Annotated in this window: 58 protein-coding genes and 1 tRNA gene (1 of these 59 only partly in view); 30 read left to right on the plus strand and 29 right to left on the minus strand. The window is 54.8% G+C overall.

Translation table 11 applies throughout. The annotated features are described in order from the left end of the window. Positions 1-244: the final stretch of a carbohydrate ABC transporter permease gene (locus QMZ65_RS21735; RefSeq protein WP_034826777.1), read on the plus strand. It extends 572 nt beyond the left edge of the window; 244 of the gene's 816 nt are visible here — the last part of the coding sequence; the start codon falls outside the window, past its left edge; its stop codon occupies positions 242-244. A gap of 104 nt (positions 245-348) precedes the next feature. Here QMZ65_RS21735 and QMZ65_RS21740 read toward each other — a convergent pair whose 3' ends face one another. Further along, the gene (locus tag QMZ65_RS21740; protein ID WP_097118991.1) at positions 349-1,419 is read right to left on the minus strand and encodes a tartrate dehydrogenase; all 1,071 of its coding nucleotides are present in this window, start codon (positions 1,417-1,419) and stop codon (positions 349-351) included. Positions 1,420-1,503: 84 nt separating this feature from the next. Here QMZ65_RS21740 and QMZ65_RS21745 point away from each other — a divergent pair, with 84 nt between their 5' ends. The 4 genes from QMZ65_RS21745 (at position 1,504) to QMZ65_RS21760 (ending at position 5,954) form a co-directional block, all read left to right on the plus strand. Further along, positions 1,504-2,409 (plus strand): LysR family transcriptional regulator, encoded by a 906-nt coding sequence (locus QMZ65_RS21745; RefSeq protein ID WP_283216671.1) that lies wholly within the window; start codon positions 1,504-1,506, stop codon positions 2,407-2,409. A 254-nt stretch (positions 2,410-2,663) separates the two neighbouring features. Continuing rightward, positions 2,664-4,085: a sodium:solute symporter family protein gene (locus tag QMZ65_RS21750; RefSeq protein WP_097118993.1), complete on the plus strand. Its 1,422-nt coding sequence runs from the start codon at positions 2,664-2,666 to the stop codon at positions 4,083-4,085. 1 nt (position 4,086) lies between these two features. Beyond that, complete coding sequence (locus QMZ65_RS21755) at positions 4,087-5,280, plus strand: sialidase family protein (RefSeq protein WP_283216672.1); 1,194 nt, start codon at positions 4,087-4,089, stop codon at positions 5,278-5,280. Further along, positions 5,277-5,954 carry an SDR family NAD(P)-dependent oxidoreductase gene (locus tag QMZ65_RS21760; protein WP_283216673.1) on the plus strand — a complete coding sequence of 226 codons (678 nt, stop codon included), beginning with the start codon at positions 5,277-5,279 and terminating at the stop codon, positions 5,952-5,954. Before QMZ65_RS21755 ends, QMZ65_RS21760 begins: the two co-directional genes overlap by 4 nt. Before the next feature lie 191 nt (positions 5,955-6,145). Here the strand turns inward: QMZ65_RS21760 and QMZ65_RS21765 are convergent, their stop codons facing one another. After that, a complete protein-coding gene (locus QMZ65_RS21765) occupies positions 6,146-8,104 on the minus strand; it encodes a sigma-54-dependent Fis family transcriptional regulator (protein ID WP_176505789.1) in 1,959 nt (652 codons plus the stop codon). A gap of 197 nt (positions 8,105-8,301) precedes the next feature. Here QMZ65_RS21765 and QMZ65_RS21770 point away from each other — a divergent pair, with 197 nt between their 5' ends. The 4 genes from QMZ65_RS21770 to QMZ65_RS21785 all read left to right on the plus strand — a co-directional run bounded on the left by QMZ65_RS21770 (position 8,302) and on the right by QMZ65_RS21785 (position 12,747). Then, positions 8,302-9,321 carry a Gfo/Idh/MocA family oxidoreductase gene (locus QMZ65_RS21770; RefSeq protein WP_283216674.1) on the plus strand — a complete coding sequence of 340 codons (1,020 nt, stop codon included), beginning with the start codon at positions 8,302-8,304 and terminating at the stop codon, positions 9,319-9,321. Further along, positions 9,321-10,100: a TIM barrel protein gene (locus QMZ65_RS21775; protein WP_283216675.1), complete on the plus strand. Its 780-nt coding sequence runs from the start codon at positions 9,321-9,323 to the stop codon at positions 10,098-10,100. Before QMZ65_RS21770 ends, QMZ65_RS21775 begins: the two co-directional genes overlap by 1 nt. Positions 10,101-10,173: 73 nt before the next feature. Beyond that, positions 10,174-11,088: a substrate-binding domain-containing protein gene (locus QMZ65_RS21780; RefSeq protein ID WP_034826747.1), complete on the plus strand. Its 915-nt coding sequence runs from the start codon at positions 10,174-10,176 to the stop codon at positions 11,086-11,088. Between the two features lie 207 nt (positions 11,089-11,295). Continuing rightward, complete coding sequence (locus QMZ65_RS21785) at positions 11,296-12,747, plus strand: methyl-accepting chemotaxis protein (RefSeq protein WP_160834337.1); 1,452 nt, start codon at positions 11,296-11,298, stop codon at positions 12,745-12,747. Positions 12,748-12,820: 73 nt separating this feature from the next. Here QMZ65_RS21785 and QMZ65_RS21790 read toward each other — a convergent pair whose 3' ends face one another. The 3 genes from QMZ65_RS21790 to QMZ65_RS21800 form a co-directional block, all read right to left on the minus strand. Beyond that, positions 12,821-13,111, minus strand: coding sequence for a DUF1330 domain-containing protein (locus QMZ65_RS21790; RefSeq protein WP_034826742.1), 291 nt, complete (start codon positions 13,109-13,111; stop codon positions 12,821-12,823). Next, positions 13,111-13,992, minus strand: coding sequence for a glutathione-dependent disulfide-bond oxidoreductase (gene yghU / locus QMZ65_RS21795; RefSeq protein WP_038643540.1), 882 nt, complete (start codon positions 13,990-13,992; stop codon positions 13,111-13,113). The genes QMZ65_RS21790 and yghU overlap by 1 nt, the downstream gene beginning before the upstream one ends. 102 nt (positions 13,993-14,094) lie before the next feature. Further along, a complete protein-coding gene (locus tag QMZ65_RS21800; RefSeq protein ID WP_283216676.1) occupies positions 14,095-15,114 on the minus strand; it encodes a LacI family DNA-binding transcriptional regulator in 1,020 nt (339 codons plus the stop codon). 100 nt (positions 15,115-15,214) lie between these two features. On the opposite strand from QMZ65_RS21800, the gene QMZ65_RS21805 reads away from it, so the two are divergent. Continuing rightward, positions 15,215-16,225 (plus strand): Gfo/Idh/MocA family oxidoreductase, encoded by a 1,011-nt coding sequence (locus tag QMZ65_RS21805; protein ID WP_283216677.1) that lies wholly within the window; start codon positions 15,215-15,217, stop codon positions 16,223-16,225. Between the two features lie 35 nt (positions 16,226-16,260). Here QMZ65_RS21805 and QMZ65_RS21810 read toward each other — a convergent pair whose 3' ends face one another. Next, positions 16,261-17,142: a sugar phosphate isomerase/epimerase family protein gene (locus tag QMZ65_RS21810; RefSeq protein ID WP_034827178.1), complete on the minus strand. Its 882-nt coding sequence runs from the start codon at positions 17,140-17,142 to the stop codon at positions 16,261-16,263. Between the two features lie 16 nt (positions 17,143-17,158). Further along, positions 17,159-18,196, minus strand: coding sequence for a Gfo/Idh/MocA family protein (locus QMZ65_RS21815; RefSeq protein ID WP_283216678.1), 1,038 nt, complete (start codon positions 18,194-18,196; stop codon positions 17,159-17,161). 332 nt (positions 18,197-18,528) lie between these two features. On the opposite strand from QMZ65_RS21815, the gene QMZ65_RS21820 reads away from it, so the two are divergent. The 3 genes from QMZ65_RS21820 (at position 18,529) to QMZ65_RS21830 (ending at position 21,912) form a co-directional block, all read left to right on the plus strand. After that, complete coding sequence (locus tag QMZ65_RS21820; RefSeq protein ID WP_097119002.1) at positions 18,529-19,554, plus strand: LacI family DNA-binding transcriptional regulator; 1,026 nt, start codon at positions 18,529-18,531, stop codon at positions 19,552-19,554. A gap of 254 nt (positions 19,555-19,808) precedes the next feature. Next, positions 19,809-20,732: a TIM barrel protein gene (locus QMZ65_RS21825; RefSeq protein WP_283216679.1), complete on the plus strand. Its 924-nt coding sequence runs from the start codon at positions 19,809-19,811 to the stop codon at positions 20,730-20,732. A gap of 10 nt (positions 20,733-20,742) precedes the next feature. After that, entirely contained in the window at positions 20,743-21,912 is a 1,170-nt protein-coding gene (locus tag QMZ65_RS21830) for a Gfo/Idh/MocA family protein (RefSeq protein WP_283216680.1), read from the plus strand. Positions 21,913-21,961: 49 nt separating this feature from the next. On the opposite strand, the gene QMZ65_RS21835 is transcribed toward QMZ65_RS21830, so the two are convergent. The 6 genes from QMZ65_RS21835 to nac all read right to left on the minus strand — a co-directional run bounded on the left by QMZ65_RS21835 (position 21,962) and on the right by nac (position 26,526). After that, complete coding sequence (locus QMZ65_RS21835; protein WP_045816006.1) at positions 21,962-22,699, minus strand: amino acid ABC transporter ATP-binding protein; 738 nt, start codon at positions 22,697-22,699, stop codon at positions 21,962-21,964. A 9-nt stretch (positions 22,700-22,708) separates the two neighbouring features. Continuing rightward, positions 22,709-23,464 (minus strand): amino acid ABC transporter permease, encoded by a 756-nt coding sequence (locus QMZ65_RS21840; RefSeq protein ID WP_034826721.1) that lies wholly within the window; start codon positions 23,462-23,464, stop codon positions 22,709-22,711. A 5-nt stretch (positions 23,465-23,469) separates the two neighbouring features. Further along, positions 23,470-24,165 carry an amino acid ABC transporter permease gene (locus tag QMZ65_RS21845; protein ID WP_058961854.1) on the minus strand — a complete coding sequence of 232 codons (696 nt, stop codon included), beginning with the start codon at positions 24,163-24,165 and terminating at the stop codon, positions 23,470-23,472. 22 nt (positions 24,166-24,187) lie between these two features. After that, entirely contained in the window at positions 24,188-24,940 is a 753-nt protein-coding gene (locus QMZ65_RS21850; protein ID WP_160868463.1) for an SDR family oxidoreductase, read from the minus strand. A gap of 131 nt (positions 24,941-25,071) precedes the next feature. Continuing rightward, positions 25,072-25,488, minus strand: coding sequence for an acetyl-CoA carboxylase biotin carboxyl carrier protein (locus QMZ65_RS21855; protein ID WP_283216681.1), 417 nt, complete (start codon positions 25,486-25,488; stop codon positions 25,072-25,074). Between the two features lie 114 nt (positions 25,489-25,602). Further along, on the minus strand, positions 25,603-26,526 hold the full coding sequence (nac, locus tag QMZ65_RS21860) for a nitrogen assimilation transcriptional regulator NAC (protein WP_034826712.1): 924 nt from the start codon (positions 26,524-26,526) through the stop codon (positions 25,603-25,605). A 456-nt stretch (positions 26,527-26,982) separates the two neighbouring features. Between nac and QMZ65_RS21865 the strand changes: the two genes are divergently transcribed. Further along, positions 26,983-28,185, plus strand: coding sequence for a pyridoxal phosphate-dependent aminotransferase (locus tag QMZ65_RS21865; RefSeq protein WP_034826708.1), 1,203 nt, complete (start codon positions 26,983-26,985; stop codon positions 28,183-28,185). A gap of 63 nt (positions 28,186-28,248) precedes the next feature. Here the strand turns inward: QMZ65_RS21865 and QMZ65_RS21870 are convergent, their stop codons facing one another. The 4 genes from QMZ65_RS21870 to QMZ65_RS21885 are packed head-to-tail and all read right to left on the minus strand — an operon-like array spanning position 28,249 to position 31,576. Further along, a complete protein-coding gene (locus QMZ65_RS21870; protein WP_211729105.1) occupies positions 28,249-29,019 on the minus strand; it encodes a 5-oxoprolinase subunit PxpA in 771 nt (256 codons plus the stop codon). 21 nt (positions 29,020-29,040) lie between these two features. Further along, positions 29,041-30,027 (minus strand): 5-oxoprolinase subunit C family protein, encoded by a 987-nt coding sequence (locus QMZ65_RS21875; protein WP_160834330.1) that lies wholly within the window; start codon positions 30,025-30,027, stop codon positions 29,041-29,043. Next, on the minus strand, positions 30,024-30,725 hold the full coding sequence (pxpB, locus tag QMZ65_RS21880) for a 5-oxoprolinase subunit PxpB (protein ID WP_502921541.1): 702 nt from the start codon (positions 30,723-30,725) through the stop codon (positions 30,024-30,026). Before pxpB ends, QMZ65_RS21875 begins: the two co-directional genes overlap by 4 nt. A gap of 11 nt (positions 30,726-30,736) precedes the next feature. Next, entirely contained in the window at positions 30,737-31,576 is an 840-nt protein-coding gene (locus QMZ65_RS21885) for a transporter substrate-binding domain-containing protein (protein WP_283216683.1), read from the minus strand. 259 nt (positions 31,577-31,835) lie between these two features. Here QMZ65_RS21885 and QMZ65_RS21890 point away from each other — a divergent pair, with 259 nt between their 5' ends. Continuing rightward, complete coding sequence (locus tag QMZ65_RS21890; RefSeq protein ID WP_097119011.1) at positions 31,836-32,756, plus strand: DMT family transporter; 921 nt, start codon at positions 31,836-31,838, stop codon at positions 32,754-32,756. 79 nt (positions 32,757-32,835) lie between these two features. Here QMZ65_RS21890 and QMZ65_RS21895 read toward each other — a convergent pair whose 3' ends face one another. Continuing rightward, entirely contained in the window at positions 32,836-33,531 is a 696-nt protein-coding gene (locus tag QMZ65_RS21895) for an RraA family protein (RefSeq protein ID WP_097119012.1), read from the minus strand. Between the two features lie 329 nt (positions 33,532-33,860). Beyond that, positions 33,861-34,685 (minus strand): SDR family oxidoreductase, encoded by an 825-nt coding sequence (locus QMZ65_RS21900; RefSeq protein WP_283216684.1) that lies wholly within the window; start codon positions 34,683-34,685, stop codon positions 33,861-33,863. A 296-nt stretch (positions 34,686-34,981) separates the two neighbouring features. Here QMZ65_RS21900 and QMZ65_RS21905 point away from each other — a divergent pair, with 296 nt between their 5' ends. Beyond that, complete coding sequence (locus QMZ65_RS21905; protein WP_034826694.1) at positions 34,982-35,341, plus strand: type II toxin-antitoxin system RelE/ParE family toxin; 360 nt, start codon at positions 34,982-34,984, stop codon at positions 35,339-35,341. After that, on the plus strand, positions 35,334-35,633 hold the full coding sequence (locus QMZ65_RS21910) for a helix-turn-helix domain-containing protein (protein WP_034826692.1): 300 nt from the start codon (positions 35,334-35,336) through the stop codon (positions 35,631-35,633). Before QMZ65_RS21905 ends, QMZ65_RS21910 begins: the two co-directional genes overlap by 8 nt. 195 nt (positions 35,634-35,828) lie before the next feature. Here QMZ65_RS21910 and QMZ65_RS21915 read toward each other — a convergent pair whose 3' ends face one another. The 6 genes from QMZ65_RS21915 to aspA form a co-directional block, all read right to left on the minus strand. After that, on the minus strand, positions 35,829-36,158 hold the full coding sequence (locus QMZ65_RS21915) for a helix-turn-helix domain-containing protein (protein WP_045831892.1): 330 nt from the start codon (positions 36,156-36,158) through the stop codon (positions 35,829-35,831). A 255-nt stretch (positions 36,159-36,413) separates the two neighbouring features. Beyond that, a tRNA-Phe gene (locus tag QMZ65_RS21920) sits at positions 36,414-36,489 on the minus strand. A gap of 190 nt (positions 36,490-36,679) precedes the next feature. After that, positions 36,680-37,258 (minus strand): division control transcriptional repressor DicD, encoded by a 579-nt coding sequence (gene dicD / locus QMZ65_RS21925; protein ID WP_097119015.1) that lies wholly within the window; start codon positions 37,256-37,258, stop codon positions 36,680-36,682. 66 nt (positions 37,259-37,324) lie between these two features. Continuing rightward, complete coding sequence (locus QMZ65_RS21930) at positions 37,325-39,025, minus strand: protein-disulfide reductase DsbD (RefSeq protein ID WP_283216685.1); 1,701 nt, start codon at positions 39,023-39,025, stop codon at positions 37,325-37,327. Positions 39,026-39,108: 83 nt separating this feature from the next. Next, complete coding sequence (locus QMZ65_RS21935) at positions 39,109-40,410, minus strand: anaerobic C4-dicarboxylate transporter (RefSeq protein WP_211729107.1); 1,302 nt, start codon at positions 40,408-40,410, stop codon at positions 39,109-39,111. A gap of 117 nt (positions 40,411-40,527) precedes the next feature. Beyond that, positions 40,528-41,964 (minus strand): aspartate ammonia-lyase, encoded by a 1,437-nt coding sequence (gene aspA, locus QMZ65_RS21940; protein WP_007886584.1) that lies wholly within the window; start codon positions 41,962-41,964, stop codon positions 40,528-40,530. 375 nt (positions 41,965-42,339) lie between these two features. Between aspA and QMZ65_RS21945 the strand changes: the two genes are divergently transcribed. The 4 genes from QMZ65_RS21945 to QMZ65_RS21960 all read left to right on the plus strand — a co-directional run bounded on the left by QMZ65_RS21945 (position 42,340) and on the right by QMZ65_RS21960 (position 45,525). After that, the gene (locus QMZ65_RS21945) at positions 42,340-42,792 is read left to right on the plus strand and encodes an FxsA family protein (RefSeq protein ID WP_097119018.1); all 453 of its coding nucleotides are present in this window, start codon (positions 42,340-42,342) and stop codon (positions 42,790-42,792) included. Between the two features lie 195 nt (positions 42,793-42,987). Continuing rightward, on the plus strand, positions 42,988-43,281 hold the full coding sequence (locus QMZ65_RS21950; protein WP_021507766.1) for a co-chaperone GroES: 294 nt from the start codon (positions 42,988-42,990) through the stop codon (positions 43,279-43,281). 45 nt (positions 43,282-43,326) lie between these two features. Next, on the plus strand, positions 43,327-44,979 hold the full coding sequence (gene groL / locus QMZ65_RS21955; RefSeq protein WP_034826677.1) for a chaperonin GroEL: 1,653 nt from the start codon (positions 43,327-43,329) through the stop codon (positions 44,977-44,979). Positions 44,980-45,177: 198 nt separating this feature from the next. After that, entirely contained in the window at positions 45,178-45,525 is a 348-nt protein-coding gene (locus QMZ65_RS21960) for a DUF4156 domain-containing protein (protein WP_034826674.1), read from the plus strand. Positions 45,526-45,568: 43 nt separating this feature from the next. Here QMZ65_RS21960 and epmB read toward each other — a convergent pair whose 3' ends face one another. Beyond that, complete coding sequence (epmB, locus tag QMZ65_RS21965) at positions 45,569-46,597, minus strand: EF-P beta-lysylation protein EpmB (protein WP_283216686.1); 1,029 nt, start codon at positions 46,595-46,597, stop codon at positions 45,569-45,571. Between the two features lie 41 nt (positions 46,598-46,638). Here epmB and efp point away from each other — a divergent pair, with 41 nt between their 5' ends. The 4 genes from efp (at position 46,639) to epmA (ending at position 48,771) form a co-directional block, all read left to right on the plus strand. After that, complete coding sequence (gene efp / locus QMZ65_RS21970) at positions 46,639-47,205, plus strand: elongation factor P (protein WP_034826669.1); 567 nt, start codon at positions 46,639-46,641, stop codon at positions 47,203-47,205. 55 nt (positions 47,206-47,260) lie between these two features. After that, positions 47,261-47,395 (plus strand): entericidin A/B family lipoprotein, encoded by a 135-nt coding sequence (locus QMZ65_RS21975; RefSeq protein ID WP_034826667.1) that lies wholly within the window; start codon positions 47,261-47,263, stop codon positions 47,393-47,395. Positions 47,396-47,499: 104 nt separating this feature from the next. Beyond that, positions 47,500-47,634, plus strand: a complete 135-nt coding sequence (locus QMZ65_RS21980; RefSeq protein ID WP_038649531.1) for an entericidin A/B family lipoprotein — start codon at positions 47,500-47,502, stop codon at positions 47,632-47,634. Positions 47,635-47,793: 159 nt separating this feature from the next. Further along, on the plus strand, positions 47,794-48,771 hold the full coding sequence (gene epmA, locus QMZ65_RS21985) for an elongation factor P--(R)-beta-lysine ligase (RefSeq protein WP_283216687.1): 978 nt from the start codon (positions 47,794-47,796) through the stop codon (positions 48,769-48,771). Between the two features lie 69 nt (positions 48,772-48,840). On the opposite strand, the gene degS is transcribed toward epmA, so the two are convergent. From degS to zapG, 3 genes are all read right to left on the minus strand, one after another. Continuing rightward, entirely contained in the window at positions 48,841-49,920 is a 1,080-nt protein-coding gene (gene degS / locus QMZ65_RS21990) for an outer membrane-stress sensor serine endopeptidase DegS (RefSeq protein ID WP_034826661.1), read from the minus strand. Between the two features lie 86 nt (positions 49,921-50,006). After that, on the minus strand, positions 50,007-51,377 hold the full coding sequence (gene degQ, locus QMZ65_RS21995) for a serine endoprotease DegQ (RefSeq protein ID WP_160834325.1): 1,371 nt from the start codon (positions 51,375-51,377) through the stop codon (positions 50,007-50,009). A 111-nt stretch (positions 51,378-51,488) separates the two neighbouring features. Beyond that, positions 51,489-51,893, minus strand: a complete 405-nt coding sequence (gene zapG / locus QMZ65_RS22000) for a Z-ring associated protein ZapG (RefSeq protein WP_034826655.1) — start codon at positions 51,891-51,893, stop codon at positions 51,489-51,491. 184 nt (positions 51,894-52,077) lie between these two features. Between zapG and zapE the strand changes: the two genes are divergently transcribed. The 5 genes from zapE to sspB all read left to right on the plus strand — a co-directional run bounded on the left by zapE (position 52,078) and on the right by sspB (position 55,736). After that, positions 52,078-53,205: a cell division protein ZapE gene (gene zapE, locus QMZ65_RS22005; protein ID WP_160834324.1), complete on the plus strand. Its 1,128-nt coding sequence runs from the start codon at positions 52,078-52,080 to the stop codon at positions 53,203-53,205. A gap of 239 nt (positions 53,206-53,444) precedes the next feature. Further along, complete coding sequence (gene rplM / locus QMZ65_RS22010) at positions 53,445-53,873, plus strand: 50S ribosomal protein L13 (protein WP_034826650.1); 429 nt, start codon at positions 53,445-53,447, stop codon at positions 53,871-53,873. Positions 53,874-53,888: 15 nt separating this feature from the next. Further along, positions 53,889-54,281, plus strand: a complete 393-nt coding sequence (gene rpsI / locus QMZ65_RS22015; RefSeq protein WP_034826648.1) for a 30S ribosomal protein S9 — start codon at positions 53,889-53,891, stop codon at positions 54,279-54,281. 327 nt (positions 54,282-54,608) lie between these two features. Further along, on the plus strand, positions 54,609-55,250 hold the full coding sequence (gene sspA, locus QMZ65_RS22020; RefSeq protein ID WP_034826645.1) for a stringent starvation protein SspA: 642 nt from the start codon (positions 54,609-54,611) through the stop codon (positions 55,248-55,250). A gap of 3 nt (positions 55,251-55,253) precedes the next feature. Next, the gene (sspB, locus tag QMZ65_RS22025; protein WP_034826642.1) at positions 55,254-55,736 is read left to right on the plus strand and encodes a ClpXP protease specificity-enhancing factor; all 483 of its coding nucleotides are present in this window, start codon (positions 55,254-55,256) and stop codon (positions 55,734-55,736) included. Positions 55,737-55,853: the final 117 nt, after the last annotated feature.

Below are 55,853 nucleotides of genomic sequence, written 5' to 3' on the forward strand. Positions count from 1 at the left end.
CTCAACGCTGGCGCTGCTGCTGTTTATCTGGACGTGGAATGAGTTCCTGATTCCGCTGATTCTGGTCAACAAGGATGAACTGCGCACTTTGCCAATCGGCATGATGTTTTTCCAGAACAAAAACACCATTGATATTCCAGTGCTAATGGCGGGCGCGATGATTGTGATCATGCCGCTGGTGGCGGTGTTTCTGGTGTTCCAGCGCAAGTTTATCAGCGGAGTGACGGAAGGGGCGGTGAAGTAGGGGTGCGCCAGAGCACGACTCTGTGAGCACCTGCAACTGCGAACATTACAGGCCGTGGCCATTGGGGCGCCCGAGTTGATAGCGGGCGCATCCGTTAAGCCTATTTACAGCGCTGCTGCGATCGCCGCACCCAACTCTTCCGTTGAGGCGCTGCCGCCGAGGTCGCGCGTCAGGTTAGAACCGGCGGCCAGGGTGCGCTCAATGGCATCCAGCACGGCGGCACCCGCTTCGGCGTAACCGAGGTGCTCCAGCATCATCGCACCACACCAGATCTGTCCAATCGGGTTTGCCACGCCTTTGCCCGCGATATCCGGCGCTGAGCCATGCACCGGCTCAAACAGGCTCGGGAATTTCCCTTCCGGGTTGATGTTCGCGGAGGGCGCAATACCGATGGTGCCGGTACAGGCCGGGCCGAGATCCGACAGAATGTCGCCAAACAGGTTGCTGGCCACCACCACATCAAACCAGTCCGGATGCAGCACGAAGTTCGCGGTCAGAATATCGATATGATACTTATCGACTTTCACTTCCGGATAGCTCTGTGCCATGGCTTCAACGCGGCTGTCCCAATACGGCATGGTGATAGCAATGCCATTGGATTTGGTGGCAGAGGTCAGGTGCTTTTTCGGACGCTTCTGCGCTAACTCGTAGGCAAACTTCAGGATGCGATCGACGCCGACGCGCGTCATCACCGTCTCCTGAATCACCACTTCGCGGTCGGTGCCAGGGAACATGGTGCCGCCGACGGACGAGTACTCGCCCTCGGTATTTTCACGCACCACGTAGAAATCGATATCGCCGGGCTGACGATTGGCCAGCGGCGCTTTGACGCCCGGCATCAGGCGAACCGGACGCAGGTTGACGTATTGATCAAATTCGCGGCGGAACTGCAGCAGAGATCCCCACAGCGACACGTGATCCGGTACCACATCCGGCCAGCCCACCGCGCCAAAATAGATGGCATCAAACTGGCTGAGGGTGGCGAACCAGTCATCCGGCAACATCTTGCCGTGCTCTTGCCAGTATTCAGCGCTGGCGAAGTCAAACCATTGCCACTCCAGAGAAATATCGAATTTCTTTGCCGCTGCATCCATTACACGGATGCCTTCTGGCATCACTTCTTTGCCAATGCCATCGCCAGGGATGACGGCGATTTTGTAGGTTTTGCCGCTCATAGGGTTCTCACAGGTTGCTGTTGATGTTCTGAACGCAGTATAACCATGCATCACCGGGAAATAATTAGCCTGAGCGGCAAGCCAATGTTGAATAAAAGTAGAGAATCGCGCACTTCGACTGATGATCTGGCCTTCTTTGTGCGCGTCGCCGCGCTGGAGAGTTTAACCGCTGCGGCGCGTGAGCTGGGGTTGTCGCTGCCCGCCGTCAGCAAACGTCTCAGCCACCTTGAACAGCGTCTGGGGGTGCAACTGCTTAAACGCACCACGCGGCGGCTGGAGCTCACCGCTGAAGGAAAACGCTATCTGGAAGGGGCTCGCCCTTTGCTCGATCAACTGGCGGAGCTGGAGGAGTCGGTCAGCAGCCAGGCGGCGGTGCTGCGTGGCAGCCTGAACATCAACGCCTCGTTTGGATTTGGACGCCGCCATGTTGCCCCTTGCGTGTCGCGCTTTGCGGCGCTGCATCCTGAAGTCTCGTTATCACTACAGCTCAGCAGCCAGCCACTGAATTTCATCGATTCACACATCGACATTGATATCCGCATAGGCGAACCGCCCGATGCGCGACTCATCGCGCGCAAGTTACGCACCAATCCACGCGTGCTATGCTGCGCCCCGATTTATGCGCAACGTCACGGCCTGCCTGACAGTATTGTGGCGCTGGCGCAGCACAACTGTATTTTGCTACGCCAGTACGAAAGCGATTTCGCATTGTGGCGATTGAGTGATGGCCAGCAGCAGGTGACGCAAAAAGTGCAGGGCAGCCTGATCACCAACGATGGTGAAGTGGCGATGCAGTTAGCGATGGATGGGCACGGCATTTTGTTGCGATCCTGGTGGGATGCCCAGCACATGATTGAGCGTGGCGATCTGCTGCATATACTGCCAGCGTGGAGCAGCGTGGACGGGGATATTTTTGCGGTGTGGCGGCCGCAGCGTCAGTTACCTGCCCGCATTAGCGCCTTTGTGGATTTTTTGCAATCCGACTTGTAACTATTAAGTTATTTTTGATTATTTATAATCATCATTGACTGTTTGTGAGCATGATCAAACAAATCATTGGCTGATTAGCCTATAAATTGCCCTGCTTATGCGTGAATTCATTCTCATGTGAGTGAAATAAATCAATGAGCATAAACAGGGTTGCCTTTGTGCTTAGACACTAAAATAACAAAACAGGCAACCTCATTAACGGCAAGCGTGAAGCCCAGCGCAGGCCACGACCCTACGTTATCAATGAGGCTAAAATGAAACAGTTTTCTGCAGAAGGGATGATGATTATTGTCGGGATCGTCATCGCGTATATTCTGTTTACCACCTGGCTGACCTGGCGCCTGCGCAGTAAAAACAGCGGCGACTTTATGGCGGGATCCAACGTGATGCCGGCTTTTGTTGTGGGTGTGATGTTAATGTCTGAGTACATTGGCGCAAAATCGACCATTGGTACCGCCCAGGCGGCGTTTGAAGGTGGGTTTGCCGCATCCTGGTCGGTGATTGGTGCCGCGATTGGCTTCCCGCTGTTTGGATTCCTGCTGGTTAAGCGTATTTATAACACCGGAAAAATCACCATTTCGGGTGCGATTGCTGAACGTTACGGCAACTCAACCAAGAACATCATTTCCCTCATCATGATCTATGCGCTGCTGCTGGTGAACGTGGGGAACTATGTGAGCGGCGCAGCGGCGATCTCGACCGTGTTGAACCTCGATCTCACCACGGCGGCCGTTATCACCGCAATCGTCAGTACCTTCTACTTTATGTTCGGTGGCATGAAGGGCATTGCCTGGGTCACGCTGCTGCACAGCGGACTGAAATATATCGGTATCCTGATCATTCTCGGCGTCGCACTGCATATGACCGGCGGCGTTAGCCCGATGATCAAAGAGATGCCGCATTTCTACTGGACGTGGGACGGTAATATCGGGGCCAGCACCATATTTGCCTGGATGATTGGCACCATCGGTTCGATTTTCTGCACCCAGTTTGTCATTCAGGCCATTGCTTCCACCAAAAGTGCCGCATCCGCTAAGCGTGCAACCTGGGTTGCCTTCTTCTTTTGCATGCCGATTGCGATTGCCATTGCGTTGATTGGCGTGGCGGCGAAGTACCTGCATCCGGATATCAAAAGCCTGTATGCACTGCCGGTGTTTCTGCAGGATATGAGCCCATGGCTGGCGGGGATTGTGACCACCTCGCTGGTGGCCTCCATCTTCGTCAGTGTCAGTACTGTGGCGCTGGCGATTGCCTCGCTGGTGGTTAAAGATTTCTATGTGCCGTATCGCAACCCGACGCCAGAGCGTGAATTCCGCATGACGCGCTGGTTGTCGCTGCTGATTGGTTTCCTGCCGTTAATTCTGGTGCTGTTCGTCCCCGAGGTGCTGAAGCTCTCCTTCTTCACCCGCGCGATTCGTCTGTCGATCTCGGTGGTGGCGATTATTGCCTTCTACCTGCCGTTCTATAAAAGTACCCGAGGGGCGAATGCCGGTCTGATTGGGGCTTGCGTGGTCACCACCGTCTGGTATCTGCTCGGCGATCCGTTCGGCATCAACAATATGTACGTGGCGTTGATTACGCCTGCAGTGATCATGGTGATTGATCGCCTGATCCCTTCGGTACAAACGCACGACAAAAAAGCACCAAAATCTTCAATGCAAAACAGTGGAGCCTGAAATGACCGATTCAACGATTACCGTCGAACGTAACGGTAACCTTCATCCGCACGCGCAGGATGCGCAGCAGCTCACGGCGATGCTGCCTTCGGTCTGTCCGCAGAATCATGCCGCTAATCTGCTGCCGCTGCCCAACGGTGATCTGCTGTGTGTCTGGTTTGGTGGTACGCAGGAAGGGATTGCCGATATCTCCGTGTGGTGCTCGCGCCTGGAACAAGGCGGCAGCCAGTGGAGTGAGGCGCAGAAACTTTCTGATGATTCGACGCGCTCTGAGCAGAACCCGGTGCTGTTCCTCGATCCTGACCAGATATTGTGGCTGTTATGGACAGCGCAGAAGTCCGGTAATCAGGACACGGCGATTGTGCGCTATCGCCAGTCACGTGATTTTGGCCGCAGCTGGAGCGCCATCGACACGCTGCTCGATCAACCCGGCACCTTTATTCGCCAGCCGATTACGGTGTTACCGAATGGCAACTGGCTGTTGCCGGTGTTCTATTGCCGCACTCAGCCGGGCGTAAAATGGGTCGGTAATGATGACATTAGCGCGGTAAAAATCTCCAGCGATAAAGGCAAAAGCTGGCGCGATGTGGCGGTGCCGGATAGCCTCGGCTGCGTGCACATGAACATTACTTTATTGCAGGATGGCAGTTTACTGGCGCTGTATCGCAGTCGTTGGGCAGACTTTATCTACCAAAGTCGTTCTGTAGACGGTGGTGAAAGCTGGAGTGCGCCGGCGGCGACGGAACTGCCGAACAACAACTCCTCAATTCAGGTGACCACGCTGAACAACGGCCATCTGGCGCTGGTGTTCAACGCCATGAGTGCCAAAGATGCCAGCGAGCGTCGCCTGTCGCTGTATGACGAAATCGAAGATGAGGATGAGGATGACGATGTGGCGGTGGCCGCTGAACCGGTGGTGCATAGCGGACGTACCGCGTTCTGGGGCGCACCGCGTGCACCGATGACGCTGGCCATCTCCCCGGATGGCGGCCAAAGCTGGCCGTGGCAGCGTCATCTCGATGAAGGCGACGGCTACTGCATGACCAACAATTCGCAGCAGAAGCTCAACCGCGAGTTCTCCTATCCCAGCATCAAGCAAAGTGAGGACGGCGCACTGCATATCGCCTACACCTATTTCCGTCAGGCGATTAAGTACGTCCGCGTTAACGAAGCGTGGGTGAGGGGCGAAAAATGAGTCGACACGCGCTGGTCACGGGTGTCAGTTCAGGTATTGGCGCGGCGATTGCCGATTATCTGCTGGCGCAGGGCTGGCAGGTGACGGGGTTCAGTCGCACACTGGTCAAGAAAGATCATCCGGGCTTTACCTCGGTGAGCGTAGATCTGTTCGATGCCAGTTTGCTGAAGCAGGCGCTGGCCGCTTTGCCAAAGGTGGATGCGCTGGTGCATGCCGCAGGCATGATGGCGGCAGCGCCGCTCGGCGATCTCGATGAGGAGCAGAGCGCGCGCCTGTGGTATCTGCATGTGCAGGTGGCGCAGATCATGGCGAACGCGTTGCAGCCGCAGATGACGCAGGGCGATCGTATTTTGCTGATCGGCAGTCGCACCTCACGCGGCGCCGCTCATCGCAGCCAGTATGTCAGCACCAAAGCGGCAATGGTTGGGATGGCGCGCAGTTGGGCGGCTGAATTAGCGCCGCAGGGGATCACCGTGAATGTGATCGCGCCCGGTGCCACTGAAACGCCCATGTTGCTGCAACCTGGCCGTGCCAGTTCACCACCCAAGCTGCCGCCCATTGGGCGCTACATCAAGCCGGAGGAAGTGGCGGCGCTGGCGGGTTTTGTGCTGTCCCCCGCTGCTGATGCAATAACCGGGCAGGAATTGGTTATCTGCGGTGGAGCGTCGTTGTAGATAGCGATTCGTGTTGTTATCCGCAGCTGATGCAATCACCGGGCAAGAGTGAATGATTTACGGTAGAGCGTCATTGTAGATGGCGGTCAATATACTCCCCCTCATCCGTCTTCCCTGAATCCCGTCCGGGATTCAGGGAGTGTTGGTACGAGAGCGGGTGGGCTAAAGGAAGCACATGAGCCCTTTTTAACCTATCTCCCTCGCAATGCCGTGACATCCACCTGCCAGACATTCAGTTTGTTATACAGCGCGGTACGTGAAATCCCCAGTTGCTGTGCTGACTGGCGCAGGTTGCCTTTCTGCTCACTCACCACCTGCAATACATGCTGACGCTCATTTTCCTGCAATGATGTTAAAACGCTGGATTGTGGCGGCGAGACGCGCTGCGTCATCTCTTCCGGCAAATCCGGCTTGCCAATCTCCAGCCCTTCACACAAATTCACCATGCGTTCGACCAGGTTCTCCAGTTCACGCACGTTGCCCGGCCAGTGCCACGTCTGCAAGCAGTGCATGGCTTCAGACGACACCTGCGGCGCGATACGTTTCAAGCGGGTACAGAGCGCCTGAATAAACGTATTCACCAGACCTGGAATATCTTCCTGACGTTCTCGCAACGGTGGAATGGCTAATGAAATCACGTTAAGACGGTAATACAGGTCGCGGCGAAAGGCGCCTTTTTCCACCGCATCCAGCAGATTACAGTGGGTGGCGGCAATGATGCGCACATTGACCTTAAGCGGATGCGCGGCGCCAATACGCACCACTTCACTCTCTTGTAATACGCGGAGCAGGCTGGTTTGCGCCTCCAGCGGCATTTCGCCAATTTCATCCAGAAACAGCGTGCCGCCATCCGCCAGCTCGAATTTTCCCGCGGAGCCGCCGCGCCGGGAACCGGTGAATGCGCCATCGACATAACCAAACAGTTCGCTCTGCACCAGGTCACGCGGCAGGGCGCCGCAGTTGAGGGCGATAAAGGGTTCCTGATGTCGTGGGCTGGCGTTATGGATCGCCTGCGCGAACAACTCCTTGCCGGTGCCGCTTTCACCGCTTAACAGCACGGTGCTATCTGTGCGGCTGCTGGCGCGTGCCTTCTGAATGGCTTGCTGCACGCGCGGAGCGTGGCCGCGGATCATCTCAAAGGTATAACTGGCGCTGACGCCCATTACCTGCCGCGTAATCGCCCGGATGCGCTGGTTCTCGCGCAGAGACAGCACACGTCCACCATCGGGTGCCGGCATCAATGAAATCAGACAGGAGAGGGGCTGCACGCCGTCCGGGATAAACTGCAACTCACGGTCATTACAGAATGGCATGGTCAGCAGCGATCCTCCCTGGGGTTGCAGTAACACATCAATCGGCCCGGCTTGAGGATCGAGACCACTAAAGATCTGCCGCGCATAGCGGTTTAACGTTTTGATCCGTCCGTGGCGATCGCAGACGATCACGCCCTCATTCAGGGTTTCCAGGATCGACTGTTGTTCTGCCAGCAAACTGCGCAACATTAATTGTTGTCCCACCGCTTCTGCAGCGGCCTGTACCGTGCCGAGCGTGTGGGCATTGAAATTATCCGGCGTGGCAGTGAGCGTGAGCACGCCGAGCAGTTGGCCGCTGGCATCTCGAATCGGCGCGGCTGCGCACTGGTAGTGGCGCTTACGCAGATCGATCTTCCAGTTTTCACCGCTTAACACATACACCAGCCGTTGCTCAATCAGGCAACGTGCCGTGCAGTTGGTGCCGAGCACCTCTTCGCTCAGGATGCTACCAATCGGCGTCAAATCAGCGCCGCAAAAATGCAGCGTGACACCTTGCGCGTCGGTGAGGTTGATATGGCCATCCGGGTTATAGGCCAGCAGGTTTTCCATTACGTTACGCGCCACCGCAATCAGCTCGGCATTGTGCGCCAGGATGGCCTTCAGCTCATCCGCAGGAGGCGAAGTGTAGATGAAGGTGTGTGGATCGATGGCGCGCTGCTGCGATCGCTGCCATGACTGCAAAATACTGCGCCGCATCCAGCCCGGTTGTTCCCCCCGGACAAAGCTGTGCCAGCCCTGCCAGAGCAAGGTATCCCATTCGCCCGCTTCAGCCCCTTCCGGCAGGCTGAAAATCGGGTCGCTTTCATCTTTAAACGGCAAACGTTCGCTGGCGCGCATCAGAGGCTCCTGGTCAATCTGGAATGTCCATTTTATTGACATGTGAAGTTGACATGTAAAGTTTATGACCAATTCAAAGCGCAACGCTGTGTGGTTCCTCACATAAATTGCCCCTTTTTAGTTGGCATCTGGATTGCAATGAAATGCCTATCTCACCTGTCCCGAACGGACATATCCAAAACAGTAAGGAATGATTTATGACATTTCATCTTCAACCGGTACGTGTTGGTCTGATTGGCGCAGGGCGAATGGGCAGCTTCCACGCCGAGAATCTGGCATATCGCGTCCCCGGCGCCACGCTGGCAGCCGTCGCCGATCCGCAGCCCGGTGCAGCGGAAAAGCTCGCCAGCAAGCTGGGTGTCGCGAAAGCCTATAGCGATTTGCATGCGCTGCTACTCGATCCTGAAATTGATGCGATTGCCATTGCGGCGCCCGCTCGCACCCATGCCGAGTGGGTGATTGCCGCTGCGAATGCCGGTAAGCACGTATTTTGTGAGAAGCCAATGGCGGTCACACTGGAGGAAGCTGACCGCGCGATTGCCGCCGCCAAAAGCGCAGGCGTAGTGTTGCAGGTGGGCTTTAATCGCCGTTTCGATACGGGTTTTGCGGCGGCGATTGCGGCAGTGAAGGCAGGCGAGAACGGTATTACGCAATTGAGCCGTTCTGTAACGCGCGATCCGGCGCTGCACGATCCGTCGCGCATCCCGCAGTGGACCATTTATCTCGAAACGCTGATCCACGATTTTGACACCCTGCTGAATTTCAACCACGGGGCGAAGCCGGTGGAAGTGTATGCCATCGCCGATGCGCTGGTGCGGCCGGACTTCAAAGATAAAGGCTTACTGGATACTTCGGTGGTGACCATTCGCTTTGATAACGGAGCGATTGCCATCGCAGAGGCCAACTTCCAGGCGGTGTACGGCTACGACGTGCGCGGCGAAGTGTTTGGCAGTAAGGGGATGTTGCAGGCGGGCCATATCACCTCTTCTAACTGTGTGCGCTACAGCGCCAGCGGCATCAGCATGGAGACCTCGCGCATGGATTCGGATCTGCTGCGCGATGCCTATGTGGCGGAGATGATCGAATTTGCCCGCTGTATCCGCACCGGCGAAACACCGCGTGCCACCGGCGAAGACGCGCGCAATGCGCTGGAGATTGCGCTGGCCTGTATTGAATCGGTCACCCACAACCTGCCTGTCAAAGTAGGAGCGCGCTAATGGCTGCTTATCAACTCTCGGTTTGTGCCGAAATGGTGTTCCTCGATCTGCCATTTGTTGAGCGTGTGAAACGCATTCACGCGCTGGGGTTTGGCGTTGAAATCTGGGGATGGGCCAATAAAGACATTGATGCGTTGGTGGCGACCGGTGCGCGATTCACCTCCATGACCGGTTATCTCACTGGCAATCTCACCGATGATGACGAGATCCAGCAGCTCTTACAGAGTGCCGAAGCCTCGCTGGCGGTGGCTGAGCGGCTTAACTGCCCAGGGCTAAATCTGCACGGCACCGGGCTGGATGACAAAGGCTTGCCGGTCAAACCCGTGGAAGTGGTAACCGGTGCGATGTGGCTGAAAGCGGTCGATACCTTGCGCAAAGTGGCGCAACTGGGCGAACACGCCGGGCGCGTGTTCACCCTGGAAAACCTCAACCTGCCGGTCGATCATCCCGGCACCCCGTTCGCGCTGGCCGCCGATACCCTGGCGCTGGTGGAAGCGGTCAACAGCCCGGCGCTAAAGATGAATCTCGACCTTTACCATGCGCAGATTGGCGAAGGCAATTTGATTGAGCTGATCCGCCGTAGTGGTTCCGCCATTGGCGAAGTTCAGGTGGCGGATGTACCGTGTCGCCAGCAGCCGGGCACCGGCGAGATCAACTATCGCGCTATCGCGCGTGCACTGCAGGAAGTGGGTTACAGCGGTACGGTGGCGATGGAGGGCTGGGCCAGCGGTGACAGCACCGCCGCGCTAGAGCAGTTCCGCGATCACTTCACGATTTAAGCGTTTTACCGCCGGGTATTTGCCTGTTGCCCGGCGTCATAACAATAAAACCTCAACCTACAGGAATCACCTCATGAACATCCGAAACATCGTGCTTTGTCTGTGCTCGCTGCTGCTGAGTTTGAGCGTCAGTGCGAAAACCTTCACCGTCGGCGTTGCGCTGGCCAACTTCGACCTTAACTTTGTCTCGATTCTGCGTACGCAGATGCAGGCAGAGCTAAAAGCCAATCAGCTCAACGGCCAGTTCGTGGATGCCAAAGGAGATGTGGCACTGCAAGTACAGCAGGTTGATGATTTTATTAACCAGGGCGTGGACGCCATCATCCTTAATCCCGTCGATACGCAGGGCGTGTTGCCGATGATCACCGCCGCGAAAAACGCCAATATCCCGCTGATTTTCGTCAATCGTAAGCCAGAAGTGAAACTGCCGGGCGACATGGCTTATGTGGGTTCTGACTCTGCATTGGGCGGGGAAATGCAGATGGAAGCGTTAGCGAAGAAGATGAATTACAAAGGCAATGTGGCGATTCTGATGGGCGCACTGTCCAATGAAGAGGCGCGCGAGCGCACCCGTGCGGTCGAAGCGGTGATCGCCAAATATAAAGACATGAAAGTGATTGAGAAGCAGACCGCCAAGTGGCAGCGCAATGAAGCCGTGGATGTGGTATCGAGTTGGTTGCTGAACCAGCGTCCGATCGATGCGATTGCCGCTAACAATGATGAAATGGCGATTGGTGCCATCATGGCGCTCAGTCAGGCGAAAAATGAAAAAATTCTGGTCGCGGGAATCGATGGCACGCCTGATGGACAGCAGTTTGTGAAGAACGGCAAGATGACACTGACCATTTTCCAGGACGCTAAAGGTCAGGCAACCGGTGCAGTACAGGTGACGAAGGCACTGCTGGATAAACAGAAAGTGCAGGAGTACAACTGGGTGCCGTATCAGACCATCACTCCGGAAAACTACGCGCAGTTTGCTGCAAAGTAAGTTGAGCGTCATGGCACAGGCGCACGACGTTGCGCCTGTGCTGCCCGGGAAATCATCGCATTCAAGTGAACCTGCTCACATCCTTCTCTTTCAATTATTCACGGTCCTAAACTTTCCCATTAACGCGCCGATAATTTCACCACTCAGTCTGAGCACTTTGCCCTGACGTTTGGGCATCTTAATCAACCTCTGGTGTGGAAAATTGCCATGATCGCAACGCCCTTGTCAGGCCCGGATGCCGCGCCGGTGGAGATGGTTTCGCTGCGACGTATTGCACAGCGCGCAGATAGCCTTGCGGTGATCCTCAACTGGGGATTGTGGCCGATTGCACTCGGCGTTGGGTGGATGAATGACAGTTTAACCGTAGCGCTGATTGCTGGCCTTGCGTTGGCACTGCTGTCGACCTTCTTTGGCACCGTCCTGCGCGGCACGCTGACTTCAAGGTTGGTGCTCTCAGCCCTGTTGATCGGCTGGGCAGGTTTACTGATTCAACTCGGCGGTGGTGAAACCGAATATCACTTCTCAGTATTTGTGTTGATGTCGGTGCTGCTGGCGTGGCGCGACATCCGTCCACTGATCATGGGCGCGGCGGCAGCGGCCACGCATCACATTCTGTTTAATTATCTGCAGGAAAACGATCTTTTCGGCGTGGTGGTGTTCCATCATCCGGGCTGGGACATGGTGGTGTTTCATGCCCTGTTTGTGGTGGCGCAGACCGCCATCTTGCTGGTGATTGCGCGTCAGATGGCCGCCGATGCACGTTCCGCGAGTGAAGTCGCGGAGCTAGCCTCACGGATCAATCAGCAGGCCGGGTATCTGACGCTGAATGCGGATAGCCAGCAGAGTGAAAGCCCGTTCGCCCGCACCTTCAGTACCACGTTGGGCACCATGCATGGCACGCTTCATCAGGTGAGTCTCGGCGTGAGCGCCTTGTTGACGGAGTCTGAAAGTATATTGCAACGCAACGCTGAACTGTCGACCCGCACCGATGAACAGGCGCAGGCACTGGAAGTCGCGGCCAGTGCGATGACGGAAATCAGCATTGCTGCCAGCTTAACGCGTGACAAAGCACAGAGTGCAAGCGAACTCGCGCGGGATGCACGTGCGGTGGCCACGCACGGAGAGGAAAATATACAGTCGGCGATGAGCTCAATGGCGAAAATCAGCGAAGAGTCACAGCGGGTGAAAGTGATTTTAGCATTGATCGACGGCATCGCTTTCCAGACCAATATTCTTTCTCTGAATGCTTCAGTAGAAGCGGCGCGCGCCGGCAGTCAGGGGCGTGGTTTTGCCGTGGTGGCAAGCGAAGTGCGCAATCTGGCGATGCGCAGCGAGAATGCTGCGCGCGAAATTCGCCAACTGATGGATGCCAGCAGCCTGAGCACCGAACATGGCACCGTGCAGATTGAACATGCTGCACAGACCATGCGTGATATTCACAGCAGCATCAGCGGATTGTCACAGCTGGTCACCGAGTTGTCTGAGATGAGTGAACAGCAGAATTTGAGCATCGAGCAGATTCAGCAGAGCATCAACAGCATCGATCACAGCGTGCATCACAACGTTCAGCACGTGGCGGAAACCTTGCAAGTGGCGCATCAGCAGCAACAGCAGGCGAATCGGTTGCAGCAGGCGATTGCGCTATTCAGACTGGATTGATCGGCGAGACGAGCAAATCTCGACCTCTCTGGCTGGCAGGGCGCACCGATTGAAGTGCGCCCCTGTTGGCAGATTAAGCCACACCCTTGACCAGTAACACGCGATAGTTCGCGCCTTTGACCCGATGGGCTTTCGCTTCCTGATACGCCGGGCTGTGGTACCAGGCTTTTGCTGCATCAATATCCGCAAATTCCAGCACCACTACGCCTTCCGCCTCACGGCCTTCCAGCACTTCAAGATCGCCATAAAATGCCAGCGGCGTGATCTGATGATCGCCGCGTGCCTCACCGGCTTTCTGCGCGTAGGTCGCCAGCTCATCTTTATCCAGCGTTTCGTCTTTAATCATCACCACATAAGCGGCCATTACTGCTCTCCTCGCGCCTGACGTTTGTCTTCGGTGTTGGTATCGAAATCAGAGGCATCGTGGCGTTCCAGCAGTTGATCCTGTGGTTCGGCACCAAATGCCTTATTCACTTTGCGACCCCGAATCACCGCTGGACGCTCAGCGATCTCTTTAGCCCAGCGCACCACGTTTTTGTACGACTGCACATCAAGGAACTCGCCGCCGCCATAGATGTTGTTCAGCACCAGGTTGCCGTACCACGGCCAGGTGGCGATATCGGCGATGGTGTATTCCTCACCGGCGAGGAAACGGTTATTGGCGAGCTGACGATCCAGCACATCCAGCTGACGCTTGGCTTCCAGCGTGAAGCGGTTGACGGCGTACTCGATTTTTTCTGGTGCGTAGAAATAGAAGTGACCATAGCCGCCGCCAAGGTAAGGCGCAGAGCCCTGCAGCCAGAACAACCAGTTCAGGGTTTCGGTGCGGCCTGCAATATCCGCCGGGATGAAGTGACCAAATTTCTCGGCCAGATACAGCAGAATGTTGCCTGATTCGAACACGCGCAGCGGTGGCGTGACTGAGTGGTCACTCAGTGCCGGAATTTTGGAGTTCGGGTTCACGTCAACGAAACCGCTGGAGAACTGATCGCCATCACCGATGCGAATCAGCCAGGCATCGTATTCGGCTTCTTTTGCCCCGACGGCCAGCAACTCTTCCAGCAGGATGGTGACCTTCTGGCCGTTTGGCGTCCCCAGTGAATAGAGTTGCAGCGGATGTTTGCCCACCGGCAGGGTCTTCTCATGCGTCGGCCCGGCGAACGGACGGTTGGTTTTTGCGCCGTTACCTTTGGCTTCCGGGTCCCAGGTCCAGACTTTCGCGGGCTGATACTGATTTTCCGACATAATGATTTCGCCTTGTTGTGATTGCGTTTTTTGCTGCTACTGAGTGTAGCAGCGACAGATGAAGGCGATTTAACCGCGCTGGCGGTGAGATGCAAAGTGTGATTATGCGAAGTTCTCTTGCGTAAACAGCATAAAGTCGACTTTGCCGGACTGGTAGGTGTCAGGCTGTTCACCCTCTTCGAGATGTTTTAGCAATAAGGTCAGCGCCAGCTGAGCATGGCGCAGGGTGTTTTGATCGAGTGTTAGCGTCAGCACGCGCTTCTCAAAAAGCTGGCGCGTGGTGGCATAAAGTTCATGCGTCACGTACACCACTTTGCCGCCGAGTCGATGGCGCGCCAGCGCTTCGTGAATCTGCGTATTGCCGAGGCCGGTGTTGTAGAGTCCGACGATATTTTGCGATCCGGCCAGGGTTTTCTCCAGCAGACGGCTGATGCGATCGCGTTCATCCTGACCGGCAAGAATTTCCCGCAGACGCAGCTGCGGGAAACGCTCCGCCAGCACGGCTTGAAAACCTTCAATGCGCTGACGATGTGCTGAGTAATCTGCGCGACCACTAACCAGCACCACATCGCCCGGTGCATTGATCATACTGCCAAGCATCAACCCGGCGGTGCGTCCGGCTTTGTATTGATCGATGCCGACATGACACAGGCGTGCCGCATTGGGCAGGTCCGTCACCATAGTGATCACCGGTACGCCGCGCGCCTGACACGCCGCTAAGGCATCATAAATCAGCGGATTTTCATGGGCGAAAACGATCAGCGCATCCATTTTCTTACTACTGGCCGCAATGTGTGCCGCCAGCTTCTCGGGGGCGTTTTCCGGGATCAACGTGCGATGCAGGCGCAGTCGACGATAGCCCAGCTCATCAGCCAGTCGGGCAAAGTCCTGTGCCAGCTGCTGGAAGAAGAACGAGCCGTTGCCGCTGAGCAGCACTTCGATCTGCCAGCTATGGCGATGCTCCTCTGGCAAAATACGCTTCAAACCCGCATCCCGCGCCGCCTGCAGAATTTTTTTTGTCATCGCCGGGGACACACCACCGCGATCGTTGAGTACCCGATCAACCGTGGCCACGCCCACGCCTACTTGCTTCGCCAGCTCCGCCAGCGTCAGTGCTTTCATCTGAGGTAATTCCATCAAAAACCGCGTACAGCTAGCCTGCCAGAAAGCGCTATTTTGACAACATCGGCTATTCCGAAGTGTGAACAAAAGGAGCGTTAAAATGCGGACTCCGCAACGTTTTGCCTTGATTGGCAGTGGATTTATCGGCCAGGTGCACGCTGCCAACCTGGCGGCGCATCCTGGCGTTGAGCTGGCGCTGGTGTGTGACATTGATGCGTCACGTGCCGAAGCGGTGGCACAGCGCTATGGCGCAAAAGCGGCCAGCGTGCAGCAGGCGCTGAGCAGTGATGGGATCGACGCGGTGCTGATCGCCAGCGCTACGCCAACCCATGCCGAACTGTTGGAGCAGGCAGTGCTGGCGGGCAAAGCGGTGTACTGCGAGAAACCGATCGACCTGTCGTTGCAGCGCGCGCGGGAAGTCGTGGAAAAAATCTCACCGGTGCAGGTTCCCGTTACCGTCGGCTTTAACCGTCGTTTTGACCACAGTCATCAGCAACTTAAATCCCAGCTGAAACAGGGGCTGATTGGCCGTACCGAGCTGATTCAGATGGTGTGCCGCGCGTCAGAACTGCCGCCAATCAGCTATCTGCAAGCCTCTGGCGGTCAGATGCGCGATCAGGCGATTCACTTTTTCGATCTGCTGCGCTGGCTGACAGAAGATGAAGTCAGCACCGTTGGTGCACTGGGCGCGGCGCTGGCGATGCCGGAGATCCGCGATTTTGACGTTGATACCTCGGTGCTAATCATGCGCATGCAGCAGGGCGCGCTGGCGCAGTTGGATAACACCCGCCGCACGGCTTACGGCTACGACGAACGCATCAGCGTGATGGGCAGTGAAGGGATGTTGGCTTCAGAGAGCCAGTCAGCGCGGGGTGCCACACTTTATCAGGGCAAAGGCATCACTCAGCCCGGCTTGTATACAGACTGGTTTAGTCGGGTGAAAGAGACCTACTACACCCATCTGGATGCGTTTGTACGCCACATCGGCGGAGAGAAAATCGAAGGGCTGCCGGGATTGATCGACGGTCTGCGCGCGCAGGCGATTGCCGAGGCGGCACAGTTATCGCTGACGCGAGGTGAATTTACAGAAGTGGAGTGGGTAGCCATTTGATGGCAGGGCGCGGCACACTGGCCGCGCCTTCAACTTTATTTCAGCAGCTCACGCTCAATTAATTCACGTGTTTCCACCGCTTGATATTTCATCTTCTCAGGATAGCCAAACAGCGCCGCCGAGATAATCGACTCTCCCCCGACTTTATAGGTGCGGTTGGCGAAATCCATCTCGCGCAGCGCTTCAAACAGCGCATCGAAGTTCACTTCCCCTTCACCCACCGCCACGTGCTGGTGGATGGTGGCGTCGACACCCGGGGGGTTGACGATATAGCGGCAGTGCTTGGTGTGGTTCATGGTATCGGCAATCAGCATATGCGACAGATCGTCGCCCGCGTAGTGCAGCATGTTTTTCACATCACCCACGCCTTTGTCGTAATAGAAGGTATGAGGCGCGCTGTAGATGTATTTAACGTTGTCGCTGCGGAACGATTTCACGATATCCGCCGTTTCGTTGCTTTGTTCGCAGAAATCCCACGGATGTGCCTGAATTTCGACGCGGATACCTTCACGTTCGATAATCGGTAATAACTCATCCATCGAGCGATAGAACATCTCTTCACAAATCTCCGGCTCGTTCGGATTGCCTGAGAGTTCGGTATTGATCACCTGCACGCCCATCTCGACGGCGATCTCGATCATGCGTTTCCAGTTCTTCACCGCCGCCTGACGACGCAACTCGTCCGGGCCTGACCAGCGATAAACCGTGATAAACGATGAGATTTCCACGCCAGTGGCATTCAGCGCATTTTTGTATTCGCGCATGATTTCCCTGCTGGCTTTAGGGTGTTTATAAAACGGATTGATCTGTGGATGGGGCGATTGTTCGATGTACTTGTAACCCCATTCGGCCACCTGATGCACCATGCGCGTGATGCCCATTTCTCTGATGACATCTACATCAAAAGCGATTTTCATATTGTTCTCCTGATCGTTAAGCGGTGCGCTCTTCATTAAACACCACACCGATCTGCTTCCTGACTTCATCCATGGCGTGCAGCGTGGCCAGTGAGGTGGCCAGCGGACGGACAGGCGAATCAAGCAGCCCCTGGTGGATACACCAGGCGGTATGTTCGATTTCATGACAGAGCTGAATATAGCGATTAGTTGGTTCTTCCCAGCGCAGCGTATGGCGGCCATCGCTGGAAGTGAGACGGAAATTGCCCGGCGCATAGAACTGGCCGTCGAGATAAAGCGTGGCATCACGACCGGCGATCACGGCAGTGCCCGGTGTGTTGCTGAACAGCGTGGTGTTGAGCACTGAGTGCATGCCGCTGCCGTGGGTCAGCAGCATTGATGTTTGCCCATTCACACCGCCAGGTGCAGGCTGGCCTTGCGCCACAACACTATCGGGTGCGCCGCCGACCAGCACGCTGAAGCCGATCAAATAGCTGCCGAGATCCAGCATCGGCCCGCCCGCCAGATCGAGATTGAAAATGCGGTGATCCTGGGTGAAATATTCACCATGATCGGCGATCAATGTATGAACATCTCCTAACGCGCCATCGGCCAGCAATTGACGGATCACATCGTATTTCGGCGCAAAATCACACCACATCGCTTCTACGCACAAGCGTTGTTGTTTGTGCGCTTCCTGCTGTAACTGCAACGCCTGCTGTGCATTGAGCGCCAGCGGCTTTTCAATCAGCACATGCTTGCCCGCTTGCAGCGTGCGCAGCCCATCAGGAAAGTGATGATTGTGCGGTGTGGCTATATACACCACATCAATGTCCTGGCGGCTCAGCAGTGCGTCAAGGCCTTCAACGGCGTGCGGGATATCCCATTTGCTGGCAAAAGCTTGTGCTTTCTCCAGACTGCGTGACGATACGGCCACCAGCTGTTGCTGAGTATGATGACGCAACGCATTGGCAAAGTGGTCGGCGATCCAGCCGGGTCCAACAATGCCCCAGCGCAGCGCGGGGATCTGGTTTTCAAGGGGACGGCGAGGTGCAGGTAGGGTCTGAGGGAACATATCATCTCCGTTATTATTGAGTCGTTCATGTGCCGGGAGCCGATAAGGCAGATCGCTTTCACTATAGAAAGGCGCGACCGCCGCCTCTATGGATTTACTGATGCAAATCCATCAGCCCTCACCTCTGTCCTCGAACAGGAAAATATCAAACATTTATTCCGGTAGTTAATTTAATGAAATGAATCATTTCATTTTTGCGATAACGATCAAATTACTGAGAGATTCTCTATCAAATATTGAGATTTGATGACGATTTACTCCGCAATGTCTTCGCACTCCCGGTCCATTTCGGGCATTATTTTGATAACTTACTATCAAACTGGAATCTGTTGATGAGCAAAATCACCATGAACGCTATCGCCAATGCGGCTGGCGTTGGCGTCGCCACGGTGGATCGGGTACTGAATCGGCGGGCTCCGGTTCGAGCGGCCACCGAGCAGAAGGTGTTAGAAGCTGCCAACCGACTGGGTTATCGCATGGCGCCGGTTATGCCTGTCAGCGCTGAGTCGCAGTCCGCGCACGTGACGCTGCGCATGGGTTTTGTGCTGCTATCAAAATCATATTCGTTCTATCACTCGCTGACAGATGCCCTCAGACAACAGACGCAACCGTTGCATCCTGCGGGCAGTGAGCCACGGTTTTACTGGCATGACATTGATGATGTGGCAGCTGTGGTGGCCTCACTGCACAAGCTGGCGCAAGAGGTGGATGTGATTGGCTTAGTCGCGCTGGATCACCCACTGATCCGCCATGCCATCGAGCAGATATCACGCCAGGGCGTGCGGGTTTACGCCCTGTTCTCCAACTTCTCGCCCTGCGGACATGCGGGGTATTTCGGGTTGGATAATCAGAAAGCCGGACGCACTGCCGGTTGGGTGGCCTCGCATTTGCTGCATCAGCCGGGATCGGTGGGCGTGCTGGTGGGCGACCATCGTTTTACCTGTCAGGAGAGCTGCGAAATCAGCTTCCGCTCCTATCTGCGCGAGCAGGACAGCACCCGACGCGTATTAGAGCCGCTGAAAACCCATGAGTCGATTGATGGCGGCTATCACGCCACGCGTCAGTTGCTGGAAGAGCATGCCGATCTCGCCTTAATCTACGCGCCCTGTGGCGGTATTGAAGGCGTGATTCATGCGTTACGCCAGCAGCCGCAGCGCAAGGTGGCGTTAATCTGTCACGGCCCGGTGAAAGAGGGCGAACTGGCACTGATTGACGGCACAATCACCGTGATGATTCGCCATGAAATTGAGGAAATGGTGCGGCAATTTGTCCGCACGACTCAACAAACTGTCGAATCAGGGGAGCATTTCTCTCAGGTCACGCTGCCGTTTGAGATCATCACGCGTGAGAATCTTTAGCCTCTAAGCACCGAAATCTGGCGACGCGATGAGAAGCGTCAGCCTGATTCGCTCTCCGGCTGGCTGACCGGGAATGCGTTGGCAGTACTTGAGTGGTTGGCCTGAAAGTGGCGCCAGCTATGAATTTGATAGATTATCTATCATTTTAATGATAAAAAATAACATGATCGCTATCAAAAAATGAATGTTTCATGATTGCTGTGGGTGAAATTTTTATTTGATACTTGCGCTATCCAACACCGCAAGGAACGATCATGACGATTCACATTGCTAATGCGCCCTGCAGCTGGGGTGTCGACGATCCTAAAAACCCTTTCCTGCCGCCCTGGCAGAAAGTCCTGTCGGAAGCCGCTCAGGCCGGATACAAAAGCATTGAGCTGGGTCCGTGGACCTATCTGCCGACCGATGCCGCTGAACTGCGTCACCAGCTGGAAGCCCATCAGCTTTCACTGGTGGCGGGCACGATCTTTGACGATCTGGTCAGCGAAGCCAATTTCCCGGCGATGGTTGAACTGACACACAACATCTGTCGCAACCTGTCGCAGGTTCCTACTGCCGAGAAAACCCACGCGGATAATCTGCCCGCACCTTACCTGGTGATTATCGATTTCGGTAACCCTGAGCGTGCCAGATTTGCCGGGCAGTTAGATAAAGCGCCGCGCCACTCCAGTGAAGAGTGGCAGCGCATGATGCAGCACATCACCACCCTGAGCCAGATTGCCTGGGATGAGTATGGCGTGCGCGCGGTGATCCATCCGCATGCGGGCGGCTGTATTGAGTTCGCCGACGAGCTGGAGCAACTGGTGCAGGACATTCCACACGAGGTAGCCGGTTTGTGTCTCGACACCGGGCATCTCTACTACTCCGGTATGGATCCGATCCCTTATCTGAGCCGTTACTGGGATCGCATCGATTACCTGCATTTTAAAGATGTGAATGACGCAGTCTGGCGCGATGTGATTGCGCGTGGCGTGGACTTCTTTGCCGCCTGCGCCGAAGGGGTGATGTGCCCGATTGGCAAAGGCGCGATTGATTATCCGGCAGTGCGCGCGTTTCTCGCTGAGCGCAACTATCAGGGCTGGATCACCATCGAGCAGGAGCGCGATCCGCGCAACGCCGACACTAGCCTGCGCGACGTCACTGCCAGCCTTCACTACCTGCAATCGGTCGGATTCTGAGGAGATCATCATGATTAACGGCATTAAAGCTCTGGATCGTTCACTGCGCTGGGGCATGGTGGGCGGCGGCGGTACCAGTCAGATTGGCTACATCCATCGTTCATCGGCACTGCGTGATGGCAACTTTGTGTTGCAGGCGGGCGCATTTGATCTTAACGCCGAACGCGGTCGTGCGTTTGGCGTATCACTGGGCGTCGACGCAAATCGCTGCTATCCGGATTATGAAACGATGTTTGCGGCGGAAGCGGCGCGTGCAGACGGCATCGAAGCCGTTTCGATTGCCACGCCGAACAATACCCACTTCATCATTTGCCGTGCGGCACTCAATGCCGGTCTGCATGTGGTGTGTGAGAAGCCGCTGTGCTTCACCACGGAAGAAGCGGACGAGCTGGAAAAACTCTGCGCCGAGAAGAAGAAGATCATCGGTGTGACTTACGGTTATGCCGGCCATCAGCTGATCCAACAGGCGCGCGAGATGATCGCGGAAGGGCTGCTGGGTGAGATCCGCATTATCAATATGCAGTTCGCGCACGGTTTCCATAACGAAGCGGTCGAACTGCAAAACGAAAGCACCAGGTGGCGCGTCGATCCACGCTTTGTTGGCCCCAGCTATGTGCTGGGCGATCTGGCGACGCACCCGCTGTTTATCGCCGAAACCATGGTGCCGAAACTGCAGGTGAAACGTCTGTTGTGCAGCCGCCAGAGCTTCGTGAAAACCCGTGCGCCGCTGGAAGATAACGCCTTTGTGATGATGGAGTACGACAACGGCGCGGTTGGCACCATGTGGGCCTCGGCAGTGAACTGTGGCTCGATGCACGGCCAGAAAGTGCGGGTGATTGGTGAGAAGGCCAGTCTGGAGTGGTGGGATGAGCAGCCGAACCAATTGCGCTATGAAGTGCAGGGTGAGCCGCTGCAGATTCTGGAGCGTGGTATGGGCTATCTGCACAAAAGTGCGCTGGCTGATGACCGTATCGGCGGCGGCCATCCGGAAGGGCTGTTTGAAGCCTGGTCGAATCTCTATCGCCGTTTTGCGCTGGCGATGGATGCCACCGATCGCGGTGATGAGGCGTTTCTGGCTGACTTCTGGTATCCCGATGTGCATGCCGGATTGATGGGCGTGCGTTGGGTAGAGCAGTGCGTGAAGTCAGCGGATGCCGGTGCGGTGTGGGTGGATTGCTGATTGAGATGAAGTCAACAAACCGGTCGGCGGCTCTGCCGACCGGGATGCATCAATGCGAACGCAAATCGCTCAGGAAGCGCTGGGCACGTGGGTGCTGCGGTTGGGTGAAGAACTTCTCTGGCGTCGATTTTTCCAGAATTTGCCCCTGATCCATAAACCAGATGGTGTCCGCCACTTCACGCGCGAAATTCATCTCGTGCGTCACGCACATCATCGTCATCCCTTCCTGCGCCAGGCTGCGCATCACCGATAACACTTCACCGACCATTTCAGGATCGAGTGCCGAGGTCGGTTCATCAAACAGCATCACCGGCGGCTTCATTGCCAGCGCACGTGCAATCGCCACGCGCTGCTGCTGGCCGCCAGACAACTGCGCCGGATAGGCGTCTGCTTTGTGTGATAAGCCAACGCGCTCCAGCAACTCACCCGCTTGTTTACGCGCTTCGGCACGCTTCACGCCCAATACTTTCATGGGTGACATCATGATGTTCTCTGCCACCGAGACGTGGGGGAACAGGTTGAAGCTCTGAAACACAAATCCAATGCGGGTGCGTAGATGGTTGAGGCGTGTACTGCTGCCGTGAATGTCGGTGCCATCAAACACGATCTGGCCATTATCAATCGGTTCCAGGCGATTAACGGTGCGGATCAAGGTGGATTTCCCCGACCCGGAAGGACCGCACACCACCACCACTTCACCGGTATTGATTTCGGCGCTCAGGTCAGTCAGCGCCTGATACGCGCCGTACCATTTGTTGACTTGGTTAAACATGATCATCGGGCTCATAGTGGTTCCTTATTGCGAAGAGGTTTTAGTCAGCATCACCGCGGGCGCTACGCTGGGATTCGCCTGCGGCGGTTGGCGACGTTTCTGCGCAATATGCGCTTCAAGTTTGTTAGCCAGCCAGGTGAGGCTGAAGCAGATGATGTAGTAGCTCAGCGCCACAATGGCGAACACCTGGAACGGTTTGGTCAGCAGTTGATTGCTGACCTGATTAGCGGCAAAGGTCAGCTCCGGCACGTTAATCACGTAGCCGAGCGTGGAGTCTTTGATGATCGAAACCAGCTGGCTCACCAGGCTCGGCAAAGTGTTAAACAGCGCCTGCGGCAGAATCACTAAACGCAGGGTTTTCAGGTGGCTCATACCCAGCGCGCGTGACGCTTCATACTGGCCGTGCGGCAGTGCCTGAATGCCGCCACGCACGATCTCAGCGATGTAGGCGCTTTCGTAAATCACCAGCGTACACAGCATGGTGGCGAAGCCGCTGATGTTGTGGCCAATCAGCAACGGGACGCAGAAGTAGGTCCAGAACACCACCATCATCAGCGGAATGCCGCGCAGCAGATACACCCAACAGGTGGCGGGCCAGCTCAGCCAGCGCCACGGCGACAGACGCGCCAGGCCGAGCAACACACCGATGGGGAAGGCCAGCAGTACTGCCAGCACGGAGATCAAAAGCGTACAGAGTACGCCGCCCAGCGGACCGTTAGGATACTGGCCCATTAACAGCAGCATGCCGTTGTCATGCAAAATGGTGAAGATCTCAAACATCGCCATTACCTCGCGTAAACGCGCTGGAAGCGGCGGGCCAGCAGCGCGCCCAAGCCCATCAGCAGCAGGGAGAAGAACAGGTAACCCACGGTTGCCACTAAGTAGGATTCGAAGGTACGGAAGGTTTGATTCTCGATATCACGCGTCACATAGGTGAGGTCTGCCACGCCAATCACCATTGCCAGACTGGTGTTTTTGAACAGCAGCACGGTGTGATTGACCACGGATGGCAGCGCATTGCGCACACCCTGCGGCAAAATCACCGAGTGCATGGCGCGGACATAGCTCATGCCAAGCGCGCGGGCGGCCTCATTCTGTCCGTCTGGAATGGCCCGCAGGCCGCTACGGATATCTTCAGAGAAGTAAGCGGCCTGACACAGCCCGAGCGCGATAAGAGAAAATAAAAACTCGGCGTTGTAGTCAACGATCATCATCTGCAGCGATTCCGGCAGCAGGGTGGGGATCGCGAAGTACCACATCATCAACTGAATCAGCGTGGGCACATTGCGGTGATAGGAGACATACGCCTTAACCAGCCCAACGGCAAGACGATTCTCCGTCAGGCGGACCACCACCAATAGCAGGGCGAGAACCATCGCCAGCAGCCAGGCACCCAATGCCAGTTCAAGGGTGACCACCGTTCCGTCAACGATCATCTGGCCGTAATGGCCGGTTATCACACTGCTGAAATCAAGTGCCATACAGTTACCTCATTGTACGGTTTTACGCGGTGCGGTCGCCCGGTCGCATAGTGGAAAGACCGCCCGGCACCTGCAGCGTCGGGGTAATTTCGATGTTGCCGATGTTGACGGCGACTGGCGCAGACAGCGCAAAGGCCACGCAGTCGGCAATATCTTTGGCCTGCGGCAGTTCGAACCCATCGATAAAGCGGCGACGCGCCTCATCGTGATCGCCTGAAACGTTGCCGAAAATATCAGTGGCGACGCGGCCTGGGCAGATTTCGGTGATGCGCACACGTTTGCCATAGCAGTCAACGCGCAGCTGGCGTGACAGGGCATGCACCCCGGCTTTGGTGGCGTGATACACCGAGTTGCCGTTGAAGTTGTAGATGGCGGCAATCGAGGTGATGTTGAACACGTGGCCACGGTCACGCGCCATCATGCCCGGCACCAGCAAGCGGCACAGGTGCAGCACGGCACGCAGATTGACATCGACCTGGGTTTCTACCACGTTTTCGTCGGCATCAAGAATCGAACCAGGATGAGAGAGACCTGCATTGTTGACCAGGATATCGATTTCCAGGTCTTTGCACAGCGCGGTCAGCGCATTGACGTCACTGACATCCACGGCATGCGGGATGCAGCCAGTGCGATCGGCCAGCGCGGCCAGTTGCTCTTTACGACGTGCCACCGCGTGCACGGTGATCCCTTCTTTGCACAGGCGCTCAACAATCGCTTCGCCCATACCAGCCGATGCGCCGGTCACCAGCGCGGTTTTGTAATCTGAGAATGGCATTTGTGTTTCCTCGTCTCGCCAGGTGTGCGTCCGGCGTAATGGGTCTTTTTTGACTTTATGCAGTTATGCCGCAAGGGCATAAGACATAAAAACTGTGAGGCGATAAGAGCCCCTTATAACCGGATTAATGATTAATTATCTGATTGAAGAATAAGAATTTCTTCATCATATTCAACCGCAGATCGCGTTGCAGAGGGGAATGGCTGCACCCGCCCTTTGCAGGGACTGAGCACCGGCACGTACAGGAGGCCGACCTGCACCATCGCCAGCAGATCCTGAGGTTCTACCTGCTGTCCAGGCTGGACAAAATCTTGCTGGCTGTGTGGATGGCGACGCAGCAGTGTGCCGGGCAGGGGCGCGCCAATGCGATGCGTCACGGGCGGGCACGCTTGCGTCGGGATCTCCGTTGGGGATGAGAAGGAGGGCGGGTCAAACGTCAGACGCACCGACCACTGTTTGCCCTCTAACGCCAGGCTGCTAAGGCCGGATCGTTGCATCTTGCGCGCCAACGCACGCAGCGTCGGCAGCGGTATCGCAGTTTTTTCCATGGGGTTCCCGTCAAAGCGAAACAAGCCCGCCGAAGCGGGCAACAGACCGAATCAATCTAGCGCGTTCGTCAGACGGGCAGTAAGAGGGTTTCGCTTTGCGGTGATAAGCGGGTCTTATCCCACCAGGGTCAGTGGATGATTCTCCACGTTGCGGCGCGACATTAGCGACAGCAAAATGGATTTCACTGCTTCAGCAGGCTGGGACAGCGGCAGATGATCTGACATGCAGAACGACAGCGAAGCCTGCACATCCGGCTCGATGATCTTCGCCATCCAGGTATCCCCATTTTTCAGCATCGCGCGTGCGGCGGATTCCGGCATGATGGTGGTGCCCAGACCGGCACTCAACGCCGCATTCAGGGTGGTTTGCGACTCAATTTCGCACTTCACGCGGTACTGCAGATTGTTCTGCACGAAGGCGTCATCCAGCACTTTGCGCATGATGTTATAGATACGTGGCAGGAACAGATCATATTGCGCGACCTGTGACAGCGGGATCTCTTTCACCGGTTTTGCCAGGCTGAACGGACAAACGAAGCACAGATCTTCTTTCATCAGCGGCATGAAGCGCAGGCCATGGATGGTGCGATGATCGTAAATCACCGCCATATCCATACGCCCGTTCATGATCAGCTCGCTCAGGGTGGTGCCGAAGTTCTCGTTAAAATAGAGCACGATGCCAGGATGCTGCTGCTGCACTTCCATCATCAGCGGTAGCGCCAGGTTTTGCGCCGCTGTGCCCGGTGCCAGCCCGACGGAAACGCTGCCACTCAGCGCAGCGCCGACCAGATCAATCGCACTTTGCGCCTGTTCGCACTGGCGCAAAATGGACTGTGCATGGGAATAGAGTGTTTTCCCGGCTTCAGTAGGCGTGACACCGCGTTTGGTGCGAATCAACAGCTGTTGATTGACTTCACCTTCCAGCGTAGCCAGCTGCTGGCTCAACGCGGGTTGGGCTATATGCAGGATATCGGCAGCTTGCGTCAGGCTTCCGACGTCAACAATTTTAACAAAGTACTTCAGGCGACGAAGATTCATGGACACTTCCCTCAAACAGAACGCATATGCTCATCAAGCAAAGTTGATGCCAGGATAAGCTTTCGTTATTGAACTCAGACAGGAGGGTACGGCTACCGGGCCTCCTGAGGCTGGTGCTGAGCTAGTGAGCCGCCGGCATGGCGGGTGTTGAAAAATGCAGCGCTGCACCGAATGAGTGCAGTTGACCCATCAGCATTGCCAGTGACGGGCAAGGAAAATCGTGGGTTCGGGATGTAATCTGGGAAAGAAAGTAACACTTTATTAACATCCCGTCAGGCGTGCGGGCGTGACCTGTCGCGCAATTCTGAGTCAATCTGCCGCCTTTATGGCAGAAGTGTGCAGTCGGTCCAGTCATCGCTTTGTGTTATATCACCACAACAAAGCACTATTATCCGTGGCTTCGGCCCTAATCCTATGCTCAGGGAAAACTGACATCCCCCGAACCCAGGATTGAACATGCCCGAGATAGCCGATCGTTTAAAGAATGTGACCGTTTCCGCCTCCGTTGCCATGACCCAAAAAGCGCGCGATCTCGCGGCGCAGGGCGTTGATGTGGTAGCACTTTCTACCGGCGAACCGGATTTCCCCACGCCGGAACATGCGATTGAAGCCGCCTACGCCGCTGCACGCGCGGGCGACACGCGCTATCCACCGACCGACGGTACGCCTGCGCTGCGCAAAGCTATCCAGCTGAAATTCAAACGGGATAACCAACTGGAGTATGACGTCAGCCAGATTCTGACGGCCGGTGGCGCTAAGCAGATCATCTTTAACGCCATCCTGGCGACCATCAATCCGGGCGACGAAGTGGTGATCCCCACACCGTCATGGATCAGCTATGCCGATATCGTGAAATTTGCCGGTGGTGTTCCGGTGCCGCTGCCGTGTGCGCAGGAGAATGGCTTTAAACCACTGCCAGCGGATCTGGATGCGGCGATCACTGACAAGACCAAATGGCTGCTGCTGAACTATCCGAGCAACCCAACCGGTTCGGTGGCTAGCAAAGCCGAGTTGCAGGCGCTGGGTGACGTGCTGCTGCGCCATCCACAGGTGTGGATTATGACGGATGATATCTATGAACATCTGATCTATGACGATGTGCGTTTCTATACCCTGGCGCAGGTTGAACCGCGCCTGTATGACCGTGTACTGACGGTGAACGGCGTATCGAAAGCCTATTCGATGACAGGCTGGCGTCTGGGCTTTTGCGGTGGTCCTGCGCCATTAATTAAAGCCATGAGCAATGTGAACACCCAGAACAGCGGCGGCGTCTGTACCCTGACGCAGGCGGCAGCGGTGGCGGTGCTGGAAGGTCCACAAGATCTGTTGCAGGAGCGCGCACGCATTTACCGTGAACGTCGTGATTACGTGCTGGAGCGTCTGACCTCGATTGATGGCCTGCGCTGCCATAAGCCAGAAGGCGCATTTTATCTGTTTGTGAACATTGAAGGGCTGATCGGCAAGACCAGTGCCGGTGGACGCTTCATCAGCAACGATGCCGATTTTGTGCTGGCGCTGATTGAAGAGCAGCATGTGGTGACGGTGCAGGGTGCGGCTTATGGCATGAGCCCGTATTTCCGCTTGTCCTACGCCACCAGCATGGAGCGCTTAGAGACGGGCTGCGATCGTATTGCGGCATTCTGCGCTGGCTGCCGTTAAACGAAAGGCGAAAAAAATGGCTGCCGATGGGGCAGCCATTTTTATTTGGGCAATTCAAAAAACTTATTGAGCAAGCACCTCTGCCGCCGGCGCCACCTGATGGCCGCTGGCTTCGATTTCACTGCGTACGATGGTGGCGAGGGCCAGTGAGCCTGGCGTATCGCTGTGCACCAGGATCGACCGGGCACGCACGGCTATCACTTCCCCTTCGAAGGTGGTGACGGTGCCATGCTGCAGGAACTGCCGCACGCGGGCACGCAGCGCCGCTTCCTCTTTGATCACCGAGCCGGCAATGCCACGCGGCACTAAACGGCCCTGTGCATCGTAAGCGCGGTCGGCGAGGAACAGCGTCAGGGTTTTCAGGCCCGCTGCCTGTGCCGCTCGCTCAATGATGGTATCGGGTTGTGCGAACACAATCAGATCCGCATTGATACGGGCGACGAGCGTCATGACCTGCTGCGCTAATGCCTCGTCGCGATTGACGATATTGCCCATCGCAGCGTGGAAGCTGAAGTGCGACACCTTCGTGCCTTCTGCCTGAGCAATCGCTGTCAGCGCGCCGAGTTGATAAGCGACCTGCTGGCAGATCTCTTCGGCACTGAACGGCAGCTCGCGACGACCAAAGCCCTGGCGATCGGGCAAGCCAGGATGCGCACCAATGCCGACACGATTCTCTTTCGCCAGTCGCACCATTCGGGTCATGATCGCCGGATCGCCGGCGTGGAATCCGCAGGCGATATTAGCTGAGGAGACCACTTTCATCAGCGCGGCGTCATCGCACAGTTGATAAACGCCGAAGCCTTCGCCCATATCGGAGTTCACATCAATCTTCATGGTTTGGGTTCCTTCGGAAAATTATGCGGTTAACGCTTTACGCAGCGGTGGGCAGCTCACACGTAAGCGGCTCAGCCAGCGTGTGACTTCCTGATCAATGGCGATCGCCTCACGCGTATCGCTCTGGATCAGCTGGATCGATTGGCCGGGTAATACCTGTCCTAAACGCCACAGATCCTGCTCAATCACCCCGGCGATCTTGGGATAACCGCCCGCCGTGTTGGCATCGCTGAGCTGAATGATCGGCTCGCCGCCAGGCGGCACCTGCACAATGCCGGGAATCAACCCGTAAGAACGCATCTCAATGGTTTTTGACGGGAAAATCGGATCGCCCGCCAGTCGATATCCGGTGCGATTGCTTTGATTGGAGACCTGCCATGATTGCTGCCAGAAGCGACCGGCATCGGCAGCAAACAAGGGATATTCGCCGGATGGAATGGCGCGCAGCTGAATCTCACCTGCGCTGTTACGCGGGAAATGTGCACGCAGGGCGCTGTCGGGCGGCTCAATGCCAATACCGCTGCTGGGCAACGGGGATGCCTGTGTTTCACCCAGCGCCAACCGATCGCCACGCTGCAGCGGGCGGCCTTCCAGGCCACCAAAGCCACCACGAAGTGCCGTGCTGCGCGAACCCAGCACCATTGGCACATCAATGCCGCCTGCTATACAGAGATAACCCCGTGCGCCACTGCGCGGGTAACGCATTTCCAGCACCTGTCCGGCACGCACGCCGCAGCCCCACCAGGGCGGCAACGGCGCACCGTCTAAAGTGGCGCGACAATCCGCACCTGTTACCGCAATGCTGCTGTCCTGCAAAAAACGCACACGAAATGGGAACAGCTGAACTTCAATGGCGGCGGCATTTTCTTCATTGCCGAGCAGCAGATTTCCGGCGCGCAGTGCCAGCGGATCCATCACACCACTCACCGAGACGCCCATATGGCGGAAGTTGAAACGCCCCAGATCCTGAACCGTGTTCAGGGCGCCGCTCTGTTCAATTTCGATCACAGTTCAATCCTCTGCGGCAGAAAACGGATACGATCGCCCGGTGCCATTAGCGCGGGGGATTCTGCCATTGGATCAAACACTTCCAGCTCGGCAAAACCGATGGCGTTCCAGCCGTTGGGGCCGGTCAGCGCTGAAACACCGGCCTGGGCGCCGCCAATGGTAACGGTGCCTTTCAACATGCTGAGCGAGGGGACTTTCTTGCGTGGCGTGGCTAATTGCGGATCGAGCCCATGCAAGTAACCAAATCCCGGCGCGCTGCCAAGAGCAAACACGGTGTATTCGCTTTGATGGTGACGGCGCACCACTTCGCGTGCGCTGAACCCGGTGTGACGACAAACCGCATCCAGATCGGTGGCGTGCTCGCCGCCGTAATAGACCGGGATTTCAATCAGTTTGCCCTGAGGGCTAATCGCCTGTGCCTGATCCCAGGCGGCATGCAGCGAAGCACGAACGGCGGCTTCGTCCTCGGGGATGTGTCGGAACAGCACCAGCAGATTAGTGACGCCGGGGATCAAGGCTTCAACCGCCGCATCCGACTGCAGCAAACGTGCCAGTGACCAGATGCGGCGTTGAGCGGAGAGATCGAATCCGCCCGGTGCTTCCACCAGCCACGCACGGGCGCCAATGGTGGAAAGGGCGATCGCAGAGGAACAAGCCAGCGCGGGTGCGTTGGCGGGCTGGATATCAGAGTGCGACATCACGGGCATGATTATTCCAGTGGTTCAAATTTCAGGCTGGAGAGCGGCTGTACGCGCTCTTCGCGCACCATTTTGTATTCGGTATTTGGCCCAATCCAGGTGTTCCAGATTTTGTCGATGGTGCCATCGTCGTCCATCGCTTTCAGGCCGCTGTTAACGCTGGCCAGCAGGGCCGGTTCATCCTTTTTCATGCCGACACCAATCGGTTCCAGCGCCATCGGCTCTTTCACCATCGCCAGATTGATGCCGTCTTTTTTCGCCTGGGCGATGGTTTTCATCCCGGTCATGGTGTTAGTGACAAAGCCCACCGATTTGTTCTGCTCCAGCGCCAGGAAGGCGGAGGCAGAATCCTGGAAGGTGACGGCTTTACCGCCTTTGATGTGGATCGATTGCTCTGACGTGGTGCCCTTGGTGGCGCTGATACGTTTGCCTTTGAAATAGTCCAGTGGTTTATCTGCCAGCGGCGCTTTCACCAGCAGCATCTCTTTCGCCACGTAGTAAGGATCGCTGAACTGGATCTGATTACCACGCGTTTTGGTGTAGGCCAGGTTAGCAATCAACACATCGGCACGGCCGGTGGCGATCACCGCGATACGCGCTTCAACAGAGGTCGGCACCAGAGTCAGTTTGACGTTCATCTGCTTGGCCAGAGCGTGACACAGGTCGATATCCATGCCAGCCAGCTGGCGCGTTTGTGGATCCGGCGAAGAGAAGGGCGGTACGTCGGAGTAAACGGCGCATTTCAATTCACCGCTCGATTTAATGTTCGCCATCATATCTGCCTGCGCCGCCGAAACAGCCAGCAACGGCAGCAGTGCCAAGCCAATGGTGGTCACTCTTTTCATGGTCATGTGCTTTCCCTCAATGGTGGATACTGCTTGGGAGCGCAAAATCTCGCTTTTCTGGACTATATCGGCTTTGTTTTGCGGCGAAAAAGAGGGAAAGCGTGTTATGCAATAGGGAAATGATATGACCGATGGCGATAAGTTATTTCTATTCAGGCAGAGCGAAAAAGTGTTATCCAGCGCACATTTTTCTCCTTAGTGTAAGCCGCGTTGTCCTCTCGGCAACCCCGCCGATTGCACGTGGTAGAGAGAGAAGAGTGAGAGCATGAATCCCCGATTAGGCGTGTTATTAAAGATATTCGCCGCACTCAGCGCTACGCTGATGCTGGCCTGTGTTAAAGGTCTGAACGGTGCTATCCCCACCGGCGAAGTGATTTTTTTCCGCAGCTTTATCGCGCTATTTCCCCTGTTAATCTGGCTGAGAGTGCAGGGGAACGTGCTGGAGAATCTCAAAACGCGCAATTTGTTTGGCCATTTCATTCGCGGTTTCTCCGGCACAGGCGGCATGTATTTTAACTATCTGGCGCTGGTGTATATCTCGCTGGCTGATGCCACGGCACTGAGTTACGCCGCACCGCTTTTCACAGTAATCATGGCGGCGATGCTATTGAAGGAACGGGTGCGCGTGTCGCGCTGGGTGGCCGTGGTGGTGGGATTGTCGGGCATACTGATTATGCTCTCCTCCAGTCTTGCGGCTAGCGGCGGCGTGCCGGCAGGTGGCGCCAGCAGTACCACGGCCAGCCTTGGTGTTGCTTTTGCATTGATTGCCGCACTCTGTACGGCCACCTCGAATGTGCAAATCCGTTTTTTGAATGGCATCGAAAAACCGGGCGCGATCGTGTTCTATTTTTCGCTGATGACGACGTTGATTGGCCTGGCAACGGTATTTTTCGGCTGGATAAAGCCCACTGGCTTGCAGTGGCTGCTGTTGGTGGGCTGTGGTTTATTTGGCGGTCTGGCACAGATTCTGGTGACACTCAGCCTGCGCTATGCTGATGCCTCGCTGCTGGCACCGTTTGATTACACTACGCTGGTGTGGTCGATGCTGATTGGCTATCTGTTCCTTAATAGTCTGCCAGGCACGACAACCCTCTTCGGTGCATCGATTGTGGCACTGGCAGGAATCTTTGCGGTATGGCGTGAAAACCGTCAGCGCAAATTGGCGATGGTGAGCAGTACACCGTGATGCGGTGTGTTAGCCGCTGCGCAGTTTGCAATACCAGGTCGCCATAGCGGGCGACCTGGATAACACAGCGCTCGTGCGCTTATCGATAAACATCATCGATAATTTCTACCTGCTTGTTTTGCAGTGCTTCTGCCAGCCAACCGCGTTCCAGTGAACCGGTTTTCGCCAGCTCAAAGTTATGCTCATCAACAATCAGGTAAGCTTGTGCCGCTTCGAGAATGCGCGCGGCATCCTGCCGGGGAATGACGATCACGCCGTCGGCATCGCCTAATACGATATCGCCAGGTGAAACGTGAATTTTACCGCAGGCAATCGGCACGTTGATTTCGCCTGGGCCATCTTTGAAAGGGCCACCTGGCGTATGTCCGGCGGCATAAATCGGGAAATCCATACGTGATAAGCCCTCAATATCACGCACCGGGCCGTCCAGCACGATGCCTTCCATACCGCGCTGTCTGGCATAAGTGGCCATCACTTCGCCCATCAGCGATTGGCTACGATCGCCCTCATTCGACAGGATGATCACATCGTTCGGCCCGGCCATATCCAGCGCTTTATGCAACATCAGGTTATCGCCAGAGCGCGCTTTTACCGTCACCGCCAGGCCGCACATGATGGGGGTTTTAGGCGCCGTTTTCAGGCTGATCTCTGCCGATAGCGCAGGCAAGCGACTCATGCAGTCGGCGACTACCGCCGCGGGTAAACGGCGGAACGCTTCCAGTAAGGGTTCAGCATCGGAGGGACGGCGTAAATAAATACGATTTCCTGCGGTCATTTTATTTCTCCTGTCAGGGTTATTAACTTGTGATCGATAAAGGATGACCAGCAAATTTCGCCGGTTAATAAATTTAACTTTATTTGTAGATGATCATGTGATGAATGATTTTCTGAATTCAGGAGAGTGTAAAGGATTAGTGATGTGTTACGAATGCGTTGTTACAGCTAACAAAATCAGGATCACGGAATAATATTCACACCGTATTTAACTTACTGATTAATAATTTTATTGGATATGGTTATGGCTAGATATATTTAAAGTATGGTCAGGTGTATTGCATATTTTATATTTAATCCGCCGAAGGACATGTACGGCGGGGAAATCAATCAAGGCTTCAAATCACCGTACCAGTAAGATGCCGTCACGCCGCCATCCATCAGAAAATCACTGCCGCTGATGTAGCCGCCTTCTGGTCCTATTATGAGGGCTGCCAGCGCTGCAACTTCGTCGGCGGTGCCGCCGCGACCGACGGGTGATTTTGCCAGCATATTGCGATAGCCCGCGCCGCGTGGGCCATTTAGCTCATCATTCGCTAAGGGTTTAAAGATAATGCCGGGGCTGATGCTGTTGACACGCGCGCCACGCTGGCCCCACTTCGTCGCTTCGGCCATAACCCGCAGAGCGTTACCGCGTTTGGCATATTGATAGGCCAACAGAGGATCACTGAAAGCGGTGTTCTGCAAAAATGGCAGGCTGAGCAAATCCTCTGTTGGCGTGATGGCTAACGCTTCATTTTGTTCAACCGTGAGCGCAGGCAGTCGATGGCCGGATTGAGAGGCAATCACGATTCCGCAACCGCCTGACGCCATGTGCGGACCGAACTCTTCCAGCACCACGGCAGTACCGTAAAGATCGACTTGTAAAATGGTGGCGGGGCTGGCTTGAGAAGGCGAGACTCCAGCCGAGTGAATCACTCCTTTGATAACACCCAGCGCAGTGGCCTGCTGCACCAGATGTTGAATCGATTGGCGCGAACTGACATCGACTTGGCTGGTTTCTACCGTAAAGCCGGCATCACGTAAGGTTTGTGCGGCAGCCGCACATTTTCTCGAATTGAGGTCCGCCAGCAGCACAGTTTTGCTCTGACTCACGCGACGCGCGATGGCTTGTCCAATCGCACCCGCGCCAATAACCACCATAATTTCTTTCATTGTCTCTCCTGCCTTGAGGAATAAGTGATGCGGCAAGCATAGCGGGGAAGGCCATTGATGACTGTAGGGCCAATTGGCATGAGCTTATGAATGCTGCTCATGGGTTCTGAGCTTTAGGGGCGGGACCTATGACTAACTGCACTTTGCAGGCTGTTTGCAGTTTTATTCGCGATGTATCTCAGTTCAACATTATTTCAAACTCACTTAAGCGTTCAGGTATTGAAAAAGGGTAAGTTTCAAATATAACTTCTAGTTTATATCCAAGGCGTATAAACTACAGTTCATGTGAGGGACTTTTGAACAACTGGAGCGTTGATACAACGGAGCATTTTGCAGCGTGGCTAAAAGCGCAGGATGATGAAATGATTGAAGATGTACTCGCAAGCCTGGAAGTGTTGAAAATCTTCGGCCCTCATTTAGGGCGGCCTGATGTAGACACCATCATCGGCTCTCAATATGCAAACATGAAAGAATTGCGCGTGCAAAGTAATGGTAGGCCTGTTCGGGCGTTCTTCGCATTCGATCCCAGAAGGAAGGGGATCGTCTTGTGTGCAGGGGACAAAACGGGGATCAATCAGAAGCGGTTTTACCGATCAATGATCAAATTAGCAGATCAAGAATACAGCAAGCATTTGAGAGGAATAATACATGCCTAAACTGGAAGAACTCATTGCACAACGATCTCCAGAATCACAGAAGAGAATTAAGGCTAAAGTCGCGGATAAAATTATTGAGGTTCAATTACGACACTTACGCGAAGAGCTTGAGCTCTCACAAGTACAGTTAGCCGAGAAAATGGGCGTTTCACAGCCAGCCATAGCAGCTATTGAAGCCCGAGGCGATGATATAAAACTCTCAAGCCTAAAAAAGTATGTTGAGGCATTAGGCGGAAAGCTGAGCTTGAACGTTGAACTACCTACGGGCGATGGGCGAACTTTTCTGCTTTGACATTAATAAGTTTCTCTATTTCATTTGGATGAATGGTGAAGATTTTCGGTTGCAGGTCGTTTGAGGATGCCGTGAGGCATCCTGCAGCTTATCTAGATGCGATTATGTTCATTGATGCTGTTTAAATATCTAAGACAGCGGCTTTGCAGAAAGCACCCACTTCTTGTTGTGCAAAGGTAACATTGATAACTTCCATTACCATTCTGATTTCTCCTCCCTGAGCGGTTTATCTTTTCGTTGTCCTGAAGCTCTACGCCTTTGTTTACCCTGCAGCTTTGCAAGTTGAATCGGGGATATCTCCTGACGCGGCAGAAACAGCTCCAGCTTTTCGGTGAGATCCAACGCTACCATGATGGCGATAAAGACATCGAACGGCACTTTTCCTTTTTCAGCATTGAGCACAGACTTACGTGCAACACCTGCGCGCTCAGCAACCTCCGTCTGCGTTAAGTCACGATTTAGACGGGCTTGCTTGAGTCGCTGGCCAATTTCTTCAGCCAGTGCAGATGCGGAAGGAGTAGTCATATCTTTAAAGTCCCAATGTAGACACTTTATCGTCGGTCATGCGTTTAATGTCCAAATTATAGGACTCTATCGGATCATTGTCATGATAAATGGATGTATTGTAGAGTCCCTTATATAGCACTTTATGAGGATTAAAGGTGAGTTAAGTCCTTAAAGTGGGACATAATAAAGTTGAGGGAGGCTAAGGGATTAAGTTTTGAAAACGTCAAACGCAGAAAAGCAAAAACCCAGCCATAAGCTGGGTTTTCAGAATGTTGGTGCCCGGACGCGGAATCGAACCACGGACACGGGGATTTTCAATCCCCTGCTCTACCGACTGAGCTATCCGGGCAACGGGGCGCATTAAACCTTAATGGCTTTCAGCCGTCAACGGCTTTCGTCAAAAAAGCGTAGCAATCGTGACTGATTGCTTGCTTTTCAGGCAGGGTGTGCAAAATCTCAACGTGCCCGCTGGTGGTAAAGCAGTATTCAGGATTGCGTGACCTGCATGATGCACGGGCTTAAGGGCCTCCTGCGAAAGTTTAGGCCAGTGCCCCGTTCTGTCGGCACAGCGCGATACTCAGCACATCCTCTGCCAGACGACGCGCGGTGGACACATCCTGCACGTTGCGTTTCACTAGCAGCTTGCTCAGACAACCCTCGAGAATCAGCTCCATTTGATCGGCCACCATCGTCGGATTATCCAGCGCCAAATCCACCAGAATTTCATGAGTGAACTGCCATGAGCTGCGTTTCTGCTGCTCTGCTAACTGATGTACGGGTTGGTCAGGCTGCGGATAGAAGCTGCAGGCGGCGATAAACAGGCAGCCGGGAAAGCGGCCTTTGTTCACGTGCTCACTTAACACGTCGTAACGCGCCAGCAATTTTTGTTGGGCTGTGAGATGTTCATTGAGCTGTATCTGGCGGCGCCAGCTGTCAATCTGCTGACCGTGATAGCGCAGCGCGTCATACAATAATGCGTCACGGTCGGGCCAGAAACGTTCAAGATGTTCTGCATCAAGTCCGGTCTCACCGGCCAACTGCTGCAGGGAAGTGGTGGCGGCAAGGCCGCTTTGCTCAAGCACATTCAGCGCATGCTCAAGAATCTGTTCACGTTGCAAGTGACTCTCCTCTGGAGTGCGGGCCCGCTCGCGCACGAACGGGCAGTGTCCTGCAACCAGTGTCGTTTAACGCGACAGTTTGTGCAAATGCGCGCGGAAGTCGGCAGCGTTAAGGAAACCGGTGACGCGTGAGTCAGGGATTTCTTTGCCTTGCGCATCAAAGAACAGAATGGTGGGCAAGCCTAATACCTGTAAATGCTGCAACAGGGCGTTATCCTGCGCGTTATTCGCGGTGACGTTGGCTTGCAGTAACTGCACCTGACTCAAATCGGCACGCACGCCTTCATCGCTGAAGGTGTACTTCTCGAACTCTTTGCAGGCGACGCACCAGTCGGCGTAGAGATCGACCATGGTAATGCGGCCTTGTGCCTGCTGTAGCGCGCTATCCAATTGTGCGCTGCTGGCAATGGTTTTGAACGGCAGATGCGCCACAGACTGCACGCTGGCGCTACTGCCAAAAGCCCAATCCTGCAGCGGGCGAGCGGCCACCAGTGCAGCAGCGAGCATGATGATTTGTAGAATGCGCCATTTGCCATTAGCGCGCAGGCTGAGACTGAACGCCCAGGCAAAGAACGCGACGCCGAGCAGGCTCCACAGACGCAAGCCCCAGACATCACCCACTACACGCTCCAGTAAGAACACCGGCAGCGCCAGAATCACAAAGCCGAAGCCCTCTTTGACGCTCTGCATCCACGGGCCACTTTTCGGCAGCAGCTTGTTGCCGAACATCGTTACGGCAACCAGCGGCAGGCCCATGCCGAACGCATAGAGCCACAGCGTGCCCGCACCGGCCCACAGATTACCGCTTTGCGCGATATACAGCAGAATGGCACTCAGCGGCGCGGTGGTGCAGGGCGAGCAGATCAATCCCGCCAGTGCGCCCATCATAAACACGCCCGGCAATGAACCGCCTTGCTGACGATTACTCCACAGCGTCAGGCGCGTTTGCAGACTGGAAGGCAGTTGCAGTGAGAACAGGCCAAACATTGACAACGCCAGCACGATGAACAGCGCTGACAGGCCAATCAACACGTAAGGATGCTGCAGCGCCGCCTGGAAACGTAAACCTGCGGCGGCCACCACCATGCCGAGCACGGTGTAGGTCAGCGCCATCCCTTGCACATAGACCATCGCCAGTGCGAACAGGCGTCCAGCAGAGTAGCGACGCTGGCCACCGAGAATGATGCTGGAGATCAGCGGATACATCGGCAATACGCACGGCGTGAAGGCAACGCCGATGCCAATCAGCAGCGCCCACAGTGGTGAAAACGGCAGTGGCGTACGCTGTTGCGCAGGCTGCGCGTTAACGGCGGTTGCGTCGTGATTGGCAGCAACCGGAGTGAGCGGCACTGAGCGGGTTTCGGGCGGGTAGCAGAAACCAGCGGCCGCACAGCCCTGATAGGTCACCGTGAGCGTGGCACCGGACTCAGCCTGATGCAGAGTGATCGGCACCTGTAAATCCTGCGGATAGATTTCGCTCTTGCCGAAGAACTCATCTTCATGCGGCTGTCCTGGCGGCAGAGCGAGCGGTGCAATCTGTGCTTTTTGCGGCGTCACATGAATCTGCTGACGATAAAGGTAATAGCCGTCCTTCACCTTCCAGCTCAGTGTGAGTTGGTTGCCCTGCTGGCTGAAATCGAAGCCAAATGCCTGATCCACCGGCACAAAGCGGCTGTTATTGTTCGGTGAGAAGATATTGGCCTGTGCTGAAAAGCAAAACAGCAATGCGAGGCAAAGGCCCATCAGGCGAGAAAGTCGTGCAGCCATGAGGATGTAATCAGCTCCGGTGGCAAATGAGCCGCGATGATAGCACGGCCGCCTCGCCACGAGGTTTTCAGGATGTAACGGCGCTACAGAATCAGGCTACCAAACAGGAAGCCAAATGCCACGGAGAAGGCAATCGCCAACACGCCGGGAATGATAAAGGAGTGATTAAACACAAACTTGCCGATTCGGGTCGAACCGGTGTCATCCATTTCTACGGCTGCCAATAAGGTGGGATAGGTCGGCAACACGAACAGGGCTGAGACGGCGGCAAAGGAGGCAACGGCGGCGAGAGGGGATACGCCAAGCATGAGGGCGGCAGGCATCAACGCCTTGGTGGTCGCTGCCTGTGAATAGAGCAGGGTAGCAGCGAAGAATAATATCAACGCCAGCATCCACGGGTAGCTCTGCAACATATCGCCAGCCGCAGTCTGGATGTCCGCCAGGTGGGCTTTGACAAAGGTATCGCCTAGCCATGCCACGCCCATCACGCAGATACAGGCACTCATACCGGATTTGAACGTACTGGCGCTGAGGATTTCGCCGGTATCGACTTTGCAGGTTAGGCAAATCAGTGTGGCGACGGTGAGCATAAACACCACAATCGCTTCGTTACGAGGCAGCACTGGGTTAATTATTAATCCAACGCTGTCGCTGATCGCCGTGGCGTAGAGCACAACTGCCGCTATGCCGATCAGGAATAGCCCGACCGCACGTTTGGCGCCAGGCTTAATGTCATAGACGCGTTCTCCGCGCAGTGTGACTTCACCTTTGGCTAAGCGCGCCTGATACACCTCGTCTTCTTTTAACTCTCTACCAAGAAAGCTGGTGATCACGGCGGCACAGAAGATGGCAGCCATGGTGGACGGGATCGATACCGCGAGCAGCGCCAGATAGCTGACACCGCGCGGTTCCAGAATCGACGCGAAGAACACCACTGCAGCAGAGAGCGGCGAAGCGGTAATGGCAATTTGCGAGGCGACCACCGCAATCGACAGTGGGCGTGAAGGGCGTACACCTTGCTCTTTGGCCACTTCAGCGATGACGGGTAGCGTCGAGAACGCAGTGTGTCCGGTGCCCGCCAGCAGCGTCATCACATAGGTGACGAGTGGGGCGAGGAAGGTGACGTAACGCGGATGACGGCGCAGCAGGCGCTCGGCCAAACCGACCATGTAATCGAGTCCGCCTGCAATCTGCATCGCGGCAATTGCGGCAATCACTGCCATGATAATTTCGATCACATCGAAGGGAATCGCGCCCGGCTTCATGCCGCAGAACAGCGTCAACACCAGTACGCCCAATCCGCCGGCAAATCCAATTCCGATGCCGCCTAGACGTGCACCCAGCCAGATCGCCAGCAGGACAATCAATAATTCCACTAACACCATTCATTCCGCTCCTGAGCCGTGGGGGAAATCTCGACTCTTAAAGTTGTAGCCGCCAATAAGAAAAAAGCACGCCGTATTGTATACAGGCGTGCTTTTGGCAACTTGATCCGGAACGGATTACTGTTCGTTTTCGTCGGTGTAGCGTTTGGCTTTGTAGGTCGGATGCATCAGGTTCTGGATGGAGAAGATGTCATCCAGTTCCGCTTCGGTCAGCAGACCGCGCTCCAATACCACTTCACGTACGCTCTTGCCGGTTTCCGCACAAATCTTGCCGACGATATCGCCATTGTGGTGGCCGATATACGGGTTGAGATAAGTGACGATACCGATGGAGTTGAACACGTAAGCTTCACATACCGCTTTGTTAGCCGTGATGCCGTTGACGCATTTTTCCAGCAGGTTGAAGCAGGCGTTGGTCAGAATGCTGATCGACTCAAACAGCGCCTGGCCAATCACCGGTTCCATCACGTTCAGCTGCAGCTGACCCGCTTCTGATGCCATGGTCACGGTAATGTCGTTGCCGATAACCTTGAAGCACACCTGGTTCACCACTTCTGGCACCACCGGGTTCACTTTGGCTGGCATGATTGATGAACCGGCCTGCAATTCTGGCAAGTTGATTTCGTTCAGACCCGCACGTGGGCCGGAAGAAAGCAGGCGCAGGTCGTTACAGATCTTCGACAGTTTCACCGCCAGACGTTTCAGCGCAGAGTGCACCATCACGTAAGCACCGCAGTCAGAGGTTGCTTCAATCAGGTCTTCTGCCGGGACGACAGGCAGATTACTGACTTCCGCCAGACGCTGAACGGCCAGCTGCTGATAGCCATCCGGGGTGTTGAGGCGAGTCCCGATGGCCGTCGCGCCCAGGTTTACTTCCAGCAGCAGTTCTGCGGTGCGCAGGATGCTGCGGGTTTCTTCATTCAGCAGCACGTTAAACGCGTGGAATTCCTGGCCCAGCGTCATCGGTACGGCATCCTGCAGCTGGGTACGACCCATCTTGAGGATATTTTCGAACTCGACCGCTTTACGCTGGAAGCCTTCACTGAGCTGGCTGATGCCGTCCAGCAGTTTCAGAATTGAAGCGTAAACTGCAATACGGAATCCGGTGGGATAAGCATCGTTGGTCGACTGACACTTATTCACGTGATCGTTAGGGTTGAGGTACTGGTATTCACCTTTTTGGTGGCCCATCAGTTCCAGACCGATGTTTGCCAGCACTTCGTTGGTGTTCATGTTGACCGAGGTGCCCGCGCCGCCCTGATAGACGTCAACCGGGAACTGATCCATGCATTTACCGTTATTCAGCACTTCATCACAGGCCTGAATAATGGTGTTTGCGATGTTGCGAGGGATTGTTTGCAGCTCTTTGTTGGCGAGCGCGGCTGCTTTTTTGACCATCACCATACCGCGGACAAATTCCGGTATGTCACTGATTTTGTTGTTACTAATGTAGAAGTTCTCAATCGCACGCAGAGTATGAACACCGTAGTAAGCGTCTGCCGGAACTTCGCGCATGCCTAACAGGTCTTCTTCGATACGAATGTTGTTCGCCATGATTACCTTCTTATTATTTCTGCGGTGTCACTGCCGGGCGACCGGGATGGTCGGGCGGCAATCACTGTGCAGGTGAAGCAATTATATTGTCGTGGATTACCAGCACCGACATTTTATCCATCTTCGGGCTGGCGGGCACGATCATATTCTGTTGTTACAGAATTGTTTGTGCACAGATCACTTTACGGGCATTTACTGGCCCAGCGGTAATAACGATATGTGATGTAGTTCGCAATTTTAAGTCAGTGGGAAAAATTTGGCAGGATCGGTTGAAATCGCGGGTTGAGATGCCCATCTCTATCAATACGGTCAGACAGACCATCCCTTTCTGCTGCCTGGCAAGAAGCGAGGCAGCCCTACTCACAGGAGATATCGGTGCGCTGGATACCGTTCGTGATTTTTTTTGTTCTGGCCTGGATTGAGATCTCAATTTTCATTCAGGTTGCACATGCCCTCGGCGTGCTGCTTACCATGCTACTGGTGATCTTCACCTCGTGCATCGGTGTGTCGCTGGTGAAAAACCAGGGTATGAAGAACTTCCGTCTGATGCAGGAGAAGCTGGCGCGCAATGAAAGCCCAGCGGCGGAGATGACCAAAAGCGTTTCACTGATTATTTCGGGCTTCTTACTGCTGTTGCCGGGCTTCTTTACTGACTTCCTCGGTTTGTTGCTGCTGTTGCCTCCGGTGCAGAAACATCTGACGCTGAAATTAATGCCGCATCTGCGTGTGTGGCGCGGACCCGGCGCCGGGCCGGACAGTGGCTATACCATGGATGGCGAATACGAGCGTAAAGATCAGGATCAAATCGGACACGATAAAGATCGATAAGAAGAGAAGGGCGGCGAGAGTCGCCCTTTTTGCTGTCTTTTTCGTCAATGGTTACAAAAACGAAAATTTTTTATTTTTTGCCCCTTGAAAGCCTTTTTTAGTGACCCTATCTCTCTCTCCACGAGGCCGGAAGCCATGCAGTCCGGTTCAACCCAAAAAACTGAATGATTGGACTTCTCAAAGGAGAGCTACCAAATGAAAATTCGTCCGTTGCACGATCGCGTTATCGTCAAGCGTAAAGAAGTTGAAGCTAAATCTGCTGGCGGTATCGTTCTGACCGGCTCTGCAGCTGGCAAATCAACCCGTGGTGAAGTTCTGGCTGTGGGTAATGGCCGCATCCTGGAAAACGGTGATGTTAAGCCGCTGGACGTGAAAGTTGGCGATCTGGTTATCTTCAGCGAAGGCTACGGTGCCAAAACTGAGAAGATCGATAACGAAGAAGTTCTGATCATCTCTGAAAGCGACATCCTGGCGATTGTCGAAGCGTAATTACGCGTAATTCACTGAACGAAACGAATTTAAGGGATATTTGAAATGGCAGCTAAAGACGTAAAATTCGGTAATGACGCGCGCGTAAAAATGCTGCGTGGCGTGAACGTACTGGCAGATGCAGTAAAAGTTACCCTGGGCCCGAAAGGCCGTAACGTGGTTCTGGATAAATCTTTTGGTGCACCGACCATCACCAAAGATGGCGTTTCTGTAGCACGTGAAATCGAGCTGGAAGACAAGTTCGAGAACATGGGTGCACAGATGGTGAAAGAAGTGGCCTCTAAAGCGAACGACGCTGCGGGCGACGGCACCACCACTGCAACCGTTCTGGCTCAGTCTATCGTGAACGAAGGCCTGAAAGCCGTTGCGGCTGGCATGAACCCAATGGACCTGAAGCGCGGTATCGATAAAGCCGTTGCTGCTGCCGTTGAAGAGCTGAAAGCGCTGTCTGTTCCTTGCCAGGATACTAAAGCCATTGCTCAGGTAGGTACCATCTCTGCTAACTCTGATGAGTCAGTCGGTACCCTGATCGCGAAAGCGATGGATAAAGTGGGCAAAGAAGGTGTTATCACCGTTGAAGAAGGCACCGGCCTGCAAGACGAGCTGGACGTGGTTGAAGGTATGCAGTTCGACCGTGGCTACCTGTCTCCTTACTTCATCAACAAGCCAGAAACTGGCGCAATCGAACTGGATGCACCGTTTATCCTGTTGGCTGACAAGAAGATCTCTAACATCCGTGAACTGCTGCCAGTACTGGAAGCGGTTGCGAAAGCCGGTAAACCACTGCTGATCATCGCTGAAGATGTTGAAGGCGAAGCACTGGCAACTCTGGTGGTTAACACCATGCGCGGTATCGTGAAAGTGGCTGCGGTTAAAGCACCAGGCTTCGGCGACCGTCGTAAAGCAATGCTGCAGGATATCGCAATCCTGACTGGCGGTACCGTCATCTCTGAAGAGATCGGTATGGAGCTGGAAAAAGCGACCCTGGAAGATCTGGGTCAGGCTAAGCGTGTTGTGATCAACAAAGATACTTCTACCATCATCGATGGTGTGGGCGATCAGGGTGCAATCTCTGGCCGTGTGACTCAGATCCGTCAGCAGATCGAAGAAGCAACTTCTGATTACGACAAAGAAAAACTGCAGGAGCGCGTAGCGAAACTGGCAGGCGGCGTGGCCGTTCTGAAAGTGGGTGCAGCCACTGAAGTTGAAATGAAAGAGAAGAAAGCACGCGTTGAAGATGCCCTGCACGCTACCCGTGCTGCGGTAGAAGAAGGCGTGGTTGCTGGTGGTGGTGTTGCACTGGTTCGCGTTGCAGCCAAGATCGCTGCTTCTGGCCTGAAAGGTCAGAACGAAGATCAGAACGTGGGTATCAAAGTTGCGCTGCGCGCAATGGAAGCTCCACTGCGTCAGATCGTTTCTAACGCCGGTGAAGAGCCATCTGTTGTTGCTAACAACGTGAAAGCAGGCGACGGCAACTACGGCTACAACGCTCAGACTGAAGAATACGGCAACATGATCGACTTCGGTATCCTGGACCCAACCAAAGTGACCCGTTCTGCGCTGCAGTACGCGTCTTCTGTTGCGGGCCTGATGATCACCACCGAAGCGATGGTAACTGACCTGCCTAAAGGCGATGCTCCTGATTTAGGTGGCGCTGGCGGCATGGGTGGCATGGGCGGAATGGGCGGCATGATGTAATTTGCCCCTGACTGCTTAAGTCATGTGAAAAACCCTCGATCGGAAACGGTCGGGGGTTTTTCTTTTGGTGGCGAACAAGGTATAAGTAAGAGCGCAATACTTCGGCTTTGCGGGTTTAGGGCAATGAATGTTCAGAAAAAAAGTGCGCTTTTCTGCTACGCTGCCGCCCGACACTGATGATAATAAATGGGGATTACAATGCGGATTAACCTCTTGCTCGGACTGGCGGTAGGGACTTTACTGCTGGCGGGCTGCAGCAGCTCCAATCAACTGAGTTCCGGCGGACAGCGTGTCACTTTCGTTGACCAACAGCCTGGAAGCCAATGTCAGCTGCTGGGCAATGTCACCGGCTCACAGAGCAACTGGTTGAGCGGTTCAGGCGGTGAAGGCAGTTCTTTGCGTGGCGCAGCCAATGACCTGCGTAACCGCGCGGCAGAGATGGGTGGCAACGTGATTTACGGTGCAACCAGCCCAACGCAGAACCTGCTTTCAGCTTTCGCACCGCTTGACAGCAAAATGTCTGGTCAGGTGTATAAGTGCCCGTAATGGCATGAAAGAGATGTAAAAAAAGCCGCTGATGCGGCTTTTTTTATTCCTGGCGTAACTGCAAATCCAGCGGCGTTTTACTTGGCTCACCACCAATCTCGCGCGCCAGCTTCGGCACCATATAACCCGATACCATGGTTAACAACTGGCGTACTAGCGCACGGGCTTCTTCATCCGACACAAAGAAATGCGCCGCGCCCTGTACTTTATCCAGCACGTGCAGGTAATAGGGCAGAATACCGGCATCAAACAGCGCGTTGCTCAGATTAGCCAGCGCTCGTGCATCATCATTGATACCGCGCAGCAGCACGCTCTGATTAAGCAAGGTGACACCCGCGCGTTTCAGCATCTGCATGCCGTAGCGCAGCTCATCATCAATTTCTTGCGCGTGGTTGATGTGGCTCACCATCAGCACTTGCAGGCGTGTCTCGGCCAGAATCTGGCATAACCCTTCGGTAATGCGTGCCGGGATTACCACCGGGAGGCGGCTATGAATGCGCAGACGCCTCAGATGGGGGATTTTCTCCAGTGCGCCCACCAGCCACGCCAGCTCATGGTCTTTAGCCATCAGCGGATCGCCACCCGAGAAGATAATCTCATCCAGCTCTGGATGCTCAGCGATGTAATCGATCGCCGCCTGCCAGTTACGCTTATTGCCCTGATTATCCTGATAGGGGAAATGGCGACGGAAGCAGTAGCGGCAGTTAACCGCACAGCCGCCCTTCACCAGCAGCAATGCACGGTTTCTGTACTTATGCAGTAAACCGGGCACCACGCTACTTTGCTCATCCAGCGGGTCAGTGCTGTAACCTGGCGCATCGACAAATTCCTGACGGCTGGTTAATACCTGCAGCAAAAGGGGGTCGTGCGCATTGCCCGGCGTCATGCGTTGAATGAAGGCACGCGGCACGCGCAGCGCAAAAAGCTTGCGCGCATCGTTGCCTGCGGCCAAATCCGCATGCTGTTCGAGAGATAAAAGTCGCAGTAATTCAGTAGGATCGGTGACAACATCAGCAAGTTGCTGCAACCAATCTTCTCTGATGGGGGGATTTAGGGTTACAATGTTTGCCATTTTTTTGGCTATTACCAGTTCAATATTTACAGAGGGCCTTTATGGCGACTTATCTTAGCAACGATTTCCGTCCCGGTCTTAAAATCATGTTCGAAGGCGAGCCATATGCCATCGAAGCCAGTGAGTTCGTTAAACCGGGTAAAGGCCAGGCATTTGCACGCGTTAAAATGCGTCGTCTGCTGACCGGTTCTCGCGTTGAGAAGACCTTCAAATCTACCGACTCTGCCGAAGGCGCAGACGTTCGTGATATGACGCTGCAGTACTCTTACAACGACGGCGACTTCTACTACTTCATGCACCCAGAGTCTTTCGAGCAGTATCAGATCGAATCTAAAGTGCTGGACGACGTGACCAAATGGTTGCAGGACAATGCGGATTGTATCGTTACCCTGTGGAACGATAAAGCGATCGCTGTTCAGCCACCGAACTTCATCGAAGCAGAAGTCATCGAAACAGATCCAGGTCTGAAAGGTGATACTGCCGGTACCGGTGGCAAGCCAGCGACCCTGTCTACTGGCGCAGTGATCAAAGTTCCACTGTTCGTCCAGATTGGCGAAGTGGTTAAAGTTGACACCCGCTCTGGCGAATACGTTTCTCGCGTAAAATAATTGCCAAATCAGGCGCATCACTCGATGCGCCTTTTTTCTCTATGAGTTCAGAATAATGAAAAAGATGGCGAAATTGGCTGTTTTTGCGTTGCTGGTCTCTTCTGCTTTAAGTGCCTGCAACACTTTCCACGGCTTTGGTGAAGACGTCTCCCATTTGGGCGGTGCCATTTCACGCGCAGCGGATAAATAAATTGCGAGGGCGCCGCCTTTTCTCAGCGGCTTAGCCAGCAAGATTGTGTATAAGGTCTATGCTTGAATGGCTGTACTTTTACTGCAACCAACAAGGATATGGCTATGTTAAAGAAAAGTATTGTCGCGATTCTTTCTGTTCTGGTGCTTTCCTCTGTGTTGACCGCCTGCAACACCACCCGTGGTGTTGGCGAGGACGTTCAGGCCGGTGGCAAAGCGATTCAGCGTAGCGCACAGTGATCCAAACCGGTGCGAAACCCGATTTCGTACCGGATTCCCTGATTCCCTCTTTCTTTGTCTGAAAAAGCACCGCTAACGCCTTCGATCCCGTCACGCCGTTGTTTGCCGTAGCCAATACGGGTAGACTTCTCCCCCTTATCTGTATAAGGAGTCACCAACATGAGCGAAACGGCAAGCTGGCAGCCGAGCGCACCCATTGCCAATTTGTTGAAACGCGCCGCTATTTTGGCGGAGATTCGTCGTTTCTTTGCCGATCGCGGCGTGCTGGAGGTCGATACCCCGGCGATGAGCCAGGCGACCATCACGGATATCCATCTGGTGCCGTTCCAGACGCGCTTTGTGGGTCCAGGTGCAGCGAAAGGGCGCGATCTGTGGCTGATGACCAGCCCGGAATATCATATGAAGCGTCTGCTGGCGGCGGGCAGTGGCCCAATCTATCAGATGGGACGTTGCTTCCGTAACGAAGAAGCAGGGCGCCACCATAATCCTGAGTTCACCATGCTGGAGTGGTATCGTCCTCACTACGATATGTATCGCCTGATGAATGAAGTCGACGATCTGATGCAGCAGGTGCTGGAGTGCGATAGCGCCGAATCTTTATCGTATCAGCAGGCATTTATTCGCCATCTGGAACTTGATCCTTTGTCATCGGATAAAACGCAGCTGCGTGAAGCCGCGACGAAGTTGGGTGAGGGTGAACTGGCGAATCGTGAAGAAGACCGCGATACCTTGTTGCAGCTGCTGTTTATGCTGGGTGTTGAGCCGAAGATTGGTAACGATAAACCGTGCTTCGTGTATCACTTCCCGGCCAGTCAGGCGGCATTGGCCGAAATCAGCACTGAGGATCATCGCGTCGCGGAGCGTTTCGAGGTGTATTACAAAGGCGTGGAGTTGGCTAACGGCTTCCGCGAATTGACCGATAGCCGCGAACAGCGTCAGCGCTTTGAGCAGGATAATCGTCGCCGTGCAGCGCGTGGTTTACCGCAGCACCCGATTGATACCAACCTGCTGGATGCGCTGGCACATGGCATGCCTGCTTGTTCAGGTGTGGCGTTGGGTGTGGATCGTTTGATTATGCTGGCGTTGAAAGCCAATGCATTAAGCGACGTGATTGCCTTCCCGGTGGATCGCAGCTAATCATTCTTGCTCAGGCAGGGTGTTTCAGACAACAACGGCGCATGTATTGCGCCGTTGTTCATTCAAGGGTTACTGCTGCGTGGTGGGTGCGGCTGGCGCTTCGGGGAACTCCTGAATAGTGACTGGCAGCATCATCTTTTGTTCGTTACGCAGAACCTGCACCTGAATCACCGATCCTGGACGAATTTCGGCGACCTGATCCATGGTTTCCTGCGCCGACAGCGCCGGTTTGCCGTTCACCTGTAAAAGCACATCATTGGCTTGAATGCCTGCCCGATCGGCTGGCCCGCCTGGCGTAACCTCACTGACGATAATACCCTGTGCACGATCCAGACTGCTGCCCTGACCGTGTAGCGGCGGCAGCTCACGGCCGGTGATGCCGATATAGCCACGAATGACCCGACCGTCACGAATCAATTTATCCATGATCTTGGTTGCTAACGCGGTTGGAATCGCAAAGCCAATCCCTTCCGGCGTTTCGCCATCATTGCTTTTATCAAATGTCAGAGTGTTAATGCCCATTAGTTCGCCGAGCGAGTTAATCAGCGCACCGCCTGAGTTGCCCTGATTGATGGATGCATCGGTCTGCAGGAAATTTTGACGACCCGATGAGCTCAAGCCCACGCGCCCGGTGGCACTGATAATGCCCTGAGTGACGGTCTGCCCGAGGTTGTAGGGGTTACCAATCGCCATCACCACATCGCCGATATGTGCGATACGGTTAGCGTTAATCGGAATCACCGGCAGGTTAGTGGCGCTGATTTTCAGCACCGCTAAATCGGTCATCGCATCTGAACCCACTAAGGTGGCTTCAAAGAAACGACCATCCTGCAACGCCACAATGATCTGGTCGGCGTTATTAATGACATGCTTGTTCGTTAGAATGTAGCCTTTCACGTTCATGATCACGCCAGAACCCAGCGTGGTGATACCGCGATTATTGTTGCCATGGGCACTGCGGTTGTAGACGTTGACCACCGCAGGCACAGCGCGGCGCACCCCCTGATTGAAGCTCACGGGGGATTCATCATCACTGTTGTCATGATCAAAGGTGACGTTGCTGCTCATACGCAGCGCAGGGATCGCTACCAGCAGCAAACCCGCTACGATCAGGCCCATCACCACAGAACGCAAAAGTTTAAGAAACATGGTGTTATTTCAGGAAAGGTGGGATCGCTGGGCAGAATAACATGAGAAAGGCGGACAAACACCTGCTTGTCCGCCTGTTGCGAGGATTATCGCATAAGTAAGTAAATGCTCTCGTCGCCTCGCACCACGTTCAGTGCCAGGATCGCGGGTTTACTTTCCAGCGCTTTACGCATTTCCGCCAGTGAAGTGACACGATCGCGGTTAACACCGACAATCACATCATCTTTCTGCAAGCCTGCCTGCTCAGCTGGCGTGCCTTTTTCAATGGCATCCACTTTCACGCCTTTATCGCCGCTCTTGGCTGCGCCATCACTCAGCGTTGCACCTTGTAACGCCGGTGACATCAGCTGGGCGCTGGCGGTGGTTTGCGCGCTCTGTTCCAGCGTCACGGTCACCGTCACCGGTTTGCCTTCACGCAGCAGACCAATTTTCACCTGCTGACCCGGTGGGGTGGTGCCCACTTTTACGCGCAACTCGGCAAAGCTGGTGATCGCTTTGTCATTGATGGAGGTGATGATGTCACCCGCTTTAATGCCCGCTTTTTGCGCCGCCGAGTTAGGCAGCACTTCAGAAACAAAGGCACCACGCTGAGCGTCAACGTTAAAGGCTTTGGCGATGTCAGGCGTCATTTCGGTGCCTTTAATGCCCAACTGACCACGCTTCACTTCACCAGACTGAATCAGCTGCTGCGCGAGGTTCATCGCCATATTGCTGGGAATCGCGAAGCCGATACCAATGTTGCCGCCGCTGGAGGCAAGAATCGCGGTGTTGATACCAATCAACTCGCCATTCAGGTTCACCAGCGCACCGCCGGAGTTCCCCCGGTTAATCGCCGCATCGGTCTGGATGAAGTTTTCCAGTCCTTCAAGGTTCAACCCGCTGCGGCCCAACGCCGAAATAATGCCGGAGGTGGCCGTTTGGCCAAGACCGAAGGGGTTACCGATAGCCACAGCAAAATCGCCCACTTTCAGGGAGTCGGAGTCGGCGATTTTCACCTGCGTCAGATTTTTAGCGCCTTCAACCTGGATCAGCGCGATATCGGTTTGCTCATCATGGCCAATCAGCTTGGCATCATATTCATTGCCATCGCTGAGCTGGACGCTGATTTTATCGGCACCGTTCACCACGTGGTTGTTGGTGAGGATGTAGCCTTTAGCCGCATCAATGATCACGCCTGAACCAAGGCCTTCAAACGGCTGTGGCTGGGATTGTCCCGGTGCCTGGCCAAAGAAGCGCTTCAGCGGTTCAGGAATATCCTGTGCCTGCTGGCCGCTGTCGGTGCCTTCAACATGCACGCTAACGACCGCGGGCAGAACTTTTTCCAGCATGGGTGCCAGACTCGGCAGTGCTTGTCCCTGAACCTGAGCGGGCAGCGTCGCCATCGCGCCAGGCGTTGCCGCCAGACTCATCCCAATACTCAAGGCTAATGCGCTTAACAGCCGTGCTTGTTTTTTCATTGCTACAACGCTCTCGCTGCGAAAGAAGAAAGGGGATAGAAAGTGTGACAGTAGTTTGGCGTAAGTGTTCGAAAAACAAAAAGGGCACAGCTAAGCTGTGCCCCAAAAGGATTATTTACGCGGTGTACGGTCGCTGCCGCGCAGCAAACCGGATGCGCCATCAGAGTAATCACGCGGCATCTGCACCGGTGCCTGATCGTTATCCGCTTCGGCTTCCGTCAGCTGATAAGCAAACGGATTTTTTTCGCCCGGCAGATTTGGCAGCAGGTCATTCGAACCCTTTGCCATATGCTGATACAGCTGGCGATAATCATGTGCCATGTTGTCTAGCAATTCTGCGCTGCGCGCAAAGTGGTTGGTGAGCTCTTCGCGATAATCTGCCAGCTCAGCCTTCGATTTTTCCAGTTCGTACTGCATGCTACGCTGCTCACGCAGCTTCTTGTTGCCAAAACGCATGACAACTGCGCCGACAATAATGCCAATCACTAAACCAATCAGCCCGTATTCCCAGGTCATAATGACTCCCGTGTAATTTCCGTTGCTTCGTAGGGCATTGCTTCTGTTTCCACTTCAATAGCAGCCACTATACCCAATAATCTTATGGAAGTGGAACTCTCGGGCTGCATCGCTTAGTGTAGTGCGGCCTAATTTTCGCCAACCGACCCGTGAATCGGACTTTTTCAGGGATTCTGAGAGAACCATGCAAACCTCATCTCCGCTTGCCCGCTATGAGCAGGCGCTATCACAGGGCGAGTTTCGTCCAGATGATGTACAACGCGAAGCCATTACCCGCCTGGATGCGATCCAGCAAGGATTGATTGCCCGTAAGCCCGCGCCTGAACCCGCCCCTAAAGGGCTATTTGGCCGCCTGTCGAAGCTGATGTCCAAAGAGAAAAGCAGCAACGAAGCGCCGGTGCGCGGGCTGTATATGTGGGGCGGCGTGGGTCGCGGTAAAACCTGGGTGATGGATTTATTTTTTCAGTCTATTCCTGGCGATCGCAAACTCCGCCTGCATTTTCATCGTTTTATGCTGCGCGTCCATGAAGAACTGACCCAGTTACAAGGCCATAGCGATCCGCTGCTGATTGTGGCCGACCGCTTTAAAGCAGAAACCGATATTCTCTGCTTCGACGAATTCTTTGTGTCTGATATTACCGATGCCATGCTGTTGGGCACGCTGATGGAAGCACTGTTCGATCGCGGCATTGCGCTGGTGGCGACGTCCAATATTCCGCCTGACGATCTCTATCGCAATGGCCTGCAGCGCCCGCGTTTTCTGCCCGCAATTGAGCAGATCAAACGTCATTGTGATGTGATGAACGTGGATGCGGGTATCGACTACCGCTTGCGTACACTGACATCCGCGCATCTGTGGAATTTCCCGCTTAACGATGCCACGCATGCTGAAATGGAGCGCATGTTCCGCGCCTTGTCCGGCAAGCCGCGTGAAGATGCGCCGGTGCTGGAAATTAACCACCGTCAGATGCCAACGCTGGGCGTTCATGAAGGCGTGCTGGCGATTGATTTCCTCGCGCTGTGTGGCGAAGGGCGTAGTCAGCATGACTACATCGAGCTATCACGCCGCTTCCACAGCGTATTGCTGTATGATGTGCCGGTGATGATTTACAAGACCGAAGATCAGGCACGCCGCTTCCTGGCGCTGGTCGATGAATTCTACGAACGCCACGTGAAACTGGTGGTGGCGGCCGAAACCTCACTGTTTGAAATTTATCAGGGCACGCGCCTTAAGTTTGAGTATCAACGCTGCTTGTCGCGTTTGCAGGAGATGCAAAGCGAAGAGTATTTGCGTCTGCCGCATCTGCCCTGATGACGTGGGCAAAAATCGCAGGATTTCGATGCAAAAAGGTTCGATCTTTGAGTTCGACTTCTCTATAATCTTGCGACCCCACGTTACAGCATCGGTTTTCTTTCCCAAGAACTCGATGTGATCCGGTAACTCACTTGAAGGGGTGGCTTGCTGGGCAAAATGGTCGTGTGAGCCTCAATCGTTTACTTAGCGTTTGGGATTTCACCAACGTGTAACTTTTTATTTGGGTAAGCTTTTCAATGAAAACTTTTACAGCTAAACCAGAAACCGTACAGCGTGACTGGTATGTTGTTGACGCAACGGGCAAAACCTTGGGTCGCCTGGCGACTGAACTGGCGCGCCGTCTGCGTGGTAAGCACAAAGCGGAATACACTCCGCACGTTGATACCGGTGATTACATCATCGTTCTGAACGCTGAGAAAGTTGCTGTAACCGGCAACAAGCGTACTGACAAGATTTACTATCACCACACTGGCCACATCGGTGGTATCAAGCAAGCGACCTTTGCAGAGATGATCGAGCGCCGTCCTGAGCGTGTGATTGAAATCGCGGTTAAAGGCATGCTGCCGAAAGGCCCACTGGGTCGTGCTATGTACCGTAAACTGAAAGTTTACGCAGGCAACGAGCACACTCACGCGGCGCAGCAACCGCAAGTTCTTGACATTTAATCGGGATTATAGGCAATGGCTGAAACTCAAAACTACGGCACTGGTCGCCGCAAAAGCTCTGCCGCTCGCGTCTTCATCAAGCCGGGTAGCGGTAACATCGTCATTAACCAGCGCTCACTGGAGCAATACTTCGGTCGCGAGACTGCACGCATGGTCGTGCGTCAGCCGCTGGAGCTGGTTGATATGGTTGGTAAATTTGACCTGTACATCACCGTTAAAGGTGGTGGTATTTCTGGTCAGGCTGGTGCGATCCGTCACGGTATCACACGCGCTCTGATGGAATACGACGAGTCTCTGCGTCCTGAACTGCGTAAAGCGGGCTTCGTTACCCGTGACGCACGTGAAGTTGAACGTAAGAAAGTCGGCCTGCGTAAAGCACGTCGTCGTCCGCAGTTCTCTAAGCGTTAATTGTTGCTGCTTCGGCAGACACAATTTGCTCAAAAAACCCGCTTCGGCGGGTTTTTTATTGTCGCCATTCACGATTTTTCACGCTAAAAACGCGAGCTTTACCCGCATTTTGCCCGCAAATCATTATCCCTGCCCCACAAGCTGCTTAAAATCTGGTAAACTCACTGACACTTTGCGCCCGCAAGCCGGAGCGTTGTGCGTGTTATTTCTGTCGGGACGACGGGAAAGCGCCACTGACGTTGGCTGTGTGCGAATCTGATGAGCAAGTGAGTCGCCGCGTGGTTGGCTATTCGCAGTATCTTTTTGTGAACAAACTTGGAGGTTTTCATGGCTGTCGCTGCCAACAAACGTTCGGTAATGACGCTGTTTTCTGGTCCGACTGACATTTTTAGCCATCAAGTACGTATTGTACTGGCTGAAAAAGGCGTCAGCGTGGAGATCGAGCAGGTTGAAACGGATAACCTGCCGCAGGATCTGATTGACCTCAACCCGTATCGCACTGTACCAACGCTGGTCGACCGTGAACTGACGTTGTATGAATCACGCATCATCATGGAATACCTGGATGAGCGTTTCCCGCATCCACCGCTGATGCCTGTTTACCCGGTTGCCCGTGGTGAAAGCCGCCTGATGATGCATCGCATCGAGCAGGACTGGTACACCCTGATGCGTGCAATCGAAACCGGTAACAACGCTGAAGCTGATGCCGCGCGCAAACAACTGCGTGAAGAATTGCTGGCGATTGCGCCATTGTTCTCGCGCACGCCGTTCTTCATGAGCGAAGAGTTCAGCCTGGTCGACTGCTATCTGGCACCGCTGCTGTGGCGTTTGCCGCAGATGGGCGTTGAGCTGGTGGGTGCCGGTTCTAAAGAGCTGAAAGGCTACATGACGCGCGTATTTGAACGTGACTCTTTCCTCGCTTCATTAACGGAAGCGGAACGTGAAATGCGCCTGCAAGCCCGGGGCTAATGTATGGAAATGTCGCAACTAACGGCTCGTCGTCCCTATCTGCTGCGTGCGTTTTATGACTGGCTTCTCGATAACCAGTTGACGCCGCATTTGGTGGTCGACATCAATCTGCCTGGTGTGCAGGTGCCGCTGGAGTATGCGCGTGATGGCCAGATCGTTCTGAACATTGCGCCGCGCGCTGTCGGTAACCTCGACCTCGCCAATGACGAAGTGCGTTTCAATGCGCGCTTCGGCGGCGTGCCGCGCCAGGTTTCTGTGCCAATGGCCGCTGTGCTGGCCATCTACGCACGTGAAAACGGTGCTGGCACCATGTTCGAACCGGAACCGGCTTACGAGCTGGAAACCAACGAACAGGAAGGCCAGGAAGAGACGATGATGTCAGTGATTGATGGCGATCGTCCCGACGATGCGGCTGATAACGATCACTCGCCGGATGATGAACCGCCACCGCGTGGTGGACGTCCTTCATTGCGCGTGGTGAAGTAAATCGCATGCAATAAAAACGGGCCAATTGGCCTAATGCCGATCAGTTAAGGATCAGTTGAACGATCCAGTGGCTGTGTAAGAATCCGGAAACGCTTCGTTTCCGGATTTTTTTATGCA

This window comes from Pantoea sp. EABMAA-21, assembly GCF_030053335.1.
In the GTDB taxonomy this organism is placed as follows: Bacteria; Pseudomonadota; Gammaproteobacteria; order Enterobacterales; family Enterobacteriaceae; genus Pantoea; species Pantoea communis.

What these genes read in the sequence shown, in the direction of transcription:
- QMZ65_RS21740 (WP_097118991.1), bottom strand. Translation starts at nt 1,419, where the DNA reads ATGAGCGGCAAAACCTACAAAATCGCCGTCATCCCTGGCGATGGCATT.
- QMZ65_RS21745 (WP_283216671.1), top strand. Translation starts at nt 1,504, where the DNA reads ATGTTGAATAAAAGTAGAGAATCGCGCACTTCGACTGATGATCTGGCC.
- QMZ65_RS21750 (WP_097118993.1), top strand. Translation starts at nt 2,664, where the DNA reads ATGAAACAGTTTTCTGCAGAAGGGATGATGATTATTGTCGGGATCGTC.
- QMZ65_RS21755 (WP_283216672.1), top strand. Translation starts at nt 4,087, where the DNA reads ATGACCGATTCAACGATTACCGTCGAACGTAACGGTAACCTTCATCCG.
- QMZ65_RS21760 (WP_283216673.1), top strand. Translation starts at nt 5,277, where the DNA reads ATGAGTCGACACGCGCTGGTCACGGGTGTCAGTTCAGGTATTGGCGCG.
- QMZ65_RS21765 (WP_176505789.1), bottom strand. Translation starts at nt 8,104, where the DNA reads ATGCGCGCCAGCGAACGTTTGCCGTTTAAAGATGAAAGCGACCCGATT.
- QMZ65_RS21770 (WP_283216674.1), top strand. Translation starts at nt 8,302, where the DNA reads ATGACATTTCATCTTCAACCGGTACGTGTTGGTCTGATTGGCGCAGGG.
- QMZ65_RS21775 (WP_283216675.1), top strand. Translation starts at nt 9,321, where the DNA reads ATGGCTGCTTATCAACTCTCGGTTTGTGCCGAAATGGTGTTCCTCGAT.
- QMZ65_RS21780 (WP_034826747.1), top strand. Translation starts at nt 10,174, where the DNA reads ATGAACATCCGAAACATCGTGCTTTGTCTGTGCTCGCTGCTGCTGAGT.
- QMZ65_RS21785 (WP_160834337.1), top strand. Translation starts at nt 11,296, where the DNA reads ATGATCGCAACGCCCTTGTCAGGCCCGGATGCCGCGCCGGTGGAGATG.
- QMZ65_RS21790 (WP_034826742.1), bottom strand. Translation starts at nt 13,111, where the DNA reads ATGGCCGCTTATGTGGTGATGATTAAAGACGAAACGCTGGATAAAGAT.
- yghU (WP_038643540.1), bottom strand. Translation starts at nt 13,992, where the DNA reads ATGTCGGAAAATCAGTATCAGCCCGCGAAAGTCTGGACCTGGGACCCG.
- QMZ65_RS21800 (WP_283216676.1), bottom strand. Translation starts at nt 15,114, where the DNA reads ATGAAAGCACTGACGCTGGCGGAGCTGGCGAAGCAAGTAGGCGTGGGC.
- QMZ65_RS21805 (WP_283216677.1), top strand. Translation starts at nt 15,215, where the DNA reads ATGCGGACTCCGCAACGTTTTGCCTTGATTGGCAGTGGATTTATCGGC.
- QMZ65_RS21810 (WP_034827178.1), bottom strand. Translation starts at nt 17,142, where the DNA reads ATGAAAATCGCTTTTGATGTAGATGTCATCAGAGAAATGGGCATCACG.
- QMZ65_RS21815 (WP_283216678.1), bottom strand. Translation starts at nt 18,196, where the DNA reads ATGTTCCCTCAGACCCTACCTGCACCTCGCCGTCCCCTTGAAAACCAG.
- QMZ65_RS21820 (WP_097119002.1), top strand. Translation starts at nt 18,529, where the DNA reads ATGAGCAAAATCACCATGAACGCTATCGCCAATGCGGCTGGCGTTGGC.
- QMZ65_RS21825 (WP_283216679.1), top strand. Translation starts at nt 19,809, where the DNA reads ATGACGATTCACATTGCTAATGCGCCCTGCAGCTGGGGTGTCGACGAT.
- QMZ65_RS21830 (WP_283216680.1), top strand. Translation starts at nt 20,743, where the DNA reads ATGATTAACGGCATTAAAGCTCTGGATCGTTCACTGCGCTGGGGCATG.
- QMZ65_RS21835 (WP_045816006.1), bottom strand. Translation starts at nt 22,699, where the DNA reads ATGAGCCCGATGATCATGTTTAACCAAGTCAACAAATGGTACGGCGCG.
- QMZ65_RS21840 (WP_034826721.1), bottom strand. Translation starts at nt 23,464, where the DNA reads ATGTTTGAGATCTTCACCATTTTGCATGACAACGGCATGCTGCTGTTA.
- QMZ65_RS21845 (WP_058961854.1), bottom strand. Translation starts at nt 24,165, where the DNA reads ATGGCACTTGATTTCAGCAGTGTGATAACCGGCCATTACGGCCAGATG.
- QMZ65_RS21850 (WP_160868463.1), bottom strand. Translation starts at nt 24,940, where the DNA reads ATGCCATTCTCAGATTACAAAACCGCGCTGGTGACCGGCGCATCGGCT.
- QMZ65_RS21855 (WP_283216681.1), bottom strand. Translation starts at nt 25,488, where the DNA reads ATGGAAAAAACTGCGATACCGCTGCCGACGCTGCGTGCGTTGGCGCGC.
- nac (WP_034826712.1), bottom strand. Translation starts at nt 26,526, where the DNA reads ATGAATCTTCGTCGCCTGAAGTACTTTGTTAAAATTGTTGACGTCGGA.
- QMZ65_RS21865 (WP_034826708.1), top strand. Translation starts at nt 26,983, where the DNA reads ATGCCCGAGATAGCCGATCGTTTAAAGAATGTGACCGTTTCCGCCTCC.
- QMZ65_RS21870 (WP_211729105.1), bottom strand. Translation starts at nt 29,019, where the DNA reads ATGAAGATTGATGTGAACTCCGATATGGGCGAAGGCTTCGGCGTTTAT.
- pxpB (WP_502921541.1), bottom strand. Translation starts at nt 30,725, where the DNA reads ATGTCGCACTCTGATATCCAGCCCGCCAACGCACCCGCGCTGGCTTGT.
- QMZ65_RS21885 (WP_283216683.1), bottom strand. Translation starts at nt 31,576, where the DNA reads ATGACCATGAAAAGAGTGACCACCATTGGCTTGGCACTGCTGCCGTTG.
- QMZ65_RS21890 (WP_097119011.1), top strand. Translation starts at nt 31,836, where the DNA reads ATGAATCCCCGATTAGGCGTGTTATTAAAGATATTCGCCGCACTCAGC.
- QMZ65_RS21895 (WP_097119012.1), bottom strand. Translation starts at nt 33,531, where the DNA reads ATGACCGCAGGAAATCGTATTTATTTACGCCGTCCCTCCGATGCTGAA.
- QMZ65_RS21900 (WP_283216684.1), bottom strand. Translation starts at nt 34,685, where the DNA reads ATGAAAGAAATTATGGTGGTTATTGGCGCGGGTGCGATTGGACAAGCC.
- QMZ65_RS21910 (WP_034826692.1), top strand. Translation starts at nt 35,334, where the DNA reads ATGCCTAAACTGGAAGAACTCATTGCACAACGATCTCCAGAATCACAG.
- QMZ65_RS21915 (WP_045831892.1), bottom strand. Translation starts at nt 36,158, where the DNA reads ATGACTACTCCTTCCGCATCTGCACTGGCTGAAGAAATTGGCCAGCGA.
- QMZ65_RS21930 (WP_283216685.1), bottom strand. Translation starts at nt 39,025, where the DNA reads ATGGCTGCACGACTTTCTCGCCTGATGGGCCTTTGCCTCGCATTGCTG.
- QMZ65_RS21935 (WP_211729107.1), bottom strand. Translation starts at nt 40,410, where the DNA reads ATGGTGTTAGTGGAATTATTGATTGTCCTGCTGGCGATCTGGCTGGGT.
- aspA (WP_007886584.1), bottom strand. Translation starts at nt 41,964, where the DNA reads ATGGCGAACAACATTCGTATCGAAGAAGACCTGTTAGGCATGCGCGAA.
- QMZ65_RS21950 (WP_021507766.1), top strand. Translation starts at nt 42,988, where the DNA reads ATGAAAATTCGTCCGTTGCACGATCGCGTTATCGTCAAGCGTAAAGAA.
- groL (WP_034826677.1), top strand. Translation starts at nt 43,327, where the DNA reads ATGGCAGCTAAAGACGTAAAATTCGGTAATGACGCGCGCGTAAAAATG.
- QMZ65_RS21960 (WP_034826674.1), top strand. Translation starts at nt 45,178, where the DNA reads ATGCGGATTAACCTCTTGCTCGGACTGGCGGTAGGGACTTTACTGCTG.
- epmB (WP_283216686.1), bottom strand. Translation starts at nt 46,597, where the DNA reads ATGGCAAACATTGTAACCCTAAATCCCCCCATCAGAGAAGATTGGTTG.
- efp (WP_034826669.1), top strand. Translation starts at nt 46,639, where the DNA reads ATGGCGACTTATCTTAGCAACGATTTCCGTCCCGGTCTTAAAATCATG.
- QMZ65_RS21975 (WP_034826667.1), top strand. Translation starts at nt 47,261, where the DNA reads ATGAAAAAGATGGCGAAATTGGCTGTTTTTGCGTTGCTGGTCTCTTCT.
- QMZ65_RS21980 (WP_038649531.1), top strand. Translation starts at nt 47,500, where the DNA reads ATGTTAAAGAAAAGTATTGTCGCGATTCTTTCTGTTCTGGTGCTTTCC.
- epmA (WP_283216687.1), top strand. Translation starts at nt 47,794, where the DNA reads ATGAGCGAAACGGCAAGCTGGCAGCCGAGCGCACCCATTGCCAATTTG.
- degS (WP_034826661.1), bottom strand. Translation starts at nt 49,920, where the DNA reads ATGTTTCTTAAACTTTTGCGTTCTGTGGTGATGGGCCTGATCGTAGCG.
- degQ (WP_160834325.1), bottom strand. Translation starts at nt 51,377, where the DNA reads ATGAAAAAACAAGCACGGCTGTTAAGCGCATTAGCCTTGAGTATTGGG.
- zapG (WP_034826655.1), bottom strand. Translation starts at nt 51,893, where the DNA reads ATGACCTGGGAATACGGGCTGATTGGTTTAGTGATTGGCATTATTGTC.
- zapE (WP_160834324.1), top strand. Translation starts at nt 52,078, where the DNA reads ATGCAAACCTCATCTCCGCTTGCCCGCTATGAGCAGGCGCTATCACAG.
- rplM (WP_034826650.1), top strand. Translation starts at nt 53,445, where the DNA reads ATGAAAACTTTTACAGCTAAACCAGAAACCGTACAGCGTGACTGGTAT.
- rpsI (WP_034826648.1), top strand. Translation starts at nt 53,889, where the DNA reads ATGGCTGAAACTCAAAACTACGGCACTGGTCGCCGCAAAAGCTCTGCC.
- sspA (WP_034826645.1), top strand. Translation starts at nt 54,609, where the DNA reads ATGGCTGTCGCTGCCAACAAACGTTCGGTAATGACGCTGTTTTCTGGT.
- sspB (WP_034826642.1), top strand. Translation starts at nt 55,254, where the DNA reads ATGGAAATGTCGCAACTAACGGCTCGTCGTCCCTATCTGCTGCGTGCG.